Source organism: Weissella sp. MSCH1, assembly GCF_045799135.1.
Taxonomy (GTDB): Bacteria; Bacillota; Bacilli; order Lactobacillales; family Lactobacillaceae; genus Weissella.
Window position 1 is genome coordinate 1 of record NZ_JBJMBA010000026.1, and the last position, 54,670, is coordinate 54,670.

Annotated in this window: 38 protein-coding genes, 4 tRNA genes, 1 rRNA gene, 2 pseudogenes and 1 other annotated feature; of the genes and pseudogenes, 43 read left to right on the forward strand and 2 right to left on the reverse strand. The window is 46.0% G+C overall.

Annotated elements, in window-relative coordinates; genetic code table 11:
* The 22 genes and pseudogenes from rrf to ACJ28U_RS01565 form a co-directional block, all read left to right on the forward strand.
* A 5S ribosomal RNA gene (gene rrf, locus ACJ28U_RS01460) occupies positions 1-97 on the forward strand; the annotation flags it as partial.
* Between the two features lie 227 nt (positions 98-324).
* Positions 325-750 carry a hypothetical protein gene (locus tag ACJ28U_RS01465; protein ID WP_099088337.1) on the forward strand — a complete coding sequence of 142 codons (426 nt, stop codon included), beginning with the start codon at positions 325-327 and terminating at the stop codon, positions 748-750.
* 238 nt (positions 751-988) lie between these two features.
* The gene (locus tag ACJ28U_RS01470; RefSeq protein WP_099088336.1) at positions 989-1,873 is read left to right on the forward strand and encodes a phosphate ABC transporter substrate-binding protein PstS family protein; all 885 of its coding nucleotides are present in this window, start codon (positions 989-991) and stop codon (positions 1,871-1,873) included.
* Between the two features lie 94 nt (positions 1,874-1,967).
* Complete coding sequence (locus ACJ28U_RS01475; protein WP_407618169.1) at positions 1,968-3,254, forward strand: DEAD/DEAH box helicase; 1,287 nt, start codon at positions 1,968-1,970, stop codon at positions 3,252-3,254.
* A complete protein-coding gene (locus ACJ28U_RS01480; RefSeq protein ID WP_407618170.1) occupies positions 3,244-3,918 on the forward strand; it encodes a ComF family protein in 675 nt (224 codons plus the stop codon). Before ACJ28U_RS01475 ends, ACJ28U_RS01480 begins: the two co-directional genes overlap by 11 nt.
* A gap of 161 nt (positions 3,919-4,079) precedes the next feature.
* On the forward strand, positions 4,080-4,640 hold the full coding sequence (hpf, locus tag ACJ28U_RS01485; protein ID WP_010374259.1) for a ribosome hibernation-promoting factor, HPF/YfiA family: 561 nt from the start codon (positions 4,080-4,082) through the stop codon (positions 4,638-4,640).
* Positions 4,641-4,820: 180 nt separating this feature from the next.
* Positions 4,821-5,087: a binding site (T-box leader), on the forward strand.
* Between the two features lie 53 nt (positions 5,088-5,140).
* Entirely contained in the window at positions 5,141-6,430 is a 1,290-nt protein-coding gene (locus tag ACJ28U_RS01490) for an O-acetylhomoserine aminocarboxypropyltransferase/cysteine synthase family protein (RefSeq protein WP_407618171.1), read from the forward strand.
* Between the two features lie 109 nt (positions 6,431-6,539).
* The gene (locus tag ACJ28U_RS01495) at positions 6,540-6,983 is read left to right on the forward strand and encodes a hypothetical protein (protein ID WP_043709240.1); all 444 of its coding nucleotides are present in this window, start codon (positions 6,540-6,542) and stop codon (positions 6,981-6,983) included.
* Complete coding sequence (locus ACJ28U_RS01500; protein ID WP_407618172.1) at positions 6,983-9,166, forward strand: Tex family protein; 2,184 nt, start codon at positions 6,983-6,985, stop codon at positions 9,164-9,166. Before ACJ28U_RS01495 ends, ACJ28U_RS01500 begins: the two co-directional genes overlap by 1 nt.
* Positions 9,167-9,243: 77 nt before the next feature.
* Positions 9,244-9,579, forward strand: a complete 336-nt coding sequence (locus ACJ28U_RS01505) for a hypothetical protein (protein WP_407618173.1) — start codon at positions 9,244-9,246, stop codon at positions 9,577-9,579.
* A gap of 64 nt (positions 9,580-9,643) precedes the next feature.
* Positions 9,644-9,727, forward strand: a tRNA-Leu gene (locus ACJ28U_RS01510).
* A 176-nt stretch (positions 9,728-9,903) separates the two neighbouring features.
* On the forward strand, positions 9,904-11,097 hold the full coding sequence (locus tag ACJ28U_RS01515) for an MFS transporter (RefSeq protein ID WP_407618174.1): 1,194 nt from the start codon (positions 9,904-9,906) through the stop codon (positions 11,095-11,097).
* A 9-nt stretch (positions 11,098-11,106) separates the two neighbouring features.
* Positions 11,107-12,009, forward strand: coding sequence for an ROK family protein (locus tag ACJ28U_RS01520; RefSeq protein ID WP_108729990.1), 903 nt, complete (start codon positions 11,107-11,109; stop codon positions 12,007-12,009).
* A gap of 4 nt (positions 12,010-12,013) precedes the next feature.
* Complete coding sequence (locus ACJ28U_RS01525; RefSeq protein ID WP_407618175.1) at positions 12,014-13,477, forward strand: glycoside hydrolase family 1 protein; 1,464 nt, start codon at positions 12,014-12,016, stop codon at positions 13,475-13,477.
* A gap of 263 nt (positions 13,478-13,740) precedes the next feature.
* Positions 13,741-14,208, forward strand: a pseudogene (locus ACJ28U_RS01530) (CAT RNA binding domain-containing protein); the annotation flags it as partial.
* 90 nt (positions 14,209-14,298) lie between these two features.
* Positions 14,299-14,592, forward strand: a pseudogene (locus ACJ28U_RS01535) (PRD domain-containing protein); the annotation flags it as partial.
* Between the two features lie 119 nt (positions 14,593-14,711).
* Positions 14,712-16,553, forward strand: a complete 1,842-nt coding sequence (locus tag ACJ28U_RS01540) for a beta-glucoside-specific PTS transporter subunit IIABC (RefSeq protein WP_407618176.1) — start codon at positions 14,712-14,714, stop codon at positions 16,551-16,553.
* Positions 16,554-17,008: 455 nt separating this feature from the next.
* Entirely contained in the window at positions 17,009-21,262 is a 4,254-nt protein-coding gene (locus ACJ28U_RS01545; RefSeq protein WP_407618177.1) for an adhesive domain-containing protein, read from the forward strand.
* 138 nt (positions 21,263-21,400) lie between these two features.
* On the forward strand, positions 21,401-22,069 hold the full coding sequence (locus tag ACJ28U_RS01550) for a hypothetical protein (RefSeq protein ID WP_407618178.1): 669 nt from the start codon (positions 21,401-21,403) through the stop codon (positions 22,067-22,069).
* A 152-nt stretch (positions 22,070-22,221) separates the two neighbouring features.
* Positions 22,222-22,581: a TetR/AcrR family transcriptional regulator gene (locus tag ACJ28U_RS01555; RefSeq protein ID WP_063083617.1), complete on the forward strand. Its 360-nt coding sequence runs from the start codon at positions 22,222-22,224 to the stop codon at positions 22,579-22,581.
* 12 nt (positions 22,582-22,593) lie between these two features.
* A complete protein-coding gene (locus ACJ28U_RS01560) occupies positions 22,594-22,950 on the forward strand; it encodes a hypothetical protein (protein ID WP_043709217.1) in 357 nt (118 codons plus the stop codon).
* A 98-nt stretch (positions 22,951-23,048) separates the two neighbouring features.
* A complete protein-coding gene (locus ACJ28U_RS01565) occupies positions 23,049-23,570 on the forward strand; it encodes a hypothetical protein (RefSeq protein WP_407618179.1) in 522 nt (173 codons plus the stop codon).
* Between the two features lie 53 nt (positions 23,571-23,623).
* Here ACJ28U_RS01565 and ACJ28U_RS01570 read toward each other — a convergent pair whose 3' ends face one another.
* Positions 23,624-24,169: a TetR/AcrR family transcriptional regulator gene (locus ACJ28U_RS01570; RefSeq protein ID WP_099088320.1), complete on the reverse strand. Its 546-nt coding sequence runs from the start codon at positions 24,167-24,169 to the stop codon at positions 23,624-23,626.
* Positions 24,170-24,256: 87 nt separating this feature from the next.
* Here ACJ28U_RS01570 and ACJ28U_RS01575 point away from each other — a divergent pair, with 87 nt between their 5' ends.
* The 4 genes from ACJ28U_RS01575 (at position 24,257) to ACJ28U_RS01590 (ending at position 31,188) form a co-directional block, all read left to right on the forward strand.
* Positions 24,257-26,353 carry a copper-translocating P-type ATPase gene (locus ACJ28U_RS01575; protein WP_407618180.1) on the forward strand — a complete coding sequence of 699 codons (2,097 nt, stop codon included), beginning with the start codon at positions 24,257-24,259 and terminating at the stop codon, positions 26,351-26,353.
* 602 nt (positions 26,354-26,955) lie between these two features.
* The gene (locus ACJ28U_RS01580) at positions 26,956-28,413 is read left to right on the forward strand and encodes an MDR family MFS transporter (protein WP_407618181.1); all 1,458 of its coding nucleotides are present in this window, start codon (positions 26,956-26,958) and stop codon (positions 28,411-28,413) included.
* 123 nt (positions 28,414-28,536) lie between these two features.
* Positions 28,537-30,063, forward strand: a complete 1,527-nt coding sequence (locus ACJ28U_RS01585) for a helix-turn-helix domain-containing protein (RefSeq protein WP_407618182.1) — start codon at positions 28,537-28,539, stop codon at positions 30,061-30,063.
* A gap of 180 nt (positions 30,064-30,243) precedes the next feature.
* Positions 30,244-31,188, forward strand: a complete 945-nt coding sequence (locus tag ACJ28U_RS01590; RefSeq protein WP_407618183.1) for a hypothetical protein — start codon at positions 30,244-30,246, stop codon at positions 31,186-31,188.
* Here the strand turns inward: ACJ28U_RS01590 and ACJ28U_RS01595 are convergent.
* Positions 31,185-31,433 (reverse strand): hypothetical protein, encoded by a 249-nt coding sequence (locus tag ACJ28U_RS01595; RefSeq protein WP_407618184.1) that lies wholly within the window; start codon positions 31,431-31,433, stop codon positions 31,185-31,187. The two genes, ACJ28U_RS01590 and ACJ28U_RS01595, sit on opposite strands and share 4 nt — an antisense overlap.
* 212 nt (positions 31,434-31,645) lie before the next feature.
* On the opposite strand from ACJ28U_RS01595, the gene ACJ28U_RS01600 reads away from it, so the two are divergent.
* The 17 genes from ACJ28U_RS01600 to rny all read left to right on the forward strand — a co-directional run bounded on the left by ACJ28U_RS01600 (position 31,646) and on the right by rny (position 54,525).
* A complete protein-coding gene (locus tag ACJ28U_RS01600) occupies positions 31,646-31,771 on the forward strand; it encodes a hypothetical protein (protein ID WP_259715762.1) in 126 nt (41 codons plus the stop codon).
* Positions 31,772-32,032: 261 nt separating this feature from the next.
* On the forward strand, positions 32,033-32,734 hold the full coding sequence (locus ACJ28U_RS01605) for a KxYKxGKxW signal peptide domain-containing protein (RefSeq protein ID WP_407618185.1): 702 nt from the start codon (positions 32,033-32,035) through the stop codon (positions 32,732-32,734).
* Complete coding sequence (locus tag ACJ28U_RS01610) at positions 32,664-39,797, forward strand: beta strand repeat-containing protein (protein WP_407618186.1); 7,134 nt, start codon at positions 32,664-32,666, stop codon at positions 39,795-39,797. The genes ACJ28U_RS01605 and ACJ28U_RS01610 overlap by 71 nt, the downstream gene beginning before the upstream one ends.
* A gap of 215 nt (positions 39,798-40,012) precedes the next feature.
* Positions 40,013-41,497 (forward strand): glycosyltransferase, encoded by a 1,485-nt coding sequence (locus ACJ28U_RS01615; RefSeq protein WP_407618187.1) that lies wholly within the window; start codon positions 40,013-40,015, stop codon positions 41,495-41,497.
* On the forward strand, positions 41,494-42,144 hold the full coding sequence (locus ACJ28U_RS01620; RefSeq protein WP_099088313.1) for a hypothetical protein: 651 nt from the start codon (positions 41,494-41,496) through the stop codon (positions 42,142-42,144). Before ACJ28U_RS01615 ends, ACJ28U_RS01620 begins: the two co-directional genes overlap by 4 nt.
* A 1-nt stretch (position 42,145) precedes the next feature.
* Positions 42,146-43,696 carry a glycosyltransferase gene (locus ACJ28U_RS01625; RefSeq protein WP_407618188.1) on the forward strand — a complete coding sequence of 517 codons (1,551 nt, stop codon included), beginning with the start codon at positions 42,146-42,148 and terminating at the stop codon, positions 43,694-43,696.
* A complete protein-coding gene (locus ACJ28U_RS01630; RefSeq protein ID WP_407618189.1) occupies positions 43,693-44,910 on the forward strand; it encodes a glycosyltransferase in 1,218 nt (405 codons plus the stop codon). The genes ACJ28U_RS01625 and ACJ28U_RS01630 overlap by 4 nt, the downstream gene beginning before the upstream one ends.
* A 37-nt stretch (positions 44,911-44,947) precedes the next feature.
* Positions 44,948-45,961 (forward strand): hypothetical protein, encoded by a 1,014-nt coding sequence (locus ACJ28U_RS01635; RefSeq protein WP_407618190.1) that lies wholly within the window; start codon positions 44,948-44,950, stop codon positions 45,959-45,961.
* A complete protein-coding gene (locus ACJ28U_RS01640; protein WP_407618191.1) occupies positions 45,958-46,362 on the forward strand; it encodes a hypothetical protein in 405 nt (134 codons plus the stop codon). Before ACJ28U_RS01635 ends, ACJ28U_RS01640 begins: the two co-directional genes overlap by 4 nt.
* 1 nt (position 46,363) lies before the next feature.
* Positions 46,364-47,875: an accessory Sec system glycosyltransferase Asp1 gene (asp1, locus tag ACJ28U_RS01645; protein ID WP_407618192.1), complete on the forward strand. Its 1,512-nt coding sequence runs from the start codon at positions 46,364-46,366 to the stop codon at positions 47,873-47,875.
* Positions 47,875-49,617 (forward strand): accessory Sec system protein Asp2, encoded by a 1,743-nt coding sequence (gene asp2 / locus ACJ28U_RS01650; protein WP_407618193.1) that lies wholly within the window; start codon positions 47,875-47,877, stop codon positions 49,615-49,617. The genes asp1 and asp2 overlap by 1 nt, the downstream gene beginning before the upstream one ends.
* Entirely contained in the window at positions 49,614-50,627 is a 1,014-nt protein-coding gene (locus ACJ28U_RS01655; RefSeq protein ID WP_407618194.1) for an accessory Sec system protein Asp3, read from the forward strand. Before asp2 ends, ACJ28U_RS01655 begins: the two co-directional genes overlap by 4 nt.
* A 145-nt stretch (positions 50,628-50,772) precedes the next feature.
* A tRNA-Ser gene (locus tag ACJ28U_RS01660) sits at positions 50,773-50,862 on the forward strand.
* A 37-nt stretch (positions 50,863-50,899) separates the two neighbouring features.
* A tRNA-Met gene (locus tag ACJ28U_RS01665) sits at positions 50,900-50,973 on the forward strand.
* A gap of 5 nt (positions 50,974-50,978) precedes the next feature.
* Positions 50,979-51,068: transfer RNA gene (locus ACJ28U_RS01670), tRNA-Ser, on the forward strand.
* Positions 51,069-51,183: 115 nt separating this feature from the next.
* Positions 51,184-52,764 carry an ATPase P gene (locus tag ACJ28U_RS01675; protein WP_407618195.1) on the forward strand — a complete coding sequence of 527 codons (1,581 nt, stop codon included), beginning with the start codon at positions 51,184-51,186 and terminating at the stop codon, positions 52,762-52,764.
* 198 nt (positions 52,765-52,962) lie between these two features.
* Positions 52,963-54,525, forward strand: a complete 1,563-nt coding sequence (gene rny, locus ACJ28U_RS01680) for a ribonuclease Y (protein WP_010371024.1) — start codon at positions 52,963-52,965, stop codon at positions 54,523-54,525.
* Positions 54,526-54,670 lie beyond the last annotated feature (145 nt).

Genomic DNA, 54,670 nt, shown 5'->3' on the forward strand with positions numbered 1-54,670 from the left:
GGTCACACCTGTTCCCATACCGAACACAGAAGTTAAGCTCAATAGCGCCGAAAGTAGTTGGAGGATCGCTTCCTGCGAGGATAGGACGTCGCGATGCAACTTGAAACCACACCCAACTCGGGTGTGGTTTTCTTTTTGTCTTAAAATAAAGTAAAACATCGGTGCAGAAGGCCGATGCACCCAGGCGACTTAATCTCGTGCTAAAATAGCCAGGTTATGTGTTAAAGTACAGCCACCAATGATACGTAATAAAGCAGACTGGGAATGTCGGAGGTTTTAGACAAATAGCTGCTATGATAAAAAACGAAAGGAGCGAACGGTGCGATGAAAGTCTCATATCATGTCAAACAAGGTCATAACCAGATTAGTGATGATCAACGTGCTGTTGAGATTCCAGTCGTTTTGGCTGTGATAACGCATGTAATCGATTTATTTGCGCCGCTATCAGATACGGCCTTAAAGTATATTGGCTATTTAGCGATTGCTTTAGTGGCACTGGCAATCTTTCGCTTTTTAATTACGGTATTCATGTATTGGGCATTGAGTCGGTGGCGCAATAAAAATCCGGATAACTATCAAAACCAAGATTATGTGTTCGAGATAGACAATGGGATGACGCGAGATACACAGACTGAGTACGAGACAATTATTGTTGAGGCTGAGCAGTATTATAAGGCATACAGAGGACTGGTCATCAAGGGTATTGTAGAAATTCTAATTATGTTGATCATTGTCTTTCTAATCAAATAAATCGTTCCAGGCGTCAATCTGCTAAAACAAACTTGGCAGATTGACGCCGCTTTTGTTTTGTAAAGAATAATCTTACAAAACTAATATCTAATCTAAACAGAACCCCGGCAAAGCCGCTACAAATTACCTCTATACTAATAAGTGTCGTAGGGGAGAACGTCTCTAACTGCTACTACTACCAAGCTTCGAACCTGCGACCTAACTCGAATAATATCTAGTCAAACGTTAGGAGATTGTCATGAAGGGTAAGTTGTATCTTGCTGTGGGGAGTTCTGTTGCATTAGTATTAGCCGGGGGATTGGTGAGTGGAGGTGCTGTTCATGCAGCCTCTGATAGCCGCGTCATGGCGGTTGGGTCAACAGCCCTACAACCGTTAGCTGCGCAGGCTGCCGAAATGTTTGGAGAGAAACATGCCGGTGTAAATGTCGTTGTTCAAGGTGGTGGATCAGGTGCCGGTCTAAGCCAAGTTGGTAAAGGCGGTGTCACAATTGGTAATTCTGATATTTTTGCTAGCCAAAAAGATGGTGTTGATGCAAAGAAGTTGAAGGACCATAAGGTGGCGGTTGTCGGTATCGCACCAGTTGTGAATGATGATATTAAAGTTAAGTCGTTAACGATGGATCAGTTACGTGATATCTTCTCAGGTAAGATTACGAACTGGAAGGACGTTGGCGGTCAAGATGAAAAGATTGTCCTAATTAATCGTGCGCAAGGTTCAGGTACTCGGTTCACATTCGAACACGAAGTCATGAACGGTGAGGATACAAAGACTGCCCAAGAGCAAGACGATAACGGAGCAGTTCAAAAAATTGTCAGCAAGACACCGGGTGCTATCTCATACCTGGCCTTCTCATATACGAGTGGGCCAAATGCCAAGGGCTTACGAACGCTATCAATTGATAAAGTTTCCCCAACTGATAAAAATGTCCGATCAAATAAGTGGCAAATTTGGGCATACGAGCATATGTATACGGTAAAGAAGACAGACAAGAATACCAAGGCCTACATTAAGTTCGTGAAATCTTCAGCAATGAAGAAGACCATTAAGAAACTTGGGTACATTCCAGTTTCTGATATGAACGTTGTTAAGAACGCTGACGGTGATGTTAAGAAAAGTAAATAAGTAAATGAAATAATTGCCGGCCAGTGAGTCGGCATTTTTTTTGGAATTTTTTGTGTGTTAGCCGTCTATAGTCAGTGGAGGTGGTAGTACAAGAATGGATGAATCAGATTTCTATGGTCGCTTGGTACCTGTGCGACGCGACCAAATAGAAGCACTACCTGCGGGAGCCGTGACGATACCAGCCATTAAAGATGGTATATGCCAGCGGTGTGCCACAAAAATTGATGCGATATGGCGCACACCAGCAAGTGCCTACTGTTGGGCTTGTGCAAATTTAGGTCGGTTGTCAGATGACCAATTTTTGGCAACTATACCAGAGCCAAATGTCTTTGAAACGGATGCAATGCCCTGTCAGTGGCAAGGTGAGTTAACGCCGGCTCAACACCGAGTGGCAGATGAACAGGTACAGGCACTTAAAGCAGGGCGTTCACACTTAACCTATGCAGTAACCGGAGCGGGAAAGACCGAAATGCTGTTTCCGATGTTGACATCGGCTTTACAGGCAGGAAAGCGCATTGCCTTAGTATCACCGCGGGTGGATGTGATTGTGGAGTTAGCGCCACGTTTGCGTGATGCGTTTAAAACGGATTTCGTGGTTCTCTATGGCGATTCACCAGAGACGTATCGTTATACACAGTTGGTATTAGCCTCTACGCACCAGTTGCTGCGTTTTCAGGCAGCATTTGATGTGATTGTTGTGGATGAAGTGGATGCGTTCCCTTACGCTGAAAATGCGCAATTAGAAGGTGCCGTACAGCGAGCAACTAAGCCACAAGGGTGTCATTTTTATCTTACGGCAACCCCAAGTGGGCGACTATTGCGCGAAGTTAGCAAACAACGATTGCTGATTAGTTTGTTGCCCCGCCGGTATCATGGGCAACCGCTACCAAATTTTTCGATTATTAAGATTGGTAATTGGCGCAAAAAATTATCGTGGCGTATTCAGCGCATTCTCCGTGCGTATGTTATATCAAAACAACGCTTTTTAATTTTTGTGCCCCATGTTGCTGATTTAACCGCAACACTGAACGAGATAACGCGGTTGCAACCATCGCTTAAAATTGCGGCGACACATGCTGGCGACCCTGACCGGCAGGCGAAGGTACAGGCGATGCGAGCAAGTGAGTTGCAAGTATTGATTACGACAACCATCTTGGAACGTGGGGTGACGTTTAAGGGCATTGATGTGATTATTTTAGGCGCTGACGACCCTGTCTTTAGTCAAGCAGCTTTGATTCAAATTGCAGGACGTTGTGGACGCAGCGCTTCTCGGCCAACCGGTAAAGTTTGGACAGGGGTTACCGAACGAACGCGAACGGTGATCCAAGCCCGGAACGAGATTCGGTATTTAAACATGAAAGGAAAACAGTATGACGTGTGAATTGTGCGGGCGGGTACAGCAAGTTGAATGGTCTTTAGCTGATTTTTTCATCTTTCATCAGCCAAAGATGTTATCAATTTGCGAAGTGTGTCGACACCAGTTCACGCGGATTACGGGACCAGTGTGTGCTGAATGTGGCTGTCAAAGCCAAATTTCACCCTGTGCTGAGTGCGAGATTTGGCTAGCAGCAGGATACCCGCCTATTCATAATCAAGCTTTATTTGCCTATGATGAGCAGATGCAACAGTACTTTAAGCAGTATAAGTTTCAAGGTGGTTATCATTTAAGGGATGTGTTTCAGGAGACGCTCGCGCAAAGGTTGGTTAAAGTTGCACCGACTATGATTGTGCCAATCCCAATAACAGCGGAGACACAAAGCCAACGTGGTTTCAATCAAGTGAGTGCGTGGTTAGAAAAATGTGAAATAAATGAAATTTTAACTTGTATCTCAACCAGTAAGGCGGTACAATCTATGAAAACACGGCGGGAGCGTTTACAGACAACGCAGCCGTTCTGCCTCGTCACAGAAAATCTTGATTTAACTGGACAAAGAATTTGTATAGTTGATGATGTTTATACGACAGGACGCACGTTACGTCACGCAACGTCGTGTTTGTATGAAAGTGGTGCGACCCAAATATGCACAGTCACGTTAGCAAGATGATATGTTCATGAAGAGAGTATGAAAACGCTTTCTTTTATTGTCATATTGGTGTTACAATATAGTTACCGAAAGGACATCTAGACCGATACTTTGGGAACTGCGTGATCACGTGTTATGGGGACATAGCATCACGCAAATCTAGTCAGACAGGAGACAGGATTATGCTAGAATTTAAGGTACGTGGTGAAAACATTGAGGTCACTGATGCAATGACCGACTACATCGAGAAGCGTTTGTCACGCTTGGAGCGTTACTTGAACGATGACGCAAAGTATGTTGCCCACGTTAACGTTCGTTCATACAAGGAAGGTACGTTCAAGACTGAAGTTACGATCCAATTGCCATACTTGTTGTTGCGTGCTGAAGATACGCAAGCCGACATGTATCAAACAGTTGATTTCGTTTCTGAAAAGTTGGAGCGTCAAATTCGTAAGTACAAGACTAAGGTCAACCGTAAGTCACGTGAGAAGGGCTACAAGGGTATTGAAGAATTGGACTTTGCAGCTGCACCGGAAGAACTTGAGGCAGAAGAGTCTGAAGCCTTGGACATTGTACGCACAAAGCATGTTGCTTTGAAGCCAATGGATGCTGAAGAAGCAGTTTTGCAAATGGAATTGTTGGGCCACGAGTTCTTCATTTTCCAAGATGCTGAAACTGATACGGCTGCTGTCGTATACAAGCGTCGCGATGGCAAGTATGCCTTGTTGGACACTGAAGCATAATTACTAAGAGATTAGGCGTTACGCATAAAACCTATAATAAAGTGGTGTGGTTATGGGACACGGCACATTAAAAATAAAACCGCTGATTGATGATAGGGCATCGATCAGCGGTTTTTGTTTGATACGGGCGTTGACATAAAGTAAGTGAGAGTTTACAATCAAAACTGTTAGAAAACAATGAGAAACAAAGCGATCAGGAAAGTATTTATCGTTCGCCAAACAGAGAGCTGTTGGTTGGTGTGAAACAGTTGGGGAGACGACAAAGAAAATGGCCTGTGATTGGAAATCGTAAGTGGCAAGTTCATGAGCGATTTACGGGTTGGTCTCCGTTAACAGACACGCGTATCGTCATCGCATCATGTCGCGCTCTGACCGCACGTTGTAAGGTTGACTCGGGTAACTGGGGCAATAAAGATAGAATGGTAACACGACAAGCTCGTTTCTATTCCAGTGAGTAACTGGGGAGGAACGGGCTTTTTTGCATAGAAAGGAATAGACAAATGACAGCACTAAACTTCGATACAATCGCACTTCACGGTGGCTACACGCCCGACGCTGAGGCCCACGCAACCAGCGTGCCAATTTATCAAACCACCTCGTATGTTTATGACAGCGCAGAAGACGCTGCAGAACAATTTGCTTTGGATAAGCCCGGACAGCTGTACACTCGTTTTACGAATCCAACGACCGAAGTACTTGAAAAGCGTTTGGCTGAGCTTGAAGGTGGTGTTGGGGCCGTTGCGGTGGCATCGGGAATGGCAGCGATTAATTATGCGCTAGAAAATATCACGGTTGCGGGTGATCATTTGGTTGCTGCGAACACGCTATATGGTGGGACCCACAACTTGTTGGCGACAGCGTACCCTCGGCGCGGCGTGACCACGACATTTGTGGATATCGATGATTTGGCAGCAGTCAAGGCGGCCGTTCAGCCGAATACAAAGGCACTTTACATTGAGTTAATTGGTAATCCAAATTCAAACATCGCAGATTTACGCGCCTTAGCCGAAGTTGCCCATGCATCTGGTATTCCATTGATTGTGGATAATACATTTGCAACAGCGTACCTTAATCGTGTATTTGATTTTGGCGCTGATATTGTCGTTTACTCTGCCACGAAATTCCTATCAGGTCACGGGGCCGCGTTGGGTGGCATCGTGGTCGATAGCGGTCATTTTGACTGGACGCAAAATGACAAATTCCCGGGTCTAACAGAACCTGACGAAAGTTATCACGGGTTAGTGTATACCGAAAAGTTTGGCACCGCTGCATACGTCAATCGGATTCGTTATAATTTGTTGCGGGATTCTGGGGCAACCTTATCTCCTTTTAATGCCTGGTTAATTTTGCTGGGACTAGAGACATTATCATTGCGTGTGCAACGCCACGTTGACAATGCCCAGAAAATTGCTGAATTCTTAGCCCAACATCCGGCTGTGGCGTGGGTAAATTATGCGGGATTACCTGACAGCCCATACTATGAGTTGGCGCAAACATACTTACCAAAGGGACCGGGATCAATCTTCACCTTTGGGGTTGTTGGTGGGGCGTCAGCTGGTCGAAAAGTCTTGGATAGTGTCCAAGTCTTTACGCACTTCGCTTCGTCTGGTGAAGGGAAATCATCAATTTTGCATCCGGCCTCAACCTCACATGCGCAACTAAGTCCGGCAGAACTGTTGGCGTCAGGGACCCGACCTGAAACGCTCCGTTTATCAGTTGGAATTGAGGACGTGGCTGATCTGATTGCGGATCTTGACCAGGCGTTGCAGTTGGCGGTAAATGAATCATAATTGTTTGCCCACCGATGTATGAGGTGGGCTTATTTTGTGGTGGCGAACTGGTATAATAAAAGCATTGTTTAAAAAGTTAACCGCCTAAATGGCAAGAGGAGATTTATTCATGGCTAAGATGAAGTTCGTGTCACCACAACAATATGCAACTAACTTGGGTCAAGTTATCCAATCAACTGAAGATGCTGGTAACAAGGTTGCACCATTCTTCGAGAAGCTTGATGATGCCATTAAGGCTGACCAAGTTGCGGACATGCCAAAGGCTGATTTCCAAGAAATTTCAGTTGAATTTGATGAGGCAGTGGCAGTGTACAAGGATGCATCAGCTAAGATTAACGCCATGGCTGCACCCGTTCGTTTGATGGGCTTGCACCAATCAATGAAGAAGACGTTTACGGAATACGCTGCTGCGACTGAAGCAATGGCCGAATCATTGAACGTTGCTGACCAATCAATCGATATGGACAAGTTCAAGCAATCAGAGGCTGATCAAGACTCATTGATGGAGAAGTTCTTGGTACAAGTACGTCGTATTTTGACGACGGCAATGTAATGACGACGGTGGAAAACGACGCACTGACAATTGATATTGCGAGTGCAGTAGCAAAAGAATTAGCGTTGCCACTAACGAAAGTGACGGCGACGTCAGAATTATTGGCCGATGGGAATACGGTGCCATTCGTGGCGCGTTACCGTAAGGAAGTCACGGGAAATTTGGATGAAGTTCAAATCCGTGATATCCAGGCAGTGACGAAGCGTTTAGAAGATTTGCAAGCACGTAAGCAAACCGTTCAAAAGGCAATTGCTGAGCAAAAGGCGATGACGCCTAACTTGTTGAAAGCTTTGGCGGCGGCTGAAACGATGCAAGCAGTTGAAGATATTTATCTGCCTTATAAGCAAAAGCGCCGTACCAAGGCAACGATTGCTAAGGAAGCCGGATTGATGCCATTGGCACAATTGGTGCAAAAGTTTCCAACGACTGGCTTGCAAGCCGAGGCGGCAAAGTTTGTGAACCCAGAGAAAGACTTGCCTGATATCGCGGCAGTTATGGCCGGCGTGCATGAAATTTTTGCGGAAGTGATTGGTGAAAATGCAGGGTTACGCGATTGGACACGTAAGTACACGCGTGATAATGGTCACCTAGTTTCAAAACTGAAGCGTGGTGCGAGTGACAAGGATACCCAAGAAGTCTTTAAGCTGTACTATGAGTTCAGTATGCCAATCAGCAAAGTGGCAAACCACCAAATCTTGGCCATCAACCGTGGTGAGAATGAAGGCGTTTTGTCGGGTAGTATCGAAGCGGACGCTGAAGCGATTGCCCGTTATTTGAAGTTCCGTTTGGTTGGTTCAAAAACGGGTGAGGCAGCCGATGTTTTGGTCGCGGCGGCCAATGACGCCTATAAGCGCTTTATTGGTCCCGCTATTGAACGCGAATTGCGTAAAGAGCTTTTCGAACGGGCAGCTGGGGATGCAATCAAGGTCTTTGGTACGAATTTGTATCACCTACTTATGGCAGCTCCGTTGCGTGGTCGGGTTGTACTAGGATTCGACCCAGGGATTCGAACTGGTTCAAAGTTGGCTGTGGTTGATGAAAACGGTAAGTTCCTGGAAAAGGCGGTTATCTATCCGCACCGCGCTGCCAAGTACGATCCGCAGGGGGCCAAAGAGGCGATTATCAAGCTAGTTAAGCAGTATGGTGTTTCACTGGTAGCGATTGGTAACGGGACGGCATCGCGTGAGTCACAAACGTTTATTGCGGACATTATCAAGTCAGACTTACCTGATTTGCAATACGTAGTAGTTAATGAGTCCGGGGCGTCTGTCTATTCAGCTAGCGATGTGGCGCGAGAAGAGTTCCCAGACCTGCAGGTTGAGCAACGTTCAGCAATTTCAATTGCCCGTCGTTTGCAAGACCCCATGGCAGAACTCATTAAAATTGATCCGCAGGCAGTTGGCGTGGGGCAATATCAGCACGATCTGCCAACCAAAGAGCTCGATGCTGAATTGGATGCGGTCCTGGAAACGGCCGTTAACCAGGTTGGCGTTAACTTGAATACGGCTTCACCACAATTGTTGACTCATATCGCTGGTTTGACGAAAACCACGGCAGCTAATATTGTGACGTATCGTGACGAGAATGGTCAATTTACATCACGAGCGCAATTAAAGAAGGTGCCAAAGCTTGGTCCTAAGGCCTTTGAACAGGCTGCTGGGTTCTTGCGTTTACCAGATGCTAAGAATGCGTTGGATAACACGGATATTCACCCTGAGTCATACAAAATTGCGGAAGCCTTGTTGAAAGAGGCGGGTGTGACAACGCCGGGAGCTGAAGCTGGTCAAGCGTTGCGGCGCTTTAATAACCAAGCTACGGCTGATCGACTTGGGGTTGGGTTACCAACTTTGCAAGACGTGATTGCCTCGCTAGGTAATCCAGGACGTGACTTACGTGACGATGCACCAGGAGCGGTCTTGCGTTCGGATGTGTTGTCATTGAAGGATTTGAAGCCGGGGATGCAGTTGCAAGGAACCGTACGTAACGTGGTTGACTTCGGTGCCTTTGTCGACTTAGGTGTCCACGAAGATGGCCTGGTCCACATTTCACGGATGGCCAAGCGAATGGTCAAGAATCCACATGAGATCGTGGCCGTTGGTGACATTGTGACGGTTTGGGTCGTTGACGTGGATGTAAAACGTGAACGTATCGGTCTGTCGATGGTTGCACCAAAGGAAAATTAAGCAAAAGAGCGAGCAGAATTGTTCGCTCTTTTTTGATGCAACCGGGTATAATAGCAACAATGAGGAGGAATGAAAACATGGCATTTTTAGACGTATTAAGTAAGGCCGCAAAAACAACCGGTAACGTGGTGTCGGAAATTGGCGCACAGGCACAAAAGGATGGGGAGTATCTCGCTGATCCTGAGAATCAAGCTAAAATTAATGCAAAGGTTGATGAAATCAAGGATAAGGTGACCGGTCTGTTCGCGAAGGACAAGACAGAACAACAAGCGGAAGAACCGGTTGAACCAGAAGAACGTAAGGACGTCACACCGGCTGATGAAGACATCGTGCTAAAGTATGAGGATGTTGCAGAACCAGATAAGCAACCAGAAGTCTTGCAACCGCGTCAGCACAAGGATGACGAGATCTAAGCGACTTGCATATCATCGGTATATCTGATAATATAATCTGTGCTGATAGTTTTAGCACAGACATGCGGTTGTGGCGGAATTGGCAGACGCGCAGGATTAAGGATCCTGTGGTAGAGATACCGTGCGGGTTCGACCCCCGCCAATCGCATAAAACATAAAATCCCATCAATTTGGTTTTGCCGAATTGATGGGATTTTTTTGTTCAAAAAGCCAGCAAATGTCAAAAAATAACTCAGCACTAAGCAAGAAACACCCTTTTTAGAAAGCGCTTACATAATACAATAGACCTCGTAGAAAGATTGTTACGATACGGGGGGTTACATCATGGATAAGCATGGTTGGCTGTTTAAGGCATCGTTGTTATCAATTGCGACGTTGACGAATGCAGCTGCAGCAGTACAGGTAACAGTACCAATGATTATGAAGGATTTACCAAACCAGTCGCAAGCGTCGATTGAATTATTGATGTCAGTGACGAGTTTTGGTATTCTGCTATTTATTTTATTGTCTAACTTTTTAACACGGCTGATTGGTAACAAAAAGACAGTGGTATTAGGTGTGGCAATCGCTGTGATTGCGGGGGTTATTCCCATGTTCACGGAAAACTACGCGGTCTTATTGGCGTCACGTTTCATGTTTGGTGCTGGTGTAGGATTGTTTAATTCATTAGCGATTTCATTGATTTCGATTTACTACGAAGGCAAAGAACGTGATCGCTTGATTGGTTTTGAGAATGCCGCCGCAGCCGCTGCAACAACCATCTTTACTTGGTTGGTCGGTTATCTGATGTCATTTGGTTGGCACATGACGTTTGGCGTGTATGCATTAGGCGTGATTCCACTGATTATGTTTGGTTTGTTTGTTTCAGACAAAACGCCAACGGTTACAGGTGCCTCAACGTCAACGGTTAGTACGCAAAAGCCAAAGCTGAACGCGACGATGATTGGCTATGGCATCTTTATGTTTATTTTGTTCGTGACGTACTTTGGGATGACCGTTAAAATTGCGCCCCTATTCGAACAAGCCGGTTATGGGACAGCTGCTGAAGCAAGTTTGATTTCAGGTATTAGCGCCGCTACAGGTTTTGTCGCGGGGGTAATTTTTGGAACAATTAAGCAAATTTTGGGTCGCTATATGATTGGTTTGGGTACTTTAGCAGGGGCCGTGATGGTGCTGGTCTTAAGTATGAGTCAAAACCTGATTTTGTCGGGGGTAGCGATTGCAGTTTATGGCTTGGCCTTTGGTATGGCAGTGCCAGCCATTTACTCAGCCGTAGCAGCCAAGACGGACGAAGCATCACAAAATTTGGGCTCAACGATTTTGCTAGTTGCCGTTAATATGGGGGTTTTCTTGAGCCCATATGTGTTCCAACTAATTGCTTCGGCGTTCGGAGACACTTCAGCGCTGTTTAGTATGCGCGTTGATGGTTTGATGGTGCTGGCATTAGCTGTCATTACTTTGGTGACTGCATCTTTGCAGAAGCCAGAACGCGCACCAAAACCAGTGCATGCAAAGTAGGGGATGATCATGACGAAAAATTATTTAGCAATCGATGTTGGGGGGACCCGGTTAAAGGTGGGCTTGATTGACCGCGCCGGAAATATCATTGAAAAGTATAACGAACGCACCGTAACGACTGGATTGCCTGAATTCCTAGTTCAGTTACACCAGGTAATTGATCGGTATGCTGGCCAAATTCGAGGGGTGGCATTCAGTGTGCCTGGTAAAGTTGCCCATCCAACAGACACAATCAAAGGTGGGGGCGCGTTGACCTTTATGGACGGGGTTAATCTACGGGATGAGCTCCAACTTGATTTACCAGTAGCGGTCGAAAATGATGGTAAAGCAGCCGCGCTAGCTGAACTATGGCTTGGTGAGTTAAACGATGTGGCAGATGGTATGGCGATTGTCCTCGGCACCGGTGTCGGTGGCGGATTAGTTCTGAATGGTGAGCTAGTATACGGCACGCACTATCAAGCCGGTGAGCTAAGCTTTATCTTTGGCCAGATTGAAACAGGGATGGAGACTTCAATTGGATTGCACGGGTCTGCCGTTGAGATGATTAAGCGCATCGGGACCCAGTTGCAATTGCCAGAAATTGATGATGGGTTGACCGTCTTTGAACACATTAATGCGGGTGAGCCAGCAGCGAATGAAATTTTTGATGCGTATGCGAATCAAATTGCCCTATTAATTCAAAACATTCAAGCGATAACCGATATTCAACGGATTGTGATCGGTGGGGGTATTTCCGCGCAACCAATCGTCGCTGAACGCATCCGCGAAAAGTACCTTGCGTTCTTTAACGGTAATGAACTGGTGAAGGCGACGTTGACACCAGCTGAAATTGTCGCCGGTAAATTTGCCAACGATGCGAACTTATTCGGCGCCGTTTATCACTTACTCATGCAACTTAATCAGGAGGTATAAGAATATGTACAAGTCAACAATGCCAACAGGATTCCCCGAGAACTTTCTTTGGGGTGGTGCAACTGCCGCCAATCAATACGAAGGAGCCTGGCAGGCTGACGGCAAGGGAATTAGCACCGCAGAAGTGGTGATGAAGGCTGAAAAGCGAACGGAAATGAACTTGGGTAATATTACCCTTGCAGACATTGAAGTGGCTATCGCTGATGCAACGGATGAAAATTATCCGAAGCGACGTGGGGTTGATTTCTATCATCGTTTTGAAGAGGATTTGGCCTTGATGCACGAACTAGGAATTAAGGCATTTCGTTTGTCGTTGGCCTGGACACGTATTTTCCCGAATGGGGATGAGACCACGCCAAATGAAGCGGGCTTGGCATTTTATGATAAGGTTTTTGATAAGATGGCCGAATATGGTATCGAGCCCGTGGTGACCTTGTCCCACTACGAAAGCCCAATTCACCTAACCGTTACGCGAAACGGTTGGTTGGATCGAGCCACGATTGCTGACTTTAATCGCTTTACTGAAACGGTCTTTAAGCGTTATAAGGGCAAGGTGACCTATTGGTTAACATTTAATGAAATCAATACAGGTACGTTTGGTTTCCACGAAACTGGTGTGGTTGATGCCGGCTTGCCGTTTGATGATCAACTACAATTACGTTATCAAGCGTTGCATCACCAATTTGTTGCCAGTGCAATTGCGACCAAGCAATTGCATGAGATTGATCCAGACGCACAAATTGGATCGATGTTGGCACGCATGCAAACGTATGCGGCAACGCCAAATCCAGCCGATGTGCGGGCAGCCCAATTGGCAGACGAACTAAACCTATTCTTTACCGATGTGCAGGTGCGTGGTGAATATCCAGAATACATGAACCGCTATTTTGCAACGCATGGCATCAAGATTGACATGGCTGACGAAGATGAGGCGATTCTTTTGGCCAACCCAGTTGATTTCTTGAGCTTTAGTTACTACATGACAACGGTGACGAGTGCGACTGATGGGGAGGCCGAAACACTCGGTAATATGGCAACTGGTGGTCGTAACCCTTATTTGGCTGCCTCTGATTGGGGCTGGCAAATTGACCCAGTTGGGTTGCGGATTACGCTGAATGAGCTTTGGGACCGTTATCGTGTGCCATTGTTTATTGTTGAAAACGGCCTGGGTGCCGTTGATGAAATTGCAGCTGATGGTCAAATTCATGATCAATACCGCATTGATTATTTGCGTCAACACATTGAACAAATGCGTGAGGCAATTATCGACGGTGTTGACCTAATGGGTTACACCATGTGGGGCATTATTGACCTCGTTTCATTCTCAACCTCAGAAATGTCAAAGCGTTATGGGATGGTCTACGTCGATCAAGACGACGCCGGGAACGGGACGTTGAACCGACAAAAGAAGGATTCCTTTGATTGGTACCAACGCGTTATCGCAACGAATGGGACCGCATTGGATTAGTGAAATTAGCAAGGTGTTCAAGCGATTGGACGCCTTGTTTTTTATGTTTAATGCAGCCGTATCGCTTTTTGACCTCAGACAAGTTATTTTTTGCGCTCATTTATAAATCTTATTGTAAACGCTTACATAAAGATGCTAACATGTAGTCAGTGATACGGATTGTAACCAAAATTGAACTGGGCAAGACCGAATGATAAGTATTGAAATCACGTGGCATGCAGGCACGGGCTTATTGTTTGGTCTTTTCTATTGGGAGGATATTGATGCTGATCAAGAAAATTTTCAATAATAATGTCTTACTGGCTGAAGACAAGCAGCAAGATATTGTGGTTATAGGCCGTGGCATTGGATTTCAAAAGAAGCGAGGTGATGCTGTTGAAGAAGCATTAATTGATACGCGGTACTTGCCGCAGGATGAACATTGGGGCCGGACGTTTAACGATTTAGCTAGTGAAATCTCACCGCTGGTTATCGAGATGGCGTCGAATATTTTGCGTCATGCAGAGGCCCAATTACACACAACGTTCAACACATATCTATTGGTGTCGTTGGCTGATCACATCAGTTATGCCATCGAAAAAGCCAAACAGCAAATTGTGGTGCATAACAACTTACTATGGGAAACCCGTCATTATTATCCGATGGAATATCAAATTGGGGAGTGGGCCGTCGCGGCGATTCTTGAACAAACCGGCGTGGCGCTACCTGACGATGAGGCGGGGTTCATTGCATTGAAGTTTGTCGATAAGCAGAATGGCTATTTGGCAAATGAACGCGCGAGTCAAATCACAACGTTAATCAGTGATGCGTTGACCATTATCCGCTATGCGGTTGGACAGACGATTGATGAAAATGATATTAATTATCAACGCTTGCTTGTTCATTTACGATTTTTCTTAGATCGTTTATATGACGAAGAAAATCGTACGGGTAATGCAAATATCGATGCGGTCATGTTACAGCACGTCCAACGGTCATATCCAAACGCGTATGACTTGGCCGACAAAGTGATTGCCTACATCGAAGATAAGACCCATAAACAAGTTGCTGAAAATGAACGTATTTATCTAACGGTACACTTGAATCGTGTACTGCAATCGACCTTAGCGCAATAGTTAGGGCCAATTAAATCTCACAATGGGATTGTTACTATTTAATTAGGCAAAACCCGCAAGAAAGCACGCTATGTGACGTGTTTTCTTGCGGGTTTTGTGTTTCAAAAAGGGGAAACGTGATGGATTACGAGGGGTTAGCAAAAGAAATTTTGACGGACGTTGGTGGTCAGGAAAACATCAACACGGCGTGGCACTGTGCCACCCGCTTACGATTTAAGTTGAAGGATGAAGCGAAAGCCCAAACCGAAAAGATTGAGAATCTTGATGGGGTTGTGACAGTTGTGCAATCGGCTGGTCAATATCAAGTTGTGATTGGTAACTCGGTGGCGAATGTTTTTGAACCATTATCAAAGTTGGCTGGTTTGGGAAATGGGGGTGAGTCAGCAACCACAACTGATGAACCAGTTGAAAAGGATTCGCTGATTAATCGCTTCATTGGCTTCATTTCAAGCGTCTTCACGCCATTCTTAGGGGCGATGGCGGGAACTGGTGTGCTGAAAGGATTGTTAACCTTACTCAGCGTGACAGGGGTGCTGAAAGAAACCAGTGGTGCGTATCAAATTTGGTATGCAGCTGCGGATGGCTTCTTCTACTTCTTGCCGGTCTTTCTGGCCATAACGGCGGCACGACGGTTAAAGGTGAACGAGTTTGTGGCGATTGGCTTGGCCGTTGCGTTGTTGTACCCCAATTTGGTTGCAGCAATGGGTGGCAAGACGCAACTCGACTTCTTTGGCATCCCAGTGGTCAGTGCCACTTATAGCTCAAGTGTGATTCCAATTTTGTTGGCAATTTGGTTGCTGTCATATATTCAACCGGTTTTTGATAAGTTCTTCCACGAATCGGTCCGCAATATCTTTACGCCGATGTTCTCACTTGCGTTGCTAATGCCAATTACCGTATTGGCCATTGGACCATTGGGGACCGGTGTTGGAACGGTCTTGTCAGGTGCTGTTGAAGCGATTTACAATGTTGCGCCATTAATTGCGGGTGCCATTATGGGGGCGCTTTGGGAAGTGTTCGTTATTTTTGGGGTGCACTGGACGTTTGTGCCCGTGATTACGAATACGATTGCGGTATCAGGCCATGATCCGTTGCAACCCATTTTGACAGTTGCTGTCATTGCTCAAGCAGGTGCGCTACTAGGTGTCTTCTTGAAGACGAAGAACACGAAGTTGAAGTCATTGTCAGGGTCAGCTACGTTGTCAGCTTTGCTGGGTATCACAGAACCTGGTATTTACGGGGTGACGTTGAAGCTCAAGAAGCCATTTATTTTTGCGGTCATTGGTGGCGCAATTGGTGGGGCCATCGCAGCCGTTGGTGGCGCACAAGCAACCGCTATGACGCTGGTTAGTTTGCTTGGTGTGCCAACGTTTATTGGACCTGGTTTCATGTCTGCAGTTATTGGATTGGGGGTTGGATTTATTATTCCGACGGTACTCACCTATTTCTTTGGTGTGCCAGCTGAAGATCAAACAACCACGGATTTAAATGAAACAGTTAGTGTTGGTGAGCAACTCAATGCACCAATTCAGGGAACCATCCTGCCTTTGTCAGCAGTTAAAGATCCCGTCTTTGCTAGTGAAGCGATGGGTAAGGGACTCGCAATTGTACCGACCAATAATGACTTGGTTGCACCAGCCGATGCAACGGTGGCGGCGGTCTATCCAAGTAAGCACGCCATTGGCTTGGTGACTGATGCGGGTGCGGGTGCAGAAATCTTATTGCATATCGGGATTGATACCGTGCAATTGGACGGCCAACACTTTGAACAATTTGTTGAACAGGGACAGAAGGTTAAAGCAGGTGACAAGTTGGTAACCTTTGATCGTGCTGCGATTGCGGCCGCAGGTTATGATACGACGGTCATGATGATTGTGACTAACACGCCGAACTACACGATTTCAGAAACACCAGAAACTGAGGCTCGTAATGCCTGGGTATTGAATTTACAAACTGTTTAGTCTAATACCGCATGAATTTTAATTCATGCGGTATTTTTTTAAAATTCTGTACACAATACCGGACAACGACTGGTTGTTAATAGATGCACAAATTGGTCGTTTATACGCAAACGCTTACAAAACGTACGAAACTGTGTTTTATCAGCACTTACTAACAGAAAGTGTAAACATGAGATAAAAAACATAATTACATTAATAATTGATTATAAATATGTTTTAGGCGTTAATATTTTACTTTTTATATAAAATAAAAATATCACAATAGATTTGTTTTGTATTCGCTTTTTATTTGTGGTAAAAATAAATTGTATTAATTTTGCAGAATTGAGAGTATTTTGTAAAAAATCGGTTTATTGGCGTGGTGCTCGGCTATCTCAGTGGTTTCGAATCATTGACTGTGTTGGGCGACCTCGTTGTAGGTTAATTAGAGAGTATAGAACTGTGGGGGGTTCACTATGAAAAAAGTGGGAAAGACGCTGGTGTCATCTGTTGAAAGAAAGCGGATGTACAAGGCAAAGAAGATGTGGGTAATTGCAGGCGTTGTTGGCTTAGCTTTTGGTGGTGTTACGCTATCAGATTTTGTGTCGGTTGATCAAAATGGGGTACACATTACCCAACGAACGGCAGATGCAGCGGTTGTGGATAGTCAGATATTTAGTGATGTTGATACAACTGCCGATGTGACTGAACCACTACCAGCAAATCAAGCAACAAATGTTAACTTTACTGTGACAGGAAGTGGTGTTGCCGACCTTTCAGCGGTCAACACAGGTTCACGTGAGGTTGCGCTGCAGGTACCAGCAGGAACGGATATTACGGCTAATGGTCCCATTAGCGTAGATGTTGCGGTTACTGGCGGATTAGGAACTATTCTGGATCCGATTGTTAATGGACTGCAAGGTGTGTTGAATCTTATTGATACACCGCTGACTAAGCCAATAGTTGGGGCGTCTACGGTTGATAAGTTGAACGCAACGCTAGACAATTTGAAAAATGGTGCGATTACAGCACAATATACAATCGATCCAAGTGAAGCAACGGTCACAACCTTGCCGGATGGTAGTCAATATTTGGCAGTGAATATTGATGGTGGACTAGGGACGGCATTAAGCCAAACGTTGAGTGGTACGCTGTCAGACTTGTTGGACACCTTATCAAGTATTAATTTGTTGGGCGTTGTTAATTTGGACCCGGTTTTGAGTCCATTGGTTGATAATTTGTTAACACCATTAATTAGCGAGTTGACCACCGGAACAGGTGATACGGTTAATCAGTTAGTTGATTTATCTATCCTTGGTAGCACTACGGTAACGATTCCAACGCAAGTTACGCCAGATGGCACGCAAGACTCTGTTTCGGTAAAGGGAGCCATTGCACGGTCAGAATTGATTAACGTTGACTTGTTTGCAAATGCAGCTGGCACGACACCATTGCAAGTTGATACGACCGGTACAGACTTGGCTACCGCAAAGGCTGATGCAACAGCGGCCATTGAAGCGATGAAGTATCTGACCGACGAAGAAAAGGCGGCTTATAAGCAACAGGTAGCCGATGCGACAACAGCGGATGCAATTGATGCAGTTGTTGCGGATGCCACCGCGCAAAACTTGGCGAATGCAAAGGACTGGGCAACAACGGAAATTGGTGGTTTGACCAACTTAGATGATGCGGGCAAGCAAACTTACCTCGATCAATTGCCAGGTGCTACAACGGTTGAAGCCGTCGAACAAATCGTTGAAGATGCGCGAAATGCTACAGGTACTGACTTGACTGCCGAAAAGGCTGACGCAACGGCAGCGATTGATGCGATGAAGTATCTGACGGATGAAGAAAAAGCCGACTATAAGCAACAAGTAACTGATGCGACAACCGCGGATGCCATCGACGCAATCGTAACTGACGCAACCGCAAAAAATTTGGCGAACGCAAAAGACTGGGCGACGGACGAGATTAATGGTTTGACGAACTTGGATGATGCGGGCAAGAAGACCTATACAGATCAATTGCCAGATGCAACGACCGTTGAAGCAGTTGAACAAATCGTTGAAGAAGCCCGTAACGCTACAAGTACTGATTTGACCGCTGCGAAGGCTGATGCGACAGCGGCTATCGACGCAATGAAGTATCTGACAGACGAGGAGAAAGCCAACTATAAGCAACAGGTATCTGACGCCACAACCGCAGATGCGATTGATGGAGTTGTATCTGATGCCACAGCGCAGAACTTGGCGAACGCAAAGGAATGGGCCACGACTGAGATTAATGGTTTGACGAACTTGGATGATGCGGGTAAGAAGACCTATACAGATCAATTACCAGGTGCTACAACGGTTGAAGAAGTTGAACAAATCGTTGAGGATGCGCGTAATGCCACAAGTACTGATTTGACCGCTGCGAAGGCCGATGCTACGGCAGCGATTGATGCGATGAAGTATCTGACAGACGAAGAAAAGGCTGACTATAAGCAACAAGTAGACGATGCCACAACTGCGGACGCCATCGACGCCATCGTAACTGACGCAACCGCAAAAAATTTGGCGAATGCAAAAGACTGGGCGACAGATGAGATTAATGGTTTGACGAATCTGGATGATGCGGGCAAGAAGACCTATACAGATCAATTACCAGGTGCTACAACAGTTGAAGCAGTTGAACAAATCGTTGAAAATGCACGCAATGCCACGAGTACAGATTTAACTGCTGCGAAGGCTGACGCAACAGCAGCCATCGATGCGATGAAGTATCTGACGGACGAAGAGAAAGCCGACTATAAGCAACAAGTAACTGATGCGACAACAGCGGACGCGATTGATGCAGTTGTTGAGGATGCCACAGCGCAGAACTTGACGAACGCGAAGGAATGGGCCACGACTGAGATTAATGGTTTGACGAACTTGGATGATGCGGGTAAGAAGACCTATACAGATCAATTACCAGGTGCTACAACGGTTGAAGAAGTTGAACAAATCGTTGAGGATGCGCGTAACGCCACAAGTACTGACCTGACTGCCGAAAAGGCTGACGCAACGGCGGCCATCGATGCGATGAAGTATCTGACAGACGAGGAGAAAGCCGACTATAAGCAACAGGTATCTGACGCGACAACCGCGGATGCAATCGACGCAATCGTATCTGATGCCACAGCGCAGAACTTGACGAACGCAAAGGACTGGGCGACGACAGAAATTAGTGGTTTGACGAATTTGAATGATGCAGATAAGCAGACGTATCTTGATCAATTGAAGGATGCTACGACTGTTGAAGCCGTCGAACAAATTGTTGAGGATGCACGTAACGCCACAAGTACCGACCTAAGCGATGCGAAGGCTGACGCAACTGCAGCTATTGATGGGATGAAGTATCTGACTGACGAAGAAAAGGCGGCTTATAAGCAACAAGTAGACGACGCCACAACCGCGGATACCATCGACGCAACCGTAACTGACGCCACAGCGCAGAACTTGACGAACGCAAAGGACTGGGCGACGACAGAAATTAGTGGTTTGACAAACTTGGATGACGCGGGCAAGCAGACGTATCTTGATCAATTGCCTAATGCCACAACGGTTGAAGCAGTTGAACAAATTGTTGCAAATGCAAAGGCCGCGACTGAAAATCCGGATGATGGCGGAACGACCCCAGGCGATGGCGGAACGACCCCAGGCGATGGCGGAACGACCCCAGGCGATGGCGGAACGACCCCAGGCGATGGTGGTACAACCCCAGGTGGTGATGGCACGACTCCAGGCGGTGATGGCACAACCCCAGGTGGTGATGGCACAACTCCAGGCGATGGTGGCACAATTCCAGGTGATGGTGGCACAACCCCAGGTGGTGATGGAACAACACCGGGTGATAGTGGCACGACCCCAGGCGATGGTGGCACAACCCCAGGCGGTGATGGCACAACTCCAGGCGATGGTGGCACAATTCCAGGTAGTGATGGCGCCTCAGCACCAGTTGCTACAGATGTTATTGCACCAACTGGCGATACAGGCGCAGCTCCGGTAGCTTTGGAAAATGCAGATGTAGCTGGTGCAAACAACGGTGGTGCTACCGGCGCGGTACATGCGAGCGATAATGCTGGTATACCCGCGGTCGCCTCAACAGATGGCAGTGCGAATGGCGGTAACTCTACTGACACTTCGACAAGTGGCGTGCCAACTGCTTCAACACCAGTAACGATGAATACTAATGGTGTTGGCACAGACAGTACACCGACTGGTGGCAGTCTTGCCTACACGGCGGATACATTACTACAAGACGCTAAAAATGCAGCTAATGGGGATGTTGATAAGATGACGGGCTTGTCAGATGCTGAAAAGCAAGGGTACAAGGATCGTATTAATTCAGCAACGACGCCTGATGAAGTCAAAGCTATTTTGAGCGATGCACAAAATCAAAATGATAGCCAAATTAAGGCTGATAAATTAGCCGATAAGAAAAAAGCAGCAATTGCTGAAATTAATAAAATGCAGCATTTGTCTGATGAACAAAAACGAGACTTTATTGACCGTGTCGATGACGCTCGTACTGTTAACGGTGTTGACCGTATCTTGAATCAAGCACGTGAACAAAACGTTGAAAAAGAAGTAGCTGATGCACCTGAAAGTGAAAGTGCCTTTAACATTTGGCCATATATGATTGCGTTGTTGCTAGGTAGCACCGCAATTCTAGCTTGGGTAAATCGTGGTAACTCAAACGATTAAGTCGTAAGCAGCTATAAAGCTAAGAGAACCAGTTTAACTGCTGGTTCTTTTTTATCGAGTATTATTTTCCGGATTTCTGACATACAGGAAATAAATCAGTTTACAATATTACGTATGATTTAAAGAGGAGTTGGCGAAATGAGTAAAGGGTTTATTGCCGGTGTTGCAACGGCATTAGTAGTTGTTGCGGTTGGTGGCGCAGGGGCGTACGCGGTTGTACAACATCAGTCACAACAGAAAGCGTTGCAAACGGAGCAAGCGAAAACACGGTCGATGTCAGCGAAGTTGGCTTCCGCACAAGTTAAGCAATCATCTACTAAAACACAAACATCGCAAACGGTAGCCTCATCGGCATCTGTGGCATCATCAGCTAGTTCATCATCACGGCAGTCACCAAATGATATTTTTGATAACTTGCCTCAGAAGACACAATTAGCACTGATAATTACGGCAGCGTGGAATGATGGTAATCCTTATATGAACACGCATTACGGTGTGTACATGGGGACGGCAAACAAGATTGTTATCTATGATTATGGTGAGGGCGCAGGCGGTTGGCCGGATCACGTTGCCCGTTTTGTGGATAATCATGATGGATCGTTCACGGTAGCTTGGCCGCATACGACGACTGATAATGCATCGGCAAATTCGGATAACACCACATGGCAAGATCATTCAACAATCACGAAAGCGGATATGCTGGCGCGCTTCTATGCTACGGATGCTGAAAAGGCAACCGTAACAGCAGTTGAAGAGGAATTGGATTTGTCGACAATCAACAAGGCGTTTGATTTATTGCCTGCTTAAGTAAGTGATTAAAGCGTAAAGGAGACGATGTTCATCATCGGCTCCTTTTTTTTAGGCTGGATATCATATTGAGTAAAGTGATTATTCTTGACCAACCAGTCAAAAAAGCAATATAATAATATTGAACGAACGGTCAAGAAAAAGGAGGCGGCATGGCAAGACAACGAAACTTTGACAAAGCAGCGATTGCGAAACAATTGATGCCGGTTTTCATTACCCGTGGGTATGAAGGTGCATCGGTGTCGGAACTTGTAGCAGCATCCGGCTTATTACGGGGCAGCTTATATGCGGCATACGGTAGTAAGTTAGGAATTTTTGTGGCCGGTCTACAACAGTTACCGACGCTTGATGCATTAACTGAGCAAGAATTGGATTTTTTGATTGTTGCGTTACTAGAAGTTGCACCGAATAATCCAGTGGTGAAGAACTTTTTACAGGATTACTTGGTGGACATTGATACAGAACAATTAGCGGTTAAGATCGGTTTACAGATATTAGCAAAGGCAAAATGATAGGGGGATATCATGGCAATTAATTCAGTAACGTTTGGGGAACAAACACTAACAATTACAATTAATGGACTAGACAAGATGTGGAGCTTCAAAAGTAATTTGGTAATCCCGTATACACATATTGCGGGAGCAACACTAGATAATGAAGCGTTGGCAGAACCAAAGGGGATGAAATGGCCTGGTTTGCGTGTGCCGGGTAAGTATGCGGGGACCTTCATTTTAGAGGGTGAAAAAACGTTCTATAATGCTGAAATCGGTGGCAGCGACGTCATCGTTGTGCAACTTCATGATGAGGAATACGTTCGTTTAGTATTGAGCGTAGATGATGGCGTTGATATTGTTAATACCATCAACCAACACGTCATGTAAAGATTCTCGTGTGGCCGGTCCAAGGCATATCATTTAACATTTGAACGAATTAAGCGTAGGCTAGAGGTATCCAACGGCTACGAAAGGAGTTCAACGTTATGGACGCAATGGAGAAGGCACAACGGATCGAAAATTGGTTGCAGCAAAATGGCTCAGTACAGGTGATGGTTGCAGAATTCATGACCAAAAATCCGCCGGTGACGGTACAAGAATTTTTGGCCACGAATGATTGCAGCAATAAGCCTGAAACGGGTCTTGAGGGGATTTTGACGCAAGAGGGGCTTTGGTACGATTTGCGTGGATCACACAGCATGATGCTGAATGCGTTGGCAGCGCGTGATTTAAACACGACAATTGAAGACTACATTAAGTCGGTACCAAAGGTTTGCTACACGGCAATGACGGCATATGCCATGAAAATTACAGGCGCAATGAGTGTACACAATGGTGTGCAACAATACGCGAATGACATGACGCCAGCGCAGCGTAAAGCGTTGGATGAATTTGCGACGGCAGGTTTAATTACGGTTAAGCCTGAACCGGTGCGGATTCCACCAAGAATGAAGGTGCAATTCGTGAAGTTGGTACAGCGACAAAGACAAGTACTCGCGGCTAACTAGAGAAAGAGGCCTAATGAAAACGCACAACTCTATGATGGAGTTGTGCGTTTTTGTTAGTTATGGTGATATAAGGCGTGCCAGTCATCTGACATGGTGCCGGTTTGCAATAACGAGGCGATTTGATCAATTGGCTCCTGACAATCACGCTGCAGCCATAAAAGAATCACACTCATAAAGTGTGCCACAATCATTTCCTTGGCATAAATCTCAGGCAGACCGTGTGGCTTGACCTGAACATTCTCCAATAGAATGAGTTTGAGCTTGTATTGGAATTGCAAATCAGCACCGCTGAAAAGTAACCCGCGGAGCAGTTGACGTTCGCCGTATAAATACGTCAACAAACTATGCGTACCAGTTGGCGTTAAGATTTCAGACTGACTACCAGGATTATCGTGAACAATCTGTTGGATTGCTGATAACAGATCGGCAGCTAAGATTTCAACCAGCGCATATTTGTCCTCGTAGTGTAGATAGAAGGTGCCACGATTGATGTCGGCGGCTTTCACGATGGCAGCGACGGTGATTTTATCGAACGTATTTTGTTGCATGAGTTGGGTAAAAGCGATTTTGATTTTCGCTGGGGCACTTTCAGTTTTCATAAATCAACACTCCGTTCATTTTCGTTCATTGGTTTTTAGTCTAAATGTTTTAAGATAAAAATGAAAGTAGGAGTATAGGAGGCAAATATGAACGACGAAGACATGAAGAAACAGTCAATGAATCATAATTCGCATGACAACCACGACCACATGCAGCATACTAACCACGATATGCACGATATGCACGATATGCACATGAACCACGGTGACCACGACATGATGATGCACGGTGGTCACATGATGCATATGGGTAACATGAAGCAAAAGTTAATTGTCTCGGTTATTTTGACGATTCCAATTATTTTGCTATCACCGATGATGGGGATGGCCCTGCCATTTACGATTACTGGCATTCCTGGCCAGAACTGGTTAGTGCTCGTCCTTGGTTCGATTCTATTTTTCTATGGTGGAACACCCTTCTTTAACGGTGCGCGTGGTGAATTGCAAAGCAAGCAACCAGCGATGATGACGTTGATTACGATGGGGATTGTGGTCGCGTACTTTTATAGTTTGTATGCCACAATCATGAACGCTTTGCACCCTCACGCGATGATAATGGACTTCTTCTGGGAGCTCGCCACGCTGATCGATATCATGTTGTTAGGTCACTTGATTGAAATGAATGCGGTTATGAAGGCTGGTTCGGCGGTTGATGCCTTGGCCAATTTGGTGCCAAAAGCGGCCCACCGCCGGCAACATGACGAACATTATCAAGACACGCCCATTGACGAGTTAGATTTGGGCGATGTCGTGCTCGTTAAAGAAAACGAACGCGTGCCGGTTGATGGTCGCGTGTTAACGGGGATGCCAACCCTGGACGAATCACTCTTAACAGGCGAGTCGGTTGGCGTGATGAAACATGAAGGTGACCATGTCGTTGGCGGTTCGTTGAACAGCAACACGCCGTTTACGATGACCGTTGCCAAGCAAGCCCAAGATGGTTTCTTAGCCCAGGTCCAGCAATTGGTAACCCGAGCACAACAGGCGAAAACAAAGTCTGAAACGTTAGCTGACCGCGTGGCTGGCTGGTTGTTCTATGCGGCCACGATTATTGGCATTTTGGCTTTGATAGTTTGGACGGTTATTCACGGTTTTGCTTTTGCTTTGCCAATTGCTGTGACCGTGTTCATTATTGCTTGTCCCCATGCGTTGGGCTTAGCGATTCCGTTGGTTGTTGCCCGCTTGACAGGCATTGCGGCACAACAAGGACTGTTGATTCAAAACCGTCCCGCCTTAGAGCAAGTGAATCAATTGCGTTATGCGTTGATGGATAAGACGGGCACGTTGACGGCTGGAAACTTTAAAGTGCAACAAGTCCTAACAACAACGGATGCCATGACGGCGGATGAAATTTTGCGGACAGCAGCTGCCCTAGAACAAGGTAGTACGCACCCGATTGCCACGAGTCTTTTGCAGGCAGTCACTGGAGACTTGCCAACGGTTATGCATCAGGAAACCATTCCAGGTGCCGGTGTGACCGGTATGATTGGGGATGATCACTTTGCGTTGTTAAATATGCCAGCATTACATGAACGGGGTATCGCCCATGAACACGCCATGTTTGCGACACTAGCTGACAAAGGCTATACGGTTAGTTTTTTGGTTAAACATGACACGGTTGTCGGTGTTATCGGGTGGGGGGATGCCATCAAGGATGACACCCGTCAATTTATTGCAGATCTCAAAGCACAACAAATTACGCCCGTCATGTTAACTGGTGATAATGAAGCGGCTGCCCAAGTCATCGCCCAACAATTAGGGATTGAACAGGTACATGCAAATTTGAAGCCACAAGATAAGGTAGCTTTGGTGACACAATACCAACAACAAGGTGGAGTGATGATGATTGGTGATGGGGTGAATGATTCGCCTGCGCTGGCCCAAGCTGACCTAGGGGTGGCGATTGGCGCTGGAACGGATGTCGCCATTAATGCAGCAGATGTTGTCTTGGTCCACTCAAAGCCAAGCGATGTGTTAACATTGTTGTCATTGGCACGCCAAGCCAAGCGTAAGATGACGCAAAACCTGTGGTGGGGAGCTGGCTATAATCTAATTGCGTTGCCATTAGCAGCCGGAATTTTGATGCCGATTGGTATTCGTTTGGATCCAATGGTCGGGGCCATCCTAATGTCCTTATCCACAATTGTTGTTGCCATTAATGCCATGACGCTTAGGTTAAAATAAACGCAAAAAAGCACGCCGTGATGAAAACGACGTGCTTTTTCTATATCCTGATCATTCCATTAGGACGCTCAATCTGACTCTCTCAAAAAGTCATACTTTGTGAACCACGGATTGTGGGAAAAGTGGTTCACCACGTTCGATGTCACACCGCCGAGAAAGGGAAAGAGAGAAAAAGACGATGCGTACAACCGGAACGCTTATTACTTGATTTAGTATGCGTGAATTATTTGCATTTTTTGCAAAAGTGCCAAAAACGGGAAGTTTTGTGTATTTTTAATAAGTGAAATCCCATTTGTCGGAATGCTTGTGAACGCATCAAAAAAGCCACGTGAGGGGGCACGTGGCTTAATGGGTGGTTAATCGGCATGAAACTAAGGGGATAGGGGGATATCCGATTAACCGGCATCTGAATATGCTAGATTCTAGGGTGCATATCTGCGCCTTGAATGATTATAGTATGCAACAATTTTTGAGTCACATAACAAAAGTGCCGAAACTGACGCAAAATGCGAGAAATTTTTCATAACGCCCCTTTAAACCACCATTGTACTGACACAATGTTAGAATAAAGCGTCTAGAAAAAACGAAAGAAGGTGGATGTTGTGGAGAACAAGCCAAAGTTTGTCGGTATTATCACGGCCGCCATTTTGCTCTCAACATTTATGTCAGCGGTTGAAGGAACCGTTATTTCAACCGCCATGCCAACCATCATTGGTTCCTTGCACGGTATCAAGTTGATGAGTTGGGTGTTCAGTATTTACATGTTGATGACTGCAGTTGCGACGCCAATCTACGGTAAGCTTGCCGATTTGATTGGCCGTAAGCCAGCCATGTTATCAGGACTTATTATTTTCTTATTCGGCTCAATGATGAGTGGTATTTCCGACAGTATGGGCGCTTTGATTTTCTGGCGTGCGATTCAGGGAATCGGTGCGGGTGGTATCATGCCCGTCGCTTTTACAATTTTGGCCGATTTGTATCCCATCGAGAAGCGGGCTTCAGTCATGGGACTGAACTCAACAGCTTGGGGTGTCGCCTCAATGGTTGGACCACTAGTCGGTGGTTATTTGGTACAAAACCTGTCATGGCACTGGGTGTTCTTCATCAACGTACCAGTTGGCTTAATCGCGATTGGTATTTTGGTCTTCTTCTATAAGGATCGCTTCGAACGTCGGAAGGCCACGATTGATTATCCTGGTGTGCTTTGGATGACGATGTTCATCGTGGGCTTGTTGTTAGGGTTGCAAATGATTTCCGAATCACAATGGCTCTTGATGGTTGTCTTCTTTATCATGTCAGGACTCGGCTTGTGGTTGTTCATTAAGCGGGAACGTAAGGCTGAGGAACCATTGATTGATTTGGCAATGTTTAAGTCAGTCGATTTTACAGCAGCAAACGCGATTGCCGGCTTGGTGGCTGGTTTCATTATCGCTTATAACGTTTACTTGCCAACTTGGATGCAGGCCTTGGGTGGTATGAAGCCATCGGTTGCGGGGTTCGTTGTGACACCAAGTTCAGTAGTTTGGATGTTTGGTGCGATGATTGCGGGTCGTGTGATGTCTAAGCATGGTGCACAATATCTCTTTAAGTTTAGTTTGCTTATTGGTACGCTGTACGCCATTATGTTGGCTGTTATGCCAGGGGATGCACCGTTTGTATTGTTCTTGGCAACTGGTGTGATTTTTGGTTTGACAATGGGGTCAACGATGACAGGGACGACGGTGATGGCGCAACAAACAGTTGCGCCAAGTCAAGTCGGTATGGCAACATCATTTAATAACTTGGCACGGGCGATGGTCCAAACGATGATGACAACGGTTTACGGCGTTGTCTTGAATGTGTCGATGGCAATTGCTTTACGGGGTCACAGTAATTTGAAGTTCAATGAACTAAATGAACTGATTGATCCAAATACGGCTAAGAACTTGCCAGCTAGTCACATTGCACCGTTACGTGACATCATGACGTTTGGTCTACACAATATCTTCTGGGTAGGTGCCTTGTTGATGATTGGTGCGATTGCAACGAATATGTGGGCAACCCGTCAATTAAAGAAATAAATTTAAAAGGCGATGTGGAAACACATGGCCTTTTTTTCATGGATTTACGCAAAAAGGCCCCCGAATTGACGAAATGACCTTATAATAAGTGAGTGAATGAGCACGTGTTAGGGAGAATGAAAAATGGATTGGATGCTGGAAAAGAAGGAACGGCAAAAGATTGAATTGCTGACGTATTTGAAACGGCAGATTCAAGGCGAAATCTCAGTTAAGGAAATCGGTGAGGCGTTGTCGTGGTCAAAATACCTGGTTTTGACGGTGGCGAGCGAATTGGTTGCTGATTTAACGGTAATATACGGTGAAGAACAAAGTGCTGACAAGTCTTTGCAATTATCAGCGGACGAGAAAAAATTGCTCTTATCCCTGAAACGGCACGTTAATGTTGATGCCGTGATGCTAGTTTATCTGCGCGAATCTTTATATTGGAATTTCATCAAAGAAGTGTTCTTGGAGACTGTGACGTCGTATGAAGAATTTGCGGAGCGTTATTTAACGACACCAAGTACAACGCGCAATGTAAAAAATCATCTGGCAGAACGTCTGGCGCCATTGGGGATTGGCATTGATGATCATTACCATTTTACGGGGGATGAATCCGCAATTCGGATGTTCTTTTTCCGCCTCGCAGTTCGTTATTTTGGTGATCGCGAATTTCCATATGGTGAACAATTGAAACAACAGGCCGACGAGGGGATCGACCGCTTAGTTGCTTCGTTTACGGCAGAACCATTTATTCGCGATTCAAAGCGGATTGCCTTACGCTTCTATTATGCGCTGGCTGCGATTCGGGTACGCGAGGGGCATTTTGTTGACCCGCATAACTTAGATGATATTTTTGTGCCAACAACTGATATGGCGCCAACAACGCAAGCCTTGTTGGCAGAAATGGTGGCTGATTCACTGCAGTACGACACCATCAATGCGGAGCAGGCGGCAGTTGAGGCACGCGAAACCTTGTATTATTTGTATATGTTAAATGTCGTCGGTTCAACGGACTGGGAACATATTATTACGCCAAAGATGCAACAACGCATTACAGAAATTATGACGATTGTCGCTGACTATCATCAACGCTACTTTGGTGTCGCGATGACACCGGCCAGTGCGACCCAAATCAGGCGTGAGTTATTGCCCCCAGTACTGATGTTTGAGTTGCACGCGATTGATGTGGGACACCGGCGCAATTTTGACATGGAAGAGGCTTACCGCATGTACCCGGTGTTGGTTGAAATGGCGATCGATGTGAGCCGTGACATAGCGCCGTTGCGCGACCTTACACCTGAAGAATCTGAACGCTTGATGTTTGGTTATTTGTTTACCGCGTTTGCTGCCTACCTTGACCAGGCTGAAATTTTTGCGCCGATTAAAATTGATATTGATATTACGTACCGCCCGGCGCTTGAAGTCATTTTGAAGCGTATGTTGGCGGGGATGGCAGAGTTTAATATTGTTTTTACGAATCGTTTTGAAGATAACGTTGATTTAGTCATTTCAGATGCCATGTTGGCGGACGTTGATAGCCGAAATCGTTTTGATTGGCAACAACTCCCAACCATTAAGCAAATTGCCCAATTACGGTCACGTTTGTCGGTGATTAAACGGCAAAAATTCGAAGCACGATTTAAAGAATTGAACCCGGACAATGATTAGTAAAACGCCCACCAATCAAGATAGCGATTGGTGGGCGTTTCAATAGAGAGATAGTCTTTTTGTAAGTAACGTTTGCAGGGCGGGCGCTTCACGCTATAATGAAGGTTAATAAAGTGGCCTGGGACTCCCTAGACTGATGGCTACTATGAGAATTGTGGTGAAAGAGTGGTGAGAACGACGATGGAACAAAGTAATCGCACAATGAGAATGTATCAGTCGTTGGCTGAAATTGCTGAGCAAGCACTTCATAATATGGAGGCACAGCAGTCAGCGCCTACTAGCACTACGGCTGAACTAGATCCATCTGTTTTGAAGGCTTTTGCAATGCGACTGGTGAAAGTGGTTGATGAGATTGCAACAGAAGATGATGTGATTGCACACGAACAGTATGTGCAGGCCCGAGCTAGTTTGATGGCAAACATTGATCAGGTGGTTGACGTCACGGATGCAACGATTAATCGTTTGTGCGCCGCTTTGAGTAGCACGCGTGATGCCATTCGGCCACTCCAAATTGCAGCGACAGCCGATAAAATGATGGCCCAGCAAACGTTAGCGCAACACTGGTTGGCGGTATACGCGCCAGCAAGTGTTGACCCGAGCCTGAGTGGACCGTATCAAGCTTTACAAACGGCGGTAACAACCAATCGATTCGGCCTGTTACAAGCTTTAGGTGTGTTCGACCATGAATTAGTAGCCTTCCACCGCGAAAGTCGCGAGTTCTTGGATGAATTGGTCGGGGGCTTGTACTTAAAGGTTGCCCAGTATCAATTGCTCCAATTTGCAGATTTGGTGAACTTCTTTTCAGCAGCTCACTTGTATGTCGCGATTGCCTCGGCACCAGAAGAGTACATGGTCATTGGACAGCTAATTCAGCAGTTAGAGCCGGTATTGAGCGATAAAATTATGTCGCTGTCAGATTTGGCAACGGTTGCGAATTATGTACAAGATTTGTATACGAATGCAGCGATGGTGTGGCAATCAAATGCCACATTGACGCCTGAATCTGACAGATTGATGGCTGAGAGTCAATCGACGCTTGCGCAAGCCTCGACTCGTGATGACTATCGGGCGGTGGTCGCATTACTACGCCAAGTTCGTTTTGAACAACCAACGATGGCTAATTAATGATTGTATTTTTCGACCAAGGCCATAAAATCAGATAAGTTAATGGCCCAAGCCAGGGCTGAGGATAGATTATCCCATTGAAAAATGACCTCTGGTTCAGGTGCACCAGTTTGATTGAAAATGCGGAGGGTCATCAGACCGAATTGTCCGAAACTTGGTAAGCTTCGAATTTCTCGATTGTTCGTTAAGTCAATGTGGCCGAACCCGTTATTCTGATAAAAATTGATAATCTGATCGTTGTTCATGGTGGCTACCTCCGTTCTTTGGGTATTGTATCGGCGTAATTTGTCCCAGATTTGAGCTAATTTCGCGACTTTTGCGTCTGTTTGTTATCCAAATGCGTTAAAATTCGCTAAACCGTTCCAATTGTGGTGCAAATCAACTTTTTGTAAGTATAACGGTTATACTAATTAACATAAAGTAAGTTATCAAACAACGAAGAGCGGGGGATACAACAATGTACAACAAGTTAGAGAACAAGCAATGGATGGTCGCTGGATTGTCAACTTTGGTTATGACACAAGGACAGTTGTCACGTAACGTGATTGTTGAAAACCGAAAAGTTGATTTGGCAACGAAGTAATAATAAAATTCCTGTAGGCATGTCTTGAATGAAGGTATGCCTACATTTTACATATCTGGTACGAAGGAACCAAGAGTTGTGGGAACGCCTTGGAAACATAAATGACACTAGTTATGGTGAATGTCGCGTAACCTTCGCAGTTAACGACCTAATAAAATGATTTTAAGGGCCACGAAGTTACGTTTAATACGGGACTTTGTGGCTTTTTTGATGCAACAAAGGCAGTAGGGTTCACGGTTATGATGAGAAGAGGGAAAGATAATGAATTTCAAATCATTACACACGGCTGATTTTGAGTCAAAAACGCACTACAAAATGTATAAAGACGGTAAGCAATGGATGTTTGCCGGGATTATGGCCATCGCGTTGGGGGCTGGTATCGCTGCGCCTTCACAACAAGCATCAGCTGATACCACTGATGCGGCGACAGTGGCTACGACAACCAATACAGGAACTAGCTCGACTGATAGCAATACAGTGACATTGTCTACGTCGACTAGTACCACGACAACACCAACAACTGATGCAGTAGCAACGTCTGACACAGCGGTAACGCCAGTCGCAACGGCTGCGACAGTCAACACGACGAGTCAATCAACGGGCGCAACGCCAGTTACGACGGCATCAGCGACGCCAGCACCAAGCGAAACAGCTAGCACAGCAGCATCTAACACGTTGACGAGTAATGCAGTGGGAGCTGGTGATAGTGCCAATAGCGTTATCAAGTCAGCCACGTCTGGCTCAACGGCCGATGGTACCGGTACGTTGGGATCATATGGTAACAAGGACGCTTACCCATCAATTTCTGGTAATTCGGCAACGTCATCGATTAACAATCAAGGTGCGGTAACGGTTAACAAGAGCGCCTCAACGTCAAGTTCAAATTCATTTGATGTTAAACATGTCAAAGGCTGCCTCAACGTCAGCAACGGCCAACACAAGTTCTGTTGCGGTGACGATTAATGCACCAAGCAACGCCACAGTTGGTAACATCAAGTACACGGTTGATAGTGCTGGTAACACAGTCGCCGTAACACCTGGTGGTAGTTCATACATTGTGAACCAAATGGGATCAGGGATAACCTCTGATATCATGTCACAAGCTACTAGTACGATTAAGTCTGAGTTTGCGGTTGTATCAAAGAATTCAACCTCAGCAGTATCTGCTAAGAGTGTAACTGACAGCTACAGCAACTTGGCAAAGTCAAATACAGCATTGCAACAAGCACAGTTGGCTAGCGCTAAGACGGCAGGTGATTCGGCAGCAAGTGTTGCATTGTCAGCTGCTAATAAGGTGACTAGCTTTGCGTCTGGCTTGAATTCCGGAGTGTCTTCATTCGGTGTGGAATCAGCAGCTTTGTCTAAGGCTGTCAGTTACATCAAGACAGGTGACTGGATTAATGCGGCGACACAATTGAGTTATGCCACTAGTTATGCATACACTAATTGGTATAGTAATGATTCTAACTACACGTCATTGGCATCTTTCAAGGACAGCTTCACTGTTTCAAAGGGTTGGGCCAATGGAAATATCACGAATTCTGATTACACGACGTACAACAATTACGCGGCTACTTCCACGGCGGCTTCTAAAAGTGCCTCTACCTACGGGTCAATTGCAGCCGCTAATTTATTGTCGAGTCAATCAGCCCAAACAGACTACAACTCATTCTCTGCAGCGGCAGTAGCAGCAGCCAAGTCAGCTGCTGATTTAATCACGTCAGCTCGTTCCATTGCAGCTGGTCTTAAAACTTCAAGTGCTGTAATTATCCACAATTCATATTCTGGTGCGGATGCATCAGTGACACAAAGCTATGCTAATAATGCAAATAAGGCGGCAAGCAGTGTCACAAGTATGTTGAACAAGTCGATGGCTTCGTTGAGTAACGGATTTGCGTTTAATGTTCCCGATAACAGTGTTGCTGGACTTTTCTGGGTTTCGGCGGCTAATGCAAACGACTCGATTCGTTCATCATTTGCATCGAGTGTTGGCAGCTACGCCCGTTCAAATGCGGCGAAAAATACTGGTAAGCTGGCGTCTATGTTTAACAGCCTGGCGTCATACATGGATTACCTCCAGACGTCGGCTGGTGCATCTACGCTTGCACAAACGCAAATGAGCCAGAATTCGGGTACATGGAATAGTGCTGCCAATTTCTTCTTTGGCGGTGTTGTGCCGGGCATGAGCTATTCAGCTGATGAATTAACAAGCGCATATGCTGCGTTATCTGATGCAATGGCGAACCTAAATGACATTACGAACTCATATACCGTTGCGGCTGATTTGACAAAGAGTGGGTCGAACTATGTAACTAAGTCGTATGGTACGACGTATAACGCAGCGCTTGTTGATCAGTTGCGTTCTGCCTTGACGAACCAAGTTAAGGTTGTCAACAATCTGGTAGACGATATTAATCAATACGTTGTGACGACGATTCCGGACTTCGTAAGTAATTATTTTGGTTACCAATTGTTAAATACCAAGGATGGTACAAATTATCGTGATTTAGCGGGAATGGCAGGTACCTGGCAGGCCGTGCAAGATTCAGCCGCTATGATCGTTGATAAGTTGGCTTATCAACAAGCATCCGATTATGCAGCACTATATGCATCGATTGCGAATAGCTATCGAGCATTAGGCACGAATGCTGGAAATTCACTATTGGGAAGCCTGTATGATGCGATGGCATCCGCACAAAATTCGGCCTACTCAGCTATGATGTCAGCCTATAACTCACAAAGTGCCGAATTCTCGGTATTGAGTTCAGCAGGTGCGTTGAATTTTGGTGTCTTTAACGCAGTTCCTGGTTTGATCACGTTGGGAATTACGAACGGAACCAAGGTTGTTGGTAGTCAGTTGGCGTCAAATATTCAAGTGATGATGACGCAAATGAATTCCGGCTTGCAAGCGATGACGGATTCATATGCAAGTTTGTTCAACGTAACATCAGCGGCTGCCGTAACCGATGTGCACTACGGTGTCGTTGCACAAACGCCTTCTACGTCAGGCCTGACGGGAGGAACGTTCATTGACAATAACTACACCACAACGGCAACGGTTAACAATGTTGCGAACACAACGACAACTGATGTGGTTTACCAAGTAGTTGATGAAGGCGTTTTGACATCTTTGGCAGCGACAACAACAACTGACTCAGCAACGGCAACGGCGATTGCAGCTGCTAAGTCAGTTTTGGCAAACAGTAATGTGTCACAACAAGACGTTGATAGTGCCGTGAATGCTATTTGGTTGGCACTTGATCACACAATTGCGCCATCAACAACTGCTGGTAAGACGGGTAGTGCCGCCGTATCAGCTGCCACAACTGCTACAGCCCCAATTTCATTGACGTCAGCGGCCCAAACGGTCACAACGACAACGGATTTGAATAACGCTGGTGAAAAGAAAACCTTTACGGTGACTGGATCAGCTAACTATATGAAGCCAACATCAGTATTGTTGGTGGATAGTCAAGGTAATACGGTCACTGATTACACCAGTTCAGCAACCTATAATAGCCAAACTGGTCAATTCAGTTTGAACCAGGTTGTTTTGCCAACTCAAGGCGACTACAAGTTGGTCGTTGTTTGGACGGCCCAACCGGATAAGTCGGATGTGAATAGTTACAACGGTCAGTCAACGATTAAGTTGGCAACTAGTTGGACGAATTTGGATAAGACGGCGGGCAGTTCATCTGAAACCATCAATGTCCAGCGTACTTTGGCAGTAAAGGTGTCATTGCAAGTGCAATACACGGATGCGGCGGGTACGGTACACACAACTGATTTGGCAAACGGTCTATTGATTGGAACTGGTTCAGCTATTATCAGCGACCCACAATTGGGTGCGTTTGTTGGGATGACAGCTGACCAAATTTTGGCGATGAATAAAGCAGCGGGGACAACAAGTTCAATCGTGTCTGTTCCTGGATACCACTTATCAGTTAATAGCGATGGCACGTTGCTGATTACTGTGAACGGGACAGCTATTGATAACGGTTCTTATAAAATCGATGCTGACAATGCGACAAATGATGCGTTGACTTTGGTATTGCATGCAGATGCGAATACCCAAATTGCACGTGTTGTTGTGAAGGGTGGTTATTATCCAAGCAGTGTTTCACAAGGATCAGCAGTCGGGACCACTGGATCTTCGATTGTTTTTAAAGCGAACGATACAACTTTGAAGATGCCAGGTGCAACCTATACGGTAACTGGACCAGACGGTAAAACGTATGCAAACTTTAAAGATGCACTAGCAGCCAACCCAACGTTCGATGCAACAAATTGGACTGAGGCCACTGGATCAGACGGCACGCGCCAAACGTTTACCGTGAACTACGTCTTCAACCAACAAGTTGCCCAGCTTCAAGTTGGTGCGCCAAACGCAGGCTTATCTGAACAAGTGACTGGTGATACCGATTCTGATATTGCCTTTAAGGCCAGCGATGCTGATTTGAAGAAGGCTGGCTTTACGTACACGGTAACGGCGCCGGATGGCATCGTTTACGCGTCACTTGCGGCAGCATTAGCAGCGACAATGACGGTTAACGGTTCATTAGTGAAGGTCGGCAAGTTTGATGAAACTGACTTTGCAGTGGGGACTATCGATCCAAGTCAACAAATTTTCAAGGTGACTTACACGCCAGATGCACAATCGGCGACGATTATTGCTAATAAGGACGGCGTTAACAGCACATTGGAGACAATCACTGGTAAGACGTCAGATCAGTTGACGTTTACGACTGTTTCAGATGCTACGTTGGCCACGCCTGGGTACACTTACACGGTCGTTGGACCAGATGGCGTAACCTATGCAAGTTTGGCTGAGGCCGTTGCGGCTAATGGGTCATTTGATAATACGGATAACGCGGGAACGGCTGACGAAAGCGTCCAGATGTTTACGGTTAACTACGTCAAGACAACCCAGCATGCCACGATTACAATTCATGACAAGTCAACGGGTAAGGTGCTTGGAACAGTTACGATTTCAGGTAAGTCAGGGGATGCAATAACAGCGGACCAATTGGCTACGGCTATCAGTTCAGTGACTGATGCACAACCAAATTACGCTGGCAATATTACGATTACGAGTGACACGGCATCGGGTCAAAACTTTGACTTTAATGATGGGACAGATCAATCGTTTGATGTGACGTTTGTCCACAATGCCAAGTTGGTATCAACGGATACAACGTATACCGGTTCTGTTTCATTTAAGGGCACTAACTTAGCTGTTAATACGCAAACTGCCGTAGTGACTAAGACTGCTTCAGTTGACGCAATTACTGGTGAGGTAATTGATGCCGCCAATGCGGACGACTTTGCAAATTATGTGGCACCATCTTATGCGTTGAAGGCTGGTACCGCACAGGTTGATGCGACGACTGGAACGGTGACATTTGCCTATGTTACGGCAACGTATGTGAAGGGTTATTTTGCGGACGTTAATGGTGTGCAGTTGGCTTCTTTGAGCGGTAACAATACGTCGACGACGGCGGTTATTACTTACACCGAGATTAAGTCGGTTTCACCAACTTTGCCTGGCGACGCAGCAACTGATGCAAGTGAAGCAGGTAGTTCAGCATCAAAGGCCAGTTCCGCAGCATCAGCAGCGGATTCAGCCGCCACTGAATTCCCAGCAGCGTCAAGTGCAGCTAGTGCAGCAGATTCATCAGCTAGTGTCGCTTCGAGTGCTGCGTCAGAGGCTAGTTCTGCTGCCTCGGCCGCAGCTTCAGAAGCAGCAGTAGCAAGTTCCGCAGCCAGCGCCGCTGATAGTGCGGCCACAGCTGGCGATAACGAAGCAGCATCAAGCGCAGCTAAGGACGCCAGTTCTGCAGCTTCAGCAGCATCAAGTGCAGCCAGCGTCGCCTCAAGTGCGGCGGAGATCGCCTCGAGTGCAGCTAGTGACGCGGAGTCAAGTGCTTCGGAAGCAGCAGCGGTTGCTAAGTCAGAAAGTCAGAGCCAGTCAACGTCAATTAGTACGTCACAATCTATTAGTCAATCAACGAGTTTGAGCCAGTCGACATCAACGAGTCAGTCTTTGAGTACGTCGACGTCATTGTCAGGCTCAACGAGTTTGTCAAATTCTATTTCGTTGAGTGGATCAACGTCATTGAGTAATTCGACTTCAACAAGTTTGAGCAACTCGACGTCATTGAGTAATTCAACGTCATTGAGCAGTTCAACTTCGACAAGTTTGAGTAATTCAACATCATTGAGTAACTCAACTTCGACAAGTTTGAGCGATTCAACATCATTGAGTAACTCGACTTCAACAAGTTTGAGCGATTCAACATCATTGAGTAACTCGACTTCGACAAGTTTGTCAGACTCAACATCGTTGAGTGGATCAACTTCAACAAGCTTGAGCAACTCGACGTCATTGAGCAATTCAACTTCAACAAGTTTGAGTGATTCAACGTCATTGAGTAACTCGACTTCAACAAGCTTGTCAGACTCAACGTCATTGAGCAGTTCAACTTCGACAAGCTTGAGCAACTCAACGTCATTGAGTAATTCAACTTCAACGAGTTTGAGCGATTCAACATCATTGAGTAACTCAACTTCGACAAGCTTGAGCAACTCGACGTCATTGAGCAGCTCAACTTCAACGAGCTTGAGCAATTCAACATCATTGAGTAATTCAACTTCAACAAGCTTGAGCGATTCAACGTCATTGAGTAACTCAACTTCGACAAGTTTGAGTAATTCAACGTCATTGAGTAACTCAACTTCGACAAGTTTGTCAGACTCAACATCGTTGAGTGGATCAACTTCAACAAGCTTAAGCAATTCAACATCATTGAGTAGTTCAACTTCAACGAGTTTGAGCAACTCAACATCAACAAGTTTGAGTGATTCAACGTCATTGAGTAACTCGACTTCAACAAGCTTGTCAGACTCAACGTCATTGAGCAGTTCAACTTCGACAAGCTTGAGCGATTTAACGTCATTGAGTAACTCGACTTCAACAAGCTTGAGCGATTCAACGTCATTGAGTAACTCAACTTCGACAAGTTTGTCTGACTCAACGTCATTGAGTAATTCAACTTCGACAAGCTTGAGCAACTCGACGTCATTGAGTAATTCAACTTCGACAAGTTTGAGCGATTCAACGTCATTGAGTAACTCAACCTCAACGAGTTTGAGCGACTCAACGTCATTGAGTAACTCAACTTCAACGAGTTTGAGCAACTCAACGTCATTGAGCAGTTCAACCTCAACGAGTTTGAGCGATTCGACGTCATTGAGTAATTCAACTTCGACAAGTTTGTCAGACTCAACATCGTTGAGTAAATCAACTTCGACAAGTTTGAGCGATTCAACGTCATTGAGTAACTCGACATCGTTGAGCAGTTCAACCTCAACGAGTTTGAGCGATTCAACGTCATTGAGTAACTCAACTTCAACGAGTTTGAGCAACTCGACGTCATTGAGCAGCTCGACTTCAACAAGTTTGAGTAATTCAACGTCATTGAGTAACTCAACTTCGACAAGCTTGAGCGATTCAACATCATTGAGTAACTCAACTTCGACAAGTTTGTCAGACTCAACGTCATTGAGCAACTCGACTTCGACAAGTTTGAGCAATTCAACATCAACGAGTTTGAGCAACTCAACGACGAGTGGGCGTAATGCTGGTGCTAACGTTGCGGCTGGTGTTGCCACGATTGGCACAACGGTAGCAACTGTTGCAGGTACGTCGTTGACGAACCAGGGAAGTGCTGTTGCCACATCACTCTCTAATGCAACGGTTAGCGTCGCGGGCGTAGTTAATACGCCGGGTCAATCAGCTGAAATTGCTGGTTCTCAAGCAGGTGATGACAATAACGGACGCATTGATGCCGTGACTGTCGATCAGAAGTCTGCAAATTTGGAACACGCAACGGCCGATGACCAGGTCTCAACGACTGAGTTCTTGAGCGTTGCTGCGTTGATTATGATGGGCTTGTTCGGTCTCTTGGTTGCTCGTCGTCGTAAGGATGATGACGAAGATGAGGATGACTCTGCAACAACCCGTTAAGCGGTGAATGTTAAGCATAAAAATAAGGCGAAGCGATAGTCCAGAGATGACGTATCGCTTCGCCTTTTTTGCTATCCGAAAGGGATGATAAAGTCGCAGAAAATAGGGTATTAATTACGTGAAAGTAGAGGTTATCGCGGTATATAATAATAAGTAATTGTACGTCGATTAAATAAAATTAGTAGCGTTATACGTAGCTTTGGGGTGGAAGCAATATGAAAATTTATATACTAAATGATTCGTTCTATGTTCGACGCTCGGGGTTGGATAACGCCGGCATTTTGCGAACAAAATTATTCAACGAACATGGTTTACAGACGCAATTCGTGACCTACAAGCTCGACTTGAATGCACGTTTTGGACTTGAAACGGTGGCTGAATTAACGCCAAATTATTTGAATATGTATGAGGAGTTGATGGAACGACCAACGACTTCAAATCCAATTGATATTAAAACGATTTTATTGCCCAATATTGCCCAGGATTACATTGACGAAAATGGCCGTGAGTTGCATCTAACGGATGGTCAAACAATTAAATTACAACCTGGTATTGACCACAAAACGTTATTGCTATGGACTGAAATTGCGACAAATGGCCAAACAACACGGATGAAGTTTTTTGATCCACGTGGGCAACAAATTGGGACTGAATATTTTTCACCTGATGATCAACAATTATATTTGCGAGAGTTTGTGTCAACGACCACACCAACCAAGTTGTGGACGACCGTGACGGCCACTGGGCAAACCACTTATCGCTACCGCACGGCTGATAATCAAGAGCACATGTTTGATAGTGAAGCAGCGCTTCAAGCGTTTTGGTTAGATGAATTGGTTCGTAAAAATACGATTGCCGGCGAAGAAACGGTCTTTATTGTGGATCGCAATGCTGAATGGTTTGATGCCTTGCAACAAATTACGGAATCAGCACGGAAAATTAGTGTCTTGCATAACACCCACACAATTGATCCGCAACAAGTGATGGGGCCGCTAAATGAAAATTACGAAGCCGTCTTAAATCATCAAGAATTATTTGAACGTTTCATTGTTTCCAGTGACCAACAGGCAGCTGATGTGTTGGCACGATGGCCTAAAGCAACGGTGACCGCGATACCGGTTGCGGTATTACCAGATCAGCGACCAACGAATACACCATTTGTAGAGCGTGAAATAGGTTTGGTAGCCATTGTGTCACGAATTGCACCAGAGAAAAACTTGACCGAAGCAGTGCAAGCAATTCACTTAGCACATCAGCAAAATGACATGATTCATGCTGAAATCTGGGGCTCTGGTAATCATGGTGACGACGACCGTTTGCAAGCATTCATCGATCAAATTGGCGCCACAGCTTATATCAAATTAAAGGGGTATACGGCCCAACCAGAGCAGGTATGGCAACGGGCCCAAGCGACGTTGCTAACGTCACACAATGAAGGATACGCCTTATCGTTGGTTGAGGCGTTGGCAAATGGCGTACCGGCAATTTCTTACGATGTTAAGTACGGCCCAAGCGAATTGATTGATGAGTCAACGGGCCGATTAGTCCCAGAACACGATTACACGCAGATGGCTGAAACGTTAGTAACATGGTTTACTACGCCGGAAGAATTGGCACGTAAAAGCGCAGCGGCGGTAGCGTCAACACAACGGTTTAGTGCGGAAAATATTTGGCAGAAGTGGAATGAGGTGCTGTCATGATTGGATATGTCACGTTAACGGTGCCGGTTAAGCGACGCCACGAGTTGGTGTCAGATACGATGCGAGTCTATTCAGGCTTGTTTAACATAAACGGTGATTTTTTGATCAATGAGTCGAATGCCTATGAGGTGCTTGGTACGTCTTACGATGGTGTGTCACAAACGCCGCAACAGGGTGCTGAATTTACCGAAGATGCGGTAAATAACCACCAAAGTAATTGGCTAATTGGTGACCAAGTACGTGTGACCACACTTTTAGATGATGCGGGCCGTGTTCATGAAGTTGGTTACTACAATCAATTAGGCAAATTAGCGGTAAGTGAACAATTTCGTGCGAACGGTCGATTAGTGCGACGCCAGTATTGGAACCACGCCGGCCAAATTAGTTTGACGGAATTTTTTGATGGTCAGCAACAAGTAACCGTCATGGCAATGCAAACTGAAGCGGAGACGCAATGGTATCAGTGGCCAAATCAGTTGCAAGAGCGCCGCTTAACAGGTGAACTTGATTTACTCTTTGATCTACTACAGGGCGCGGTTAATCGTCATGAAATTGAGTCGTTGTGGGTCGACGAGTCAGTTGCAGGGGTGAATTGGGAAGTGTTGGGTGTACCTGTACGACGCCTGACAGACGATGAGGAATTGTAAGATGAACTTTTTTATTAACGGGGGTTTAGCACGCACTAATTCGGGTGTTGAACACGCTATTCTCAAGCGCCTCCAGTTGTTTCGTGACCACGATGTCCCGGCCATGTTGGTGGCAACGGATTTTTTCTTTGATTTGCATCGGAATGCAGTTATTTGGGGTCTACCAGAGTCGCAATTATTAGGGTTGCATGATTGGTTTATCGATGCGCGTGATTATGTTGGTCAGGGTGCACCTAAGCTATCTGATTATCCAGTACCCGCTGGCATGGTTGAATTACAGACGGGGAATGCTCAATTACGGCAGTTTGCATTTGATGGGCAAACAACCAGTCTGATTGATGTGAATGCGGATGCAAATGGTGACATTTACGCTGTGTCATATTTCGATCCAACCCGTCGCCAAACACGGGCTGAATGGTATGACCCACGGGGCTTTATCATTGCGGAAGATCGCTATATCATGCTGGCAGATAAGAATGTGCGGGAAAGCCGTGCATTCTATTCACCAACTGGTCAATTAAAGATGTTGTATACCATGGCACATGATCGAACGGATATTGATGAATTTGAAATGGTCTCAGTATTTGATTATCACGGGCATGATTATCAATTCTTTGGGTCGGATGAGTTATTTAGATTCTTTTTTGACGAAATTAATCAGGCATTTGGTGGTGCGAATGCCTTCATTGCTGATCGCGGCATTACCGAAGCGTGGGCGTTGAACAATATGCAGACACGGGCATTCAAAACATTTATTCTACATGCTGGCCATCTCAATGATGAAACCGCGCCAAACGGTTTGGTGAATTACAACTACCAATATGAATTCGATAACATTGGTGATTTCAATGCGGTGATCGTGCCAACGCAAATTCAACTCGATCGGGTCGCCAATCGATTTGGCTATCGGGAACGCTTCTTCAAAATTCCAGTCGGCATGATTAGTGATGAGGTGTTGCGTGAACCGGTGAAGCCAAGCACCGAACGGCAATCGCAGACAGTGGTGACAGTCTCACGCTTGGATGAGGCAAAGCAAATTGATCACCTGATTGACGCTATGGCAATTGTGCATGAGCAACTGCCCCAGGCACAACTTGAAATTTGGGGTAATGGTAGCGATGATGGTCGGCTCCGTGAACAGATTGCGCGGTTAGATGCCGCAGACTATGTCCATTTGATGGGACACACGACGGCAGTCTTTGAAAAACTGGCCAACGCACAGCTATTTGTTGCAGCTAGTCGGTCAGAGGGCTTTGGATTGACGATGATGGAGGCTGAATCGGTTGGGACACCGATTATTGCATATGATGCGTTATACGGGCCTCGTGAAATCGTGCAACCCGGCGTTAATGGGCAATTGATTGGATTGCATGACGCAGACAATGTGCAACAAATGGCACACTGGATCCAACATTATTTGTCGAATCAACAAGCACTGGATTCATTGATGGCTAGCACGCTAGAAGCCCGCTTAGCCTATAGTGAAACAGCTGTTTGGCAAGCTTGGCAAAACTGGTTGACGGCAATTGCAGAATGGCGGCAAGCAAAATGAAATATTTATTAATTGAGACACTACATCCGCAAATTGATGATGTGACAGAAAAAATTTTAGATGTTTATCGACGATTTAAGGAACAAAGAGAACCAATCAATATCGTGGTGGTTGACTATCAACCGGAACTAACAAAACTTGCACAAGATTATCGCATCGACTTAGATGACATCTGGCAATTGACGGATATTGTCCAACGAACCAAGGGTTATCGGCATGAACCACGCTGGTTTTGGGATTTGCCACGGGCGCCAAAAACGGAGCTCTACTCCGATTTTACTTGGGGCGAAATTAAAGCTGGCTCATTACGGTTAGCATGGTTTGATTATTTTGAACATATCAGCACGGCCTGGCGCTTTGTCCGACAAGTTAAATACTATAATCGACGTGAGGAGCCACGTATGATGACGGAGTATGATTATCGTGGGTTTGCTTCTCGCCGAAAGATGGTGCGAAATGATGTGGTCTATCAGACCGATTATTTTGATGCAACTGGACTTGAGGCGCTGACAGTGCTCTATGATCAGCATCAGCAACCATATCTTTGGTTACGACGAGACGGGATGCGCAATACGACGGCGTATCCATCGCAACTGGCACTGCAAACGGCGGTCTTGATAGAAGCGTTGCAGCTCGATGATCGACCAGAAATGTATACCGTTGGCGAGTCACACCTGATTGATGACTTGATGGCCTCAGCATCGCTGACATTGACCGCCCGAATTGGCGTGACCGATACTACGTGGCAGTGGGTGCCAGAACGTGGGGTGCAACCAGCACATGATGGGTTAGTCGTGACAATTATGACGCACAGTGATAGTGATGAGCGACTCAAAGCGGCGGTTACAGCGGCGAAAACAGCTGGTGCGACGCAAATTCATTTATTGCGGATGTTCAACCCGACTGATTATCAAACGGCCTTAGTGGCGGATGACATGATTGATGACCATGTCGTTGAGTGGACGTTATGGTCAGAAAAAGAAGTGTTGGCTTATGAATTGGCTGACACTGATTTATTGCTGACCGTTTCAGATAGCAACCCAGTGGGCGGTATTTATGCGTACGCCATGGCGGTTAAGTTACCAGTGGTTAACATTTCAAACGACGCGCAGTCACGTCCGTACTTAGACGGTATGACTGGGCAACGTGTACCAATTGAGCGGTTGTCACATGCCGTTGACGTTGTGTTACAGCAAGCAAATTTAGCAGACTAATAAGTCTGCATACATAGAGAAAGCGAAGGGGAACAGGATGAGTTATTGGGTGTTTGATCATATTGAAGTGGATGATTATTTGGCATTTGATAAACCAAAGCGCGACGTTGTTACCTTTGCGACGGCGATTGGTTGGCAAAAGTTACCGTATTTTATTACGGCCTGGTCCGATGAGCCCGAAGCGTCGATTCGGGCCCGCTTGATTGGTGTGTTGGCAGCAACGCAAGCAGGTGACACCGTTCTCCACCAGGTGCCGAGTTATAACGGTTATCTGTATGACGAAATTGTGCTCGATGAGATGACGCAACGTGGGTTAATTAATGTTGCGATTGTACACGACTTGGAGAGTATTCGACTTGGTGAAAAAGTACAAGGACCTGAATTAACGTTGTTGCGTCAATTTAAAGCGATTATTGTTCATAATCAACGAATGAAGGATTGGCTTGAACAACACGAAGTGACGGTGCCGATTATTGTGTTGGAAGTCTTTGATTACAGTAGTAACGTGCCGACGCCCACGCAACAATTTGCGCGAAAGTTGCATTACGCTGGTTCGCTGGCGCCTGAGAAAGCTCCGTTTTTGCAGCGCTGGTCGCCAGTGCTGAACTTAACGGTCTATGGTAATCCTGACCAGACCTTACGTCAGCAACAAGCTTTTGCGATTCACGCCCCAGTCCATGGCGACATCTTGCCAGGTATTATGCAAGATGGCTTTGGACTAGTATGGGATGGTGATATTCAACCAGCTGATAATGAATTTGGCCGGTATACGCGAATGAATAACCCGCATAAATTTAGCTTGTATATGGCTGCTGGCTTACCAGTCATTGTGTGGTCAGAGATGGCGATTGCCACGGTCGTGCAACGTCACCATTTGGGCTATGTGATTAATTCGTTGACGGATTTGCCAGCATTGTTAAATACCGTGACGGCTGATTCATATCGGAAGATGCAAGCGAACGCACAGACAATGTCCATACGTGTTCGCAATGGCTTTTATACACAACGTGCGTTATTAACGATGATGATCTTACTGGAGGAGCGGGCATGAATTGGTTAGTTACAAGTGGTACAACATCACACTTAGCCCAAGCAGCCCTACAACGTCAGTTTGCGTTGCGACCAGTGCCAACGATTCCTGCCACGATTATCGCACAAGAATCATTACTTGTTGCGACTGCTGCTGGCACATTGACTGGTATGCAACGAGGCGATGTGGTGTTAATCATTCTGTCCGATGATCAACCTGACGAGGTGTGGTGGCAATTGATGCGATCAGCGTATGATTGGCACGCCCGGGTGCTGGTTGATGATCGCGCCCATCAATTTAGTCGGCCAATTTTGGGTGAGCGATTTAGTGAGGTGCTCGCGAAATTGGACCTGACGGATGATGTCTTGCAGGACGCCTTGGCATTGTTGAAATGGGAATTCAATGATATTGAGAGGGATTGAAGTGGCAATAAAATCATATTTTGAAATTCCGGATTGGACCACTAGCGAAGGTAGCAATCCGTTTGATGAAACGTTGGCCCGGACCCTTTTGTTACAACAAGCGGGCATGGCGCCAACGATTATTAATCTCGATTGGACGCCCCGGCTGCGGGCCTACCAACAACGCGACGGTTGGCAAGACCAGCCTGTTTTGGGTTTGTACGATGACTTGCAATTAGCCACGGATGTCCAAGAGCGGGTGCTGAGTATTCGTGATTTAAACTGGCCGTCTGATGTGTTGTTTTTTACGACAGATGGCGGGCTATTTGTTTATCAAGGGGCAACCCGAATCGCGGAAGCCTTTATGAATCCGATGATGACAGATCGCTTAGATGTCGTGCGGTATTTCGCGGACGGCCAGGTAGTAGCGGAGAATCGTTATGATTACCGTGGTTTTTTGTCGCAACGCATTGAATATGAAAATGGTCAACCAACAACGCGCCGGTTTTATTCGCCGGGGGGCCGGCTACGTGGCTTCTATATTTTTACCGATCAACAACAAGCGTCATTGAGCTTAACGGAACCCTTCTACGGCCGAGATGTATTTTATGATGAGACTGATTTGCAAGCCCATTATCTACAACATCTATTTACAGACCTTGTTGGGGAGACGCCAGTGATTGTGAATGCCACCAATGCGAAGCTCGCGGTGGTAGCGCGTGTTACTACCTCGTTAGCACATGTCACGTTGAACGTCAGCAGTCGTGATAATTTGACACCCGATATGGACCAACTACAGGCATTGCAAGCACGGGGGAGTCAGGTTGTGACAACGACGGCCCATCAAAAGGCACAGTTGGTCAAGCAATTATCAGCCGAAACAGTTCAGCAGATTGTGGCGTGGCCAACACGGCCGGACAGCTTTGGGACGAGTTCGCAGTACCGCGAAGAAATTGTCGCCTGGTACGTCCCTAACTTTGAGGGATCGTATGAGCGTCAAGTAACCTTTGAAAAGCTGATGCAGTTAATGGTGGCATACCCCATGATGGCTGTTTGGATTGTGGGTGATGGCCCAGCGATGGACTTTTATTTGCAGTGGGCGCAAGAGACACTTGGCGATGACTTTTATTTTCCAAAAGAATATTCGACGTATAAGCAACAAAAAAACGACGAGGTAAAGCCACGCGTTGCGTTAAAAATTGCGACGGATGCCAAAACGACTTATCGCGCGTTGCTGCCAGCACGCATGATTCTTGATTTAGGTGATCAACCCGATGACTTCGTTGGGTCGACTGCCCTGACGTTGGGGGTGCCGTATTTCACAAAGATGCCATCTGATTTTATGGTCGTTGGTGATAATGGTGCGTTGGTGACAACAGTTGATGAATTGGATACTGGTTTGTCGCAGTATCTCTATCGGCTAAACGAGTGGACGCAGGCACGCACATTTGCAGAGAGTTTTGCGAAGCGTTTTGACAATGCGCACCTTGTAGCCGCTTGGCAACAAGTGTTGTCAGGGCAAGGAGGACAATGATGGCTGAAGATTTAGAAAAGCAAACCCGGCAACGATTACGTGATGAGGAAGTTTTAGATCGTGATCGTCAGAAGAATCGTGACGAAATTGCACGTTTACAGTCAAACCAAGCTGCGGTTGATAATGACGAAGTTCCGGTTGAAAAAATATCAGAAAAAACGCATCGCATTGTCGTAGAAGTGCAGGAAAAACCAAAAAAAGCGCCGAAAGCGAAATTCCGTCTCATTCAGGTTGGTGATCAAGCATGGCCGGTTGATGAATGGGACTTGGATCCTAAGTTACAGTCAGTACTCGTTACGACGGCAGCTGCCTTTCCTGCTCGACCATCTGCCCACTATGCAGTCTTTACTGATGAGATATTGGCTGGGCCAGACGTTTTAGCAATTGTGAAACGCCTGCCACCATTTTCAATCATTTATGCTAGCACAACAGTTGATCCAGAAATCGCGACTGTCTTACGCCAAAAAGCGGCTTTTTTTGTGCCAGGTGCTGGACACGCTTTATTTCAAACAATTGTCGATAATTTTTTCATGGGTCAACGTGGTATCCATTCGGGTGTTACGGAGGCGCTAGATATTTCGGAAACGTTCACGGGTTCTGTCGAACGCCGGGGACGCTTTCAAATGACCTTAAGTGGTGATTTTGGGCCTACCTTGCAGCAAGTGGTAACGTGGCACCCCATCAGCGTTGAAAAATTTGAAACGGTTTTAGCCGGTATGAATGGTATTTTTTTGGATGCCGGTGATAAAAAGGTTTACCTAGAAGGTAATCAACGTGGTGATGTGTACTGGGAATGGCACGTTGAATTCATTCAACCGGATGGTAAGCTGGTCCAATTCGTGATTCCCATGACGGAAAGCTTGCAAGAACACGTCTTTCCGGATGTGCATCCGTTTTATTCTTTCCAGATGTCATTGTGGATTAGTGGGCAAGGCGAGGTGGATTTTAACCGCGTGATTGTTCGGCGGTCGCGGTCGACGTATGGCACGCTGTTGCCGGGGGATGAAAAGCAGATGACCAGTACCGGTGATGAGGTGCTGTCGTACTTTAATCCAGGTGATTTAAAGCCGCCGCTATTGGTGTCCTTTACGGGATCACGGTTGTATGGGGATGGCTTTGAAATGATGAGTGTGTACGGTCGCCATAAGTTGCCGTACTTGCTCTTCACTGATTCCCGGACCCAAGGTGGCGCCTTCATGGTTGGTACGCCAGAGTATGAGCAACTGGTGATTGATAAAATTCGCGAGAAGCTACAATGGTTAGGTTTTGATGAGCACGATGTGGTGTTCCAAGGTTATTCTATGGGTTCATTCCCGGCCCTTTATTATGCGCGCCACTTCAAACCCCAGGGTATTATTGTCAGCAAGGCAATTGTGAATTTGGGCACCTTTTCCGGGCAAGATGGCTTTGCACATGGTGGTACGAAGGATTGGCCTCTTGATATGCGACGCCATTTATTCGGTCGGGTGCTTCGTGCCGATACACCGGTCATTGATCAAAAATTGTGGCAATCGATGGACCAAGTTGATTGGACACAGGTTGCCACGTATGTCTTTTCGCTTGCGCAAGATGAGTACGACGGGCAATCCTTGCCGCAACTGCTCCGATTTATTAAAGATCGTGGGGGCAGTGTGGAACATTTTTGGCTGGATGGTGACCACTTGGCGCACACTGACGAGATGATTAATTTCGTTGAAGGTAAGTTAGATTTATTGATTAAGCGGAGGCGCGCGACGTTATGAAAACATGGCAGAACGTCTATTGGACACAACAATCTGAGCTCCTGGAGTTGCAAGGTGCGACGGTTACGCATGCCCAAATTGATCAAGTGAATTACGAAAATGATATTTACGCGAGTGGGTTTGGTGTCGTCGTTTGGCGAAGTTTAGTCAATTTCCGGCGTGAATTTCGGCAAGAAACGCTAATGCCGCTCGTGCCGGGTCATGAATACCGTTTCCGTTTGGATGCGGTTGATGAAGGGTTAAACACGTATTTATTGGTGACGATGTATGATCAAGCGGGCACGATTATTTTAAGTAGTGGTCGCGGTCAAAAAGAAGTGCAACTAGTAGCGCCGGCTAATTTGGATCATTATGATGTGCAAATCATCGCCTTTGGCAACGGCCGCTTTGTTTTCGAAAAGATTTTTATTCAAGAAGTCTTGCTGACGGGAACCTACATTCCGAATGATTATGTTAGCCAGGATGGGCGGACGTTAGCGCGTTATGTTAACCGTGATGCAAATCGTCATCTCTTTGTGGCATTTACTGAACCGTTAGACAAAGAGACACAATGGCCGATTGCTAGCGCAACGGCGGCCCAGGTGCCGATGTTATTGTTTGCTAATCTTGGGTTAGCGGCGGATTATTATCAATCAAGTCCAGAGTTTGTCACAACCTTGATCCGCAATGCGCAAAGAGATGGCCGGTATGACACGATTAGTTTGGTTGGCACGGGACTAATTAGCCAGCTAGCAGCAGCCTATTACGGGGAACTGCTTCAGCTACCGGTTACTTGGTTGACGCCGTTACCTGATTATGAAACGGCACGCGTACAGTATGCTCGACCTAATGTGCTACGAGCGGCGGACGCACATGGGTGGCAGTTGCCCCAAGCAAATGTGGCAGGGGTGATAACTAGTCAGCAGCCAACACAAGCATTTGATGAAACCGCCTTAACAGGCCAAACGGTGAGTGTTGATACGAATGAGTTGTTACGCTTCCTCAAACATGAACAGAGTGGTGTTTTATAACACAACATGAAAACGCAAATCCCACCAATTAACTGCGGTGAGGTTTGCGTTTTCACTTTATTCAATCAATTTCGTTTAAAGTGTTGACATTTAATAGGTAGGTCTGTATTATATTACTTGTAGTTGCGATAAGTAATTACGTTATGGAGAATTACCCAAGTCTGGCTGAAGGGAACGGTCTTGAAAACCGTCAGGTCGGGAAACCGGCGCGTGGGTTCGAATCCCACATTCTCCTTTAACGTCATTGGCGTTACAACTTAAATATTTATTATCGCGGGATGGAGCAGTCTGGTAGCTCGTCGGGCCCATAACCCGAAGGTCGTAGGTTCAAATCCTGCTCCCGCAATTAATGGAGAATTACCCAAGTCTGGCTGAAGGGAACGGTCTTGAAAACCGTCAGGTCGTGAAAGCGGCGCGTGGGTTCGAATCCCACATTCTCCTTACTTAATAACCGTGTCCTTATGGGCGCGGTTATTTTTGTATCACGGCAGTTTTAGGTTGAGATTCTGGGAGACTTGGTCTGCTTATCTAAATGACTTTGGGAGGTTGTGAGACGATGCTGACACTACAATTGAGGTACTTGAGATATGCCATTGCGTCTGCTGTCTTAACGATTATTACGGCGCTGACGATGCCACTTTTACAGGGGAAAGCGGCCCTGTTACACATACCGGTACCTCATTTTGAGCTAATCGCGTTTATTGTGACGGCCTTGTTCATTGTGCTGGTCAATGTGCGAATGTTGATGCAGGCGTATCGGCAACAAAAAGAGACCGAATTAACCACGCTGTGGGTCCCAGTTGTGGGGCAAGCACTTTGGTTCGCAACGGTTGCTTGGTTACATGAAATGCCAGCGGCAGGGGACTTTTTGCGGACGATGACATTGCCGTTTGCATTGGCGGGAGTAACATTGTTGTTGCTATCGCTTGGTCTGCTACAACGCCGTGAACGTGCGATACCGTTAGATGCGGTCATGCAACAAAATGCTCGCCGGCTAACTTGGATTACGGTCGTGTTGGCCATTTACGCCTTGCTATTTTTCGGCATGACCTTAAATTGGCAATCAGGTTTGGCAGTCGCAACCTCAGTTTTGCTAATCGTTGATCCCCGTTGGCCAGCGTTTTGGGCCGGTTGGCGTCGTTTTAAAATTTTGCGGGCGTTGGCTGCCGATGGGGTAACCTTTCAAAATCCACAAGCATTGGATTACGTGCATGATGTAAAAAATGTTGTGGTTGAAAAGACGGGTATTCTGACGAGCGACACGATTGTTGTGCGGTCGGTCTTGTCTGTTGATGAACGGTACAGTGATTTTGATATTTTGGGAATTACAACTGGTTTGTTGGAACCATTTGATTCAGAATTAACCCGCTCAGTTTTGGCGTTTGCCGAAGAACGTGGGGTGTACCCATCAAGTGCCTCAGAACTAGAGCTTATGCCACTGGTTGGGGTAAAAGGGGTCATCTTAAATGAACGTTTCTCGATTGTGTCTGCGGCGTATGCGGTTGAGCAAAAGTTTGCTATCGATGCGGCGACGCTACAGTCGTATCAAGAATTAGGTAATTCTGTGAGTTACATTGTCGATGGTCTACAAGTCATTGGGGTCATTACGTTTGGCTCATCGCTTAATAACGCATTGCTAGCCGTTGACCGTCTCTTTACTGAGCAAGGATTACAAGTGCGCATGGCGACGGCCGATACAACTGGTTCAACAATGCAGGTGAAAAAGCTGATGGGATCGTTAACGGAAACCGTCGCTGATTTGACGCCGGCAGGTAAGCAAGCCCAAATGGTGGCTTGGCTGAATCAAGATAATACGATGTTAATTACGAATCAAACATTGCCGGCTGACGTGCAACCAACCATTACAGTTGCGGTTGGTGATCAGCCTATCAATGCGGACATTCACGTTGCGACAGTGACTGATTTGCGCAAGCTTTGGGATACTACTGAGGCGCTCTTTAGTACTGATACCAAGGTATTACGTTGGACGTCGGTGGTGATGGTGCTGTTTCTTTTGCTGGCAGCTGGCTTAGGCATCTTTATTTCACCATATTTCTTTGTAGCGCCAGTTGTTGCAACAATCTTAAGATTAGCGCTTTCATTGACCCTTTTAACGGTCGTTGATCCCGAATCATAACAAATGTTACAAGCGTAAAACAAGGCACCCGCCACACCGCCAAAAGGTTGATGTGGCGGGCTTTTTGTAAGCGTCACAGTTTCCGCTTCTAATTGACTTATTATGGGGAAAAGCCTAAAATGAAACCTGTGTTAATAAAGCGCAAAAAAACACTATCGATTTGACATAAACGTCAACTCTATAGACAGGAGATACAAGATGAACATTGCAATGATCATCCTGCTGTCGCTTGTCGCAATCGTAATCGGTGTTGTAATTGGATATATGGTGGCTAAGACACGAATTAACCACACGTTGACGATTGCGCACCAAACCGCATCAGATATTACGAGTCAAGCTGCCACTGATGCCGAGCAGATGAAGAAGTCTGCTTTGGTTGAGGCACGAGATGAAAGCCAACGTTACCAAGATCGTATCGAACGTGAGCTTCAAGAACGCCGTTCAGAAGTGAAGTCACAAGAAGATCGCTTGGTAAGTCGTGAGTCTGTATTGGATCGAAAGGACGCCTCATTGCAAAAGCGTGAGGAAGTTATTTCGGAAAAAGAAACGAAACTTGATCAACAACGACAAAGTGTCAACGACAAGCAGAAGCGTGCTGAATCATTGATTGATGAACGCGAAGCGAAGTTGGTGGAGATTGCAAACTTGAGTCGCGAAGACGCTCGTGAGCAAATCTTGTCAGAAACCAAGGAAGCTTTGGTTTCTGAACGCGCTGTCATGATTAAGGAAAGCGAAGAGCAAGCTGCGGCCGAAGCTGAAAAGCGGGCTAAGAACTTGGTAGTTAGTGCTATCCAACGTTCTGCTGCAGATATGGTTGCTGAAACAACGGTATCTGTTGTGACGTTACCTAACGATGACATGAAGGGACGAATTATCGGTCGTGAAGGTCGAAACATTCGGGCCATCGAAACGGTTACTGGTATTGATTTGATTATCGATGATACACCAGAAGCTGTGGTATTGAGTGGCTTTGATCCAGTCCGTCGTGAAATTGCGAAGAATGCTTTGGAGAAGTTGATTGCTGATGGTCGTATTCACCCAGCTCGTATTGAAGAGATGGTGGAGAAGGCCCGCAAGGAAATGGACGAGCACATCCGCGAAGTCGGTGAGCAAACTATTTTCGATCTCGGCATTCATAGCATGCACCCAGACTTGATTAAAACAATCGGTCGCATGAACTATCGTACAAGTTACGGTCAAAACGTACTGGTACACTCAATTGAAGTCGCTAAACTAACTGGCATGTTGGCTGCTGAGTTAGGTGAAGACGTTACGCTTGCCAAGCGCGCAGGATTATTACACGATATTGGTAAGGCGATTGATCATGAAGTGGATGGTTCCCACGTAGAACTTGGTGTTGAAATTGCCAAGAAGTACAAGGAACGTCCAGTTGTGGTTAACGCTATTGCCTCACACCACGGTGACGTAGAACCTGATTCTGTCATTGCTGTCTTGGTTGCAGCTGCTGATTCAATTTCAGCTGCTCGACCAGGTGCACGTTCAGAGTCACTTGAAAACTATGTCCAACGTTTGCAACAACTTGAAGCCATCGCAAATGACTTCAACGGGGTTGAAAAGTCATTTGCGATCCAAGCAGGTCGTGAGGTTCGCGTTATTGTTGAGCCAGCAGCTGTTACCGATTTGGAAGCAACTGTTTTGGCCCGCGATATCAAGAATCAAATTGAACACGATTTGGATTACCCAGGCCACATTAAGGTTACGGTTATTCGCGAATCACGTTCAGTTGAATACGCAAAGTAAAATGAAAAAGAGGCTGGGACAGAACAGTTCTAGCTGAAAATGAAGAAGGAGAAGAAAATCCGACGGATTTTCTTCTCCTTCTTTCTTTTTATCCAAAAATAACGGGATTTTATCCCGCCATGATGGCCATTTTCGTCATATTCAT

Bases quoted from the DNA above. Each gene is read 5' to 3' on its own strand.
- ACJ28U_RS01630 (WP_407618189.1), top strand. From the start codon at position 43,693: ATGAAATATTTATTAATTGAGACACTACATCCGCAAATTGATGATGTG.
- ACJ28U_RS01635 (WP_407618190.1), top strand. From the start codon at position 44,948: ATGAGTTATTGGGTGTTTGATCATATTGAAGTGGATGATTATTTGGCA.
- ACJ28U_RS01615 (WP_407618187.1), top strand. From the start codon at position 40,013: ATGAAAATTTATATACTAAATGATTCGTTCTATGTTCGACGCTCGGGG.
- ACJ28U_RS01575 (WP_407618180.1), top strand. From the start codon at position 24,257: ATGAACGACGAAGACATGAAGAAACAGTCAATGAATCATAATTCGCAT.
- asp2 (WP_407618193.1), top strand. From the start codon at position 47,875: ATGGCTGAAGATTTAGAAAAGCAAACCCGGCAACGATTACGTGATGAG.
- ACJ28U_RS01640 (WP_407618191.1), top strand. From the start codon at position 45,958: ATGAATTGGTTAGTTACAAGTGGTACAACATCACACTTAGCCCAAGCA.
- ACJ28U_RS01605 (WP_407618185.1), top strand. From the start codon at position 32,033: ATGAATTTCAAATCATTACACACGGCTGATTTTGAGTCAAAAACGCAC.
- ACJ28U_RS01545 (WP_407618177.1), top strand. From the start codon at position 17,009: ATGAAAAAAGTGGGAAAGACGCTGGTGTCATCTGTTGAAAGAAAGCGG.
- ACJ28U_RS01600 (WP_259715762.1), top strand. From the start codon at position 31,646: ATGTACAACAAGTTAGAGAACAAGCAATGGATGGTCGCTGGATTGTCA.
- ACJ28U_RS01625 (WP_407618188.1), top strand. From the start codon at position 42,146: ATGAACTTTTTTATTAACGGGGGTTTAGCACGCACTAATTCGGGTGTT.
- ACJ28U_RS01655 (WP_407618194.1), top strand. From the start codon at position 49,614: ATGAAAACATGGCAGAACGTCTATTGGACACAACAATCTGAGCTCCTG.
- ACJ28U_RS01470 (WP_099088336.1), top strand. From the start codon at position 989: ATGAAGGGTAAGTTGTATCTTGCTGTGGGGAGTTCTGTTGCATTAGTA.
- ACJ28U_RS01590 (WP_407618183.1), top strand. From the start codon at position 30,244: ATGGAACAAAGTAATCGCACAATGAGAATGTATCAGTCGTTGGCTGAA.
- ACJ28U_RS01475 (WP_407618169.1), top strand. From the start codon at position 1,968: ATGGATGAATCAGATTTCTATGGTCGCTTGGTACCTGTGCGACGCGAC.
- ACJ28U_RS01555 (WP_063083617.1), top strand. From the start codon at position 22,222: ATGGCAAGACAACGAAACTTTGACAAAGCAGCGATTGCGAAACAATTG.
- ACJ28U_RS01610 (WP_407618186.1), top strand. From the start codon at position 32,664: ATGTTAAACATGTCAAAGGCTGCCTCAACGTCAGCAACGGCCAACACA.
- ACJ28U_RS01560 (WP_043709217.1), top strand. From the start codon at position 22,594: ATGGCAATTAATTCAGTAACGTTTGGGGAACAAACACTAACAATTACA.
- ACJ28U_RS01675 (WP_407618195.1), top strand. From the start codon at position 51,184: ATGCTGACACTACAATTGAGGTACTTGAGATATGCCATTGCGTCTGCT.
- ACJ28U_RS01500 (WP_407618172.1), top strand. From the start codon at position 6,983: ATGACGACGGTGGAAAACGACGCACTGACAATTGATATTGCGAGTGCA.
- hpf (WP_010374259.1), top strand. From the start codon at position 4,080: ATGCTAGAATTTAAGGTACGTGGTGAAAACATTGAGGTCACTGATGCA.
- ACJ28U_RS01570 (WP_099088320.1), bottom strand. From the start codon at position 24,169: ATGAAAACTGAAAGTGCCCCAGCGAAAATCAAAATCGCTTTTACCCAA.
- ACJ28U_RS01480 (WP_407618170.1), top strand. From the start codon at position 3,244: ATGACGTGTGAATTGTGCGGGCGGGTACAGCAAGTTGAATGGTCTTTA.
- ACJ28U_RS01585 (WP_407618182.1), top strand. From the start codon at position 28,537: ATGGATTGGATGCTGGAAAAGAAGGAACGGCAAAAGATTGAATTGCTG.
- rny (WP_010371024.1), top strand. From the start codon at position 52,963: ATGAACATTGCAATGATCATCCTGCTGTCGCTTGTCGCAATCGTAATC.
- ACJ28U_RS01505 (WP_407618173.1), top strand. From the start codon at position 9,244: ATGGCATTTTTAGACGTATTAAGTAAGGCCGCAAAAACAACCGGTAAC.
- ACJ28U_RS01520 (WP_108729990.1), top strand. From the start codon at position 11,107: ATGACGAAAAATTATTTAGCAATCGATGTTGGGGGGACCCGGTTAAAG.
- ACJ28U_RS01515 (WP_407618174.1), top strand. From the start codon at position 9,904: ATGGATAAGCATGGTTGGCTGTTTAAGGCATCGTTGTTATCAATTGCG.
- ACJ28U_RS01550 (WP_407618178.1), top strand. From the start codon at position 21,401: ATGAGTAAAGGGTTTATTGCCGGTGTTGCAACGGCATTAGTAGTTGTT.
- ACJ28U_RS01525 (WP_407618175.1), top strand. From the start codon at position 12,014: ATGTACAAGTCAACAATGCCAACAGGATTCCCCGAGAACTTTCTTTGG.
- ACJ28U_RS01540 (WP_407618176.1), top strand. From the start codon at position 14,712: ATGGATTACGAGGGGTTAGCAAAAGAAATTTTGACGGACGTTGGTGGT.
- ACJ28U_RS01465 (WP_099088337.1), top strand. From the start codon at position 325: ATGAAAGTCTCATATCATGTCAAACAAGGTCATAACCAGATTAGTGAT.
- ACJ28U_RS01490 (WP_407618171.1), top strand. From the start codon at position 5,141: ATGACAGCACTAAACTTCGATACAATCGCACTTCACGGTGGCTACACG.
- ACJ28U_RS01595 (WP_407618184.1), bottom strand. From the start codon at position 31,433: ATGAACAACGATCAGATTATCAATTTTTATCAGAATAACGGGTTCGGC.
- ACJ28U_RS01620 (WP_099088313.1), top strand. From the start codon at position 41,494: ATGATTGGATATGTCACGTTAACGGTGCCGGTTAAGCGACGCCACGAG.
- ACJ28U_RS01565 (WP_407618179.1), top strand. From the start codon at position 23,049: ATGGACGCAATGGAGAAGGCACAACGGATCGAAAATTGGTTGCAGCAA.
- ACJ28U_RS01495 (WP_043709240.1), top strand. From the start codon at position 6,540: ATGGCTAAGATGAAGTTCGTGTCACCACAACAATATGCAACTAACTTG.